This is a genomic window from Sphingobacterium olei (genome assembly GCF_005048855.1).
In the GTDB taxonomy this organism is placed as follows: Bacteria; Bacteroidota; Bacteroidia; order Sphingobacteriales; family Sphingobacteriaceae; genus Sphingobacterium; species Sphingobacterium olei.
In genome coordinates this window covers 115,344-173,014 of the sequence record NZ_SUME01000007.1, presented here as the reverse complement: position 1 = coordinate 173,014, position 57,671 = coordinate 115,344, and the positions used below count along the sequence as shown (strand labels likewise).

General features: G+C 38.4%; 59 protein-coding genes, 2 tRNA genes and 1 pseudogene (2 of these 62 cut by a window edge). 40 read left to right on the top strand and 22 right to left on the bottom strand.

The features are described 5' to 3' along the window. The 3 genes in view from FAZ15_RS16900 to FAZ15_RS16890 are tightly spaced (at most 36 nt apart) and all read left to right on the top strand, a layout consistent with a single transcriptional unit that may run on beyond the window. On the top strand, positions 1–1,092 hold the 3' portion of the coding sequence (locus FAZ15_RS16900) for a TolC family protein (RefSeq protein ID WP_136902496.1). It extends 186 nt beyond the left edge of the window; only the last 1,092 of its 1,278 coding nucleotides appear in the window; its start codon lies beyond the left edge, outside the window; its stop codon occupies positions 1,090–1,092. A 36-nt stretch (positions 1,093–1,128) separates the two neighbouring features. Further along, entirely contained in the window at positions 1,129–1,410 is a 282-nt protein-coding gene (locus tag FAZ15_RS16895; protein WP_136902495.1) for a TetR/AcrR family transcriptional regulator, read from the top strand. Then, positions 1,407–1,721, top strand: a complete 315-nt coding sequence (locus FAZ15_RS16890; RefSeq protein ID WP_136902494.1) for a hypothetical protein — start codon at positions 1,407–1,409, stop codon at positions 1,719–1,721. The genes FAZ15_RS16895 and FAZ15_RS16890 overlap by 4 nt, the downstream gene beginning before the upstream one ends. 152 nt (positions 1,722–1,873) lie before the next feature. Here the strand turns inward: FAZ15_RS16890 and FAZ15_RS16885 are convergent, their stop codons facing one another. Then, positions 1,874–3,133, bottom strand: a complete 1,260-nt coding sequence (locus FAZ15_RS16885; protein WP_136902493.1) for an NAD(P)/FAD-dependent oxidoreductase — start codon at positions 3,131–3,133, stop codon at positions 1,874–1,876. 560 nt (positions 3,134–3,693) lie between these two features. Between FAZ15_RS16885 and FAZ15_RS16880 the strand changes: the two genes are divergently transcribed. The 5 genes from FAZ15_RS16880 to FAZ15_RS16860 all read left to right on the top strand — a co-directional run bounded on the left by FAZ15_RS16880 (position 3,694) and on the right by FAZ15_RS16860 (position 8,266). Continuing rightward, on the top strand, positions 3,694–4,602 hold the full coding sequence (locus tag FAZ15_RS16880) for a helix-turn-helix domain-containing protein (RefSeq protein ID WP_136902492.1): 909 nt from the start codon (positions 3,694–3,696) through the stop codon (positions 4,600–4,602). 121 nt (positions 4,603–4,723) lie between these two features. Then, on the top strand, positions 4,724–5,749 hold the full coding sequence (locus tag FAZ15_RS16875) for a zinc-dependent alcohol dehydrogenase (protein ID WP_136902491.1): 1,026 nt from the start codon (positions 4,724–4,726) through the stop codon (positions 5,747–5,749). Between the two features lie 57 nt (positions 5,750–5,806). Next, complete coding sequence (locus FAZ15_RS16870; RefSeq protein ID WP_136902490.1) at positions 5,807–6,697, top strand: 3-hydroxyacyl-CoA dehydrogenase; 891 nt, start codon at positions 5,807–5,809, stop codon at positions 6,695–6,697. A gap of 304 nt (positions 6,698–7,001) precedes the next feature. Next, on the top strand, positions 7,002–7,178 hold the full coding sequence (locus FAZ15_RS22900; RefSeq protein ID WP_317130493.1) for an SDR family oxidoreductase: 177 nt from the start codon (positions 7,002–7,004) through the stop codon (positions 7,176–7,178). Between the two features lie 137 nt (positions 7,179–7,315). Continuing rightward, positions 7,316–8,266: an alpha/beta hydrolase fold domain-containing protein gene (locus FAZ15_RS16860; RefSeq protein WP_136902488.1), complete on the top strand. Its 951-nt coding sequence runs from the start codon at positions 7,316–7,318 to the stop codon at positions 8,264–8,266. Positions 8,267–8,324: 58 nt separating this feature from the next. Here the strand turns inward: FAZ15_RS16860 and FAZ15_RS16855 are convergent. After that, positions 8,325–8,420, bottom strand: a pseudogene (locus FAZ15_RS16855) (DUF1896 family protein); the annotation flags it as partial. Positions 8,421–8,643: 223 nt separating this feature from the next. On the opposite strand from FAZ15_RS16855, the gene FAZ15_RS16850 reads away from it, so the two are divergent. From FAZ15_RS16850 to FAZ15_RS16840, 3 genes are all read left to right on the top strand, one after another. Continuing rightward, entirely contained in the window at positions 8,644–8,820 is a 177-nt protein-coding gene (locus tag FAZ15_RS16850) for a histone H1 (RefSeq protein WP_136902487.1), read from the top strand. 427 nt (positions 8,821–9,247) lie between these two features. Continuing rightward, positions 9,248–10,300: a ribosome small subunit-dependent GTPase A gene (gene rsgA / locus FAZ15_RS16845; protein ID WP_136902486.1), complete on the top strand. Its 1,053-nt coding sequence runs from the start codon at positions 9,248–9,250 to the stop codon at positions 10,298–10,300. Between the two features lie 150 nt (positions 10,301–10,450). Next, positions 10,451–10,696 (top strand): GNAT family N-acetyltransferase, encoded by a 246-nt coding sequence (locus tag FAZ15_RS16840; protein WP_136902485.1) that lies wholly within the window; start codon positions 10,451–10,453, stop codon positions 10,694–10,696. 43 nt (positions 10,697–10,739) lie between these two features. Here the strand turns inward: FAZ15_RS16840 and FAZ15_RS16835 are convergent, their stop codons facing one another. Then, entirely contained in the window at positions 10,740–11,618 is an 879-nt protein-coding gene (locus FAZ15_RS16835; RefSeq protein WP_136902484.1) for an ORF6N domain-containing protein, read from the bottom strand. Then, positions 11,618–11,839 carry a topoisomerase C-terminal repeat-containing protein gene (locus FAZ15_RS16830; RefSeq protein ID WP_238387288.1) on the bottom strand — a complete coding sequence of 74 codons (222 nt, stop codon included), beginning with the start codon at positions 11,837–11,839 and terminating at the stop codon, positions 11,618–11,620. Before FAZ15_RS16830 ends, FAZ15_RS16835 begins: the two co-directional genes overlap by 1 nt. 114 nt (positions 11,840–11,953) lie before the next feature. Here FAZ15_RS16830 and FAZ15_RS16825 point away from each other — a divergent pair, with 114 nt between their 5' ends. The 3 genes from FAZ15_RS16825 to FAZ15_RS16815 all read left to right on the top strand — a co-directional run bounded on the left by FAZ15_RS16825 (position 11,954) and on the right by FAZ15_RS16815 (position 15,063). Next, positions 11,954–12,775 (top strand): universal stress protein, encoded by an 822-nt coding sequence (locus FAZ15_RS16825; RefSeq protein ID WP_136902483.1) that lies wholly within the window; start codon positions 11,954–11,956, stop codon positions 12,773–12,775. Between the two features lie 113 nt (positions 12,776–12,888). Further along, positions 12,889–13,803 (top strand): helix-turn-helix domain-containing protein, encoded by a 915-nt coding sequence (locus FAZ15_RS16820; protein WP_136902482.1) that lies wholly within the window; start codon positions 12,889–12,891, stop codon positions 13,801–13,803. A gap of 126 nt (positions 13,804–13,929) precedes the next feature. Continuing rightward, positions 13,930–15,063 carry an NADH-dependent flavin oxidoreductase gene (locus FAZ15_RS16815; protein ID WP_136902481.1) on the top strand — a complete coding sequence of 378 codons (1,134 nt, stop codon included), beginning with the start codon at positions 13,930–13,932 and terminating at the stop codon, positions 15,061–15,063. Positions 15,064–15,231: 168 nt separating this feature from the next. Here FAZ15_RS16815 and FAZ15_RS16810 read toward each other — a convergent pair whose 3' ends face one another. Both FAZ15_RS16810 and FAZ15_RS16805 read right to left on the bottom strand, forming a co-directional pair. After that, positions 15,232–15,912 (bottom strand): NADPH-dependent F420 reductase, encoded by a 681-nt coding sequence (locus tag FAZ15_RS16810; protein ID WP_136902480.1) that lies wholly within the window; start codon positions 15,910–15,912, stop codon positions 15,232–15,234. A gap of 142 nt (positions 15,913–16,054) precedes the next feature. After that, entirely contained in the window at positions 16,055–16,459 is a 405-nt protein-coding gene (locus tag FAZ15_RS16805) for a winged helix-turn-helix transcriptional regulator (protein ID WP_136902479.1), read from the bottom strand. Positions 16,460–16,555: 96 nt separating this feature from the next. Here FAZ15_RS16805 and FAZ15_RS16800 point away from each other — a divergent pair, with 96 nt between their 5' ends. The 7 genes from FAZ15_RS16800 to FAZ15_RS16770 all read left to right on the top strand — a co-directional run bounded on the left by FAZ15_RS16800 (position 16,556) and on the right by FAZ15_RS16770 (position 22,106). Then, complete coding sequence (locus FAZ15_RS16800) at positions 16,556–17,278, top strand: SDR family oxidoreductase (RefSeq protein ID WP_136902478.1); 723 nt, start codon at positions 16,556–16,558, stop codon at positions 17,276–17,278. Positions 17,279–17,404: 126 nt separating this feature from the next. After that, positions 17,405–17,506, top strand: a complete 102-nt coding sequence (locus tag FAZ15_RS23140; RefSeq protein WP_162304984.1) for a DUF2798 domain-containing protein — start codon at positions 17,405–17,407, stop codon at positions 17,504–17,506. 25 nt (positions 17,507–17,531) lie between these two features. Continuing rightward, the gene (locus FAZ15_RS16790) at positions 17,532–18,458 is read left to right on the top strand and encodes an alpha/beta fold hydrolase (protein ID WP_136902477.1); all 927 of its coding nucleotides are present in this window, start codon (positions 17,532–17,534) and stop codon (positions 18,456–18,458) included. A 92-nt stretch (positions 18,459–18,550) separates the two neighbouring features. Further along, complete coding sequence (locus FAZ15_RS16785; RefSeq protein ID WP_136902476.1) at positions 18,551–18,778, top strand: DUF2798 domain-containing protein; 228 nt, start codon at positions 18,551–18,553, stop codon at positions 18,776–18,778. Further along, positions 18,775–19,470, top strand: a complete 696-nt coding sequence (gene lipB, locus FAZ15_RS16780) for a lipoyl(octanoyl) transferase LipB (protein WP_136902475.1) — start codon at positions 18,775–18,777, stop codon at positions 19,468–19,470. The genes FAZ15_RS16785 and lipB overlap by 4 nt, the downstream gene beginning before the upstream one ends. 102 nt (positions 19,471–19,572) lie before the next feature. Continuing rightward, a complete protein-coding gene (locus tag FAZ15_RS16775; RefSeq protein WP_136902474.1) occupies positions 19,573–20,016 on the top strand; it encodes a PaaI family thioesterase in 444 nt (147 codons plus the stop codon). A 494-nt stretch (positions 20,017–20,510) separates the two neighbouring features. Then, positions 20,511–22,106, top strand: coding sequence for a recombinase family protein (locus FAZ15_RS16770; RefSeq protein WP_136902473.1), 1,596 nt, complete (start codon positions 20,511–20,513; stop codon positions 22,104–22,106). Between the two features lie 436 nt (positions 22,107–22,542). Here the strand turns inward: FAZ15_RS16770 and FAZ15_RS16760 are convergent. Continuing rightward, positions 22,543–22,615: transfer RNA gene (locus FAZ15_RS16760), tRNA-Lys, on the bottom strand. A gap of 288 nt (positions 22,616–22,903) precedes the next feature. Here FAZ15_RS16760 and FAZ15_RS16755 point away from each other — a divergent pair. Then, positions 22,904–23,773, top strand: a complete 870-nt coding sequence (locus tag FAZ15_RS16755) for an SPFH domain-containing protein (RefSeq protein ID WP_136902471.1) — start codon at positions 22,904–22,906, stop codon at positions 23,771–23,773. A gap of 21 nt (positions 23,774–23,794) precedes the next feature. Next, the gene (locus FAZ15_RS16750; protein ID WP_136902470.1) at positions 23,795–23,980 is read left to right on the top strand and encodes an Arc family DNA-binding protein; all 186 of its coding nucleotides are present in this window, start codon (positions 23,795–23,797) and stop codon (positions 23,978–23,980) included. 36 nt (positions 23,981–24,016) lie between these two features. On the opposite strand, the gene FAZ15_RS16745 is transcribed toward FAZ15_RS16750, so the two are convergent. The 4 genes from FAZ15_RS16745 to rpsF form a co-directional block, all read right to left on the bottom strand. Further along, positions 24,017–24,325 carry a hypothetical protein gene (locus FAZ15_RS16745; protein ID WP_136902469.1) on the bottom strand — a complete coding sequence of 103 codons (309 nt, stop codon included), beginning with the start codon at positions 24,323–24,325 and terminating at the stop codon, positions 24,017–24,019. 193 nt (positions 24,326–24,518) lie between these two features. Beyond that, positions 24,519–24,962: a 50S ribosomal protein L9 gene (gene rplI, locus FAZ15_RS16740; protein WP_136902468.1), complete on the bottom strand. Its 444-nt coding sequence runs from the start codon at positions 24,960–24,962 to the stop codon at positions 24,519–24,521. 13 nt (positions 24,963–24,975) lie between these two features. Next, complete coding sequence (rpsR, locus tag FAZ15_RS16735; protein WP_093096199.1) at positions 24,976–25,239, bottom strand: 30S ribosomal protein S18; 264 nt, start codon at positions 25,237–25,239, stop codon at positions 24,976–24,978. After that, a complete protein-coding gene (gene rpsF, locus FAZ15_RS16730; RefSeq protein WP_136902467.1) occupies positions 25,239–25,607 on the bottom strand; it encodes a 30S ribosomal protein S6 in 369 nt (122 codons plus the stop codon). The genes rpsR and rpsF overlap by 1 nt, the downstream gene beginning before the upstream one ends. Before the next feature lie 409 nt (positions 25,608–26,016). Here rpsF and ligD point away from each other — a divergent pair, with 409 nt between their 5' ends. Next, positions 26,017–28,521: a DNA ligase D gene (ligD, locus tag FAZ15_RS16725; protein ID WP_136902466.1), complete on the top strand. Its 2,505-nt coding sequence runs from the start codon at positions 26,017–26,019 to the stop codon at positions 28,519–28,521. On the opposite strand, the gene ku is transcribed toward ligD, so the two are convergent. Continuing rightward, a complete protein-coding gene (ku, locus tag FAZ15_RS16720) occupies positions 28,518–29,276 on the bottom strand; it encodes a non-homologous end joining protein Ku (protein WP_136902465.1) in 759 nt (252 codons plus the stop codon). The two genes, ligD and ku, sit on opposite strands and share 4 nt — an antisense overlap. Positions 29,277–29,416: 140 nt before the next feature. On the opposite strand from ku, the gene FAZ15_RS16715 reads away from it, so the two are divergent. Both FAZ15_RS16715 and FAZ15_RS16710 read left to right on the top strand, forming a co-directional pair. Further along, the gene (locus tag FAZ15_RS16715) at positions 29,417–30,670 is read left to right on the top strand and encodes a putative DNA modification/repair radical SAM protein (protein ID WP_136902464.1); all 1,254 of its coding nucleotides are present in this window, start codon (positions 29,417–29,419) and stop codon (positions 30,668–30,670) included. Between the two features lies 1 nt (position 30,671). Beyond that, a complete protein-coding gene (locus FAZ15_RS16710; RefSeq protein ID WP_136902463.1) occupies positions 30,672–31,454 on the top strand; it encodes a TIGR03915 family putative DNA repair protein in 783 nt (260 codons plus the stop codon). Between the two features lie 207 nt (positions 31,455–31,661). On the opposite strand, the gene FAZ15_RS16705 is transcribed toward FAZ15_RS16710, so the two are convergent. After that, positions 31,662–31,751 (bottom strand) — tRNA-Ser (locus tag FAZ15_RS16705). Positions 31,752–31,862: 111 nt separating this feature from the next. After that, on the bottom strand, positions 31,863–33,998 hold the full coding sequence (locus tag FAZ15_RS16700) for an HD family phosphohydrolase (protein WP_136902462.1): 2,136 nt from the start codon (positions 33,996–33,998) through the stop codon (positions 31,863–31,865). Positions 33,999–34,520: 522 nt separating this feature from the next. On the opposite strand from FAZ15_RS16700, the gene rpe reads away from it, so the two are divergent. From rpe to FAZ15_RS16680, 4 genes are all read left to right on the top strand, one after another. Further along, complete coding sequence (rpe, locus tag FAZ15_RS16695) at positions 34,521–35,201, top strand: ribulose-phosphate 3-epimerase (RefSeq protein WP_136902461.1); 681 nt, start codon at positions 34,521–34,523, stop codon at positions 35,199–35,201. Between the two features lie 244 nt (positions 35,202–35,445). Next, positions 35,446–38,217, top strand: coding sequence for a bifunctional aconitate hydratase 2/2-methylisocitrate dehydratase (locus FAZ15_RS16690; protein WP_136902460.1), 2,772 nt, complete (start codon positions 35,446–35,448; stop codon positions 38,215–38,217). 56 nt (positions 38,218–38,273) lie between these two features. Beyond that, on the top strand, positions 38,274–40,541 hold the full coding sequence (locus FAZ15_RS16685; RefSeq protein WP_136902459.1) for an aconitate hydratase: 2,268 nt from the start codon (positions 38,274–38,276) through the stop codon (positions 40,539–40,541). A gap of 156 nt (positions 40,542–40,697) precedes the next feature. After that, on the top strand, positions 40,698–41,165 hold the full coding sequence (locus FAZ15_RS16680) for a DinB family protein (RefSeq protein WP_136902458.1): 468 nt from the start codon (positions 40,698–40,700) through the stop codon (positions 41,163–41,165). A gap of 20 nt (positions 41,166–41,185) precedes the next feature. Here the strand turns inward: FAZ15_RS16680 and FAZ15_RS16675 are convergent, their stop codons facing one another. Both FAZ15_RS16675 and FAZ15_RS16670 read right to left on the bottom strand, forming a co-directional pair. After that, complete coding sequence (locus FAZ15_RS16675) at positions 41,186–41,746, bottom strand: GNAT family N-acetyltransferase (protein WP_136902457.1); 561 nt, start codon at positions 41,744–41,746, stop codon at positions 41,186–41,188. A 25-nt stretch (positions 41,747–41,771) separates the two neighbouring features. Next, a complete protein-coding gene (locus tag FAZ15_RS16670) occupies positions 41,772–42,737 on the bottom strand; it encodes a helix-turn-helix transcriptional regulator (protein ID WP_136902456.1) in 966 nt (321 codons plus the stop codon). Positions 42,738–43,012: 275 nt separating this feature from the next. Between FAZ15_RS16670 and FAZ15_RS16665 the strand changes: the two genes are divergently transcribed. The 3 genes from FAZ15_RS16665 to FAZ15_RS16655 all read left to right on the top strand — a co-directional run bounded on the left by FAZ15_RS16665 (position 43,013) and on the right by FAZ15_RS16655 (position 46,979). Next, the gene (locus FAZ15_RS16665; RefSeq protein ID WP_136902455.1) at positions 43,013–43,345 is read left to right on the top strand and encodes a Rieske (2Fe-2S) protein; all 333 of its coding nucleotides are present in this window, start codon (positions 43,013–43,015) and stop codon (positions 43,343–43,345) included. Between the two features lie 246 nt (positions 43,346–43,591). Beyond that, a complete protein-coding gene (locus FAZ15_RS16660) occupies positions 43,592–44,911 on the top strand; it encodes an ammonium transporter (protein WP_136902454.1) in 1,320 nt (439 codons plus the stop codon). Between the two features lie 157 nt (positions 44,912–45,068). Continuing rightward, positions 45,069–46,979: an amidophosphoribosyltransferase gene (locus FAZ15_RS16655; protein ID WP_136902453.1), complete on the top strand. Its 1,911-nt coding sequence runs from the start codon at positions 45,069–45,071 to the stop codon at positions 46,977–46,979. 300 nt (positions 46,980–47,279) lie between these two features. On the opposite strand, the gene FAZ15_RS16650 is transcribed toward FAZ15_RS16655, so the two are convergent. After that, a complete protein-coding gene (locus FAZ15_RS16650; RefSeq protein WP_238387286.1) occupies positions 47,280–47,654 on the bottom strand; it encodes a YchJ family protein in 375 nt (124 codons plus the stop codon). 1 nt (position 47,655) lies between these two features. Next, the gene (locus tag FAZ15_RS16645; protein ID WP_136902451.1) at positions 47,656–48,543 is read right to left on the bottom strand and encodes a cupin-like domain-containing protein; all 888 of its coding nucleotides are present in this window, start codon (positions 48,541–48,543) and stop codon (positions 47,656–47,658) included. A gap of 117 nt (positions 48,544–48,660) precedes the next feature. On the opposite strand from FAZ15_RS16645, the gene FAZ15_RS16640 reads away from it, so the two are divergent. Next, on the top strand, positions 48,661–49,161 hold the full coding sequence (locus FAZ15_RS16640) for a lipocalin-like domain-containing protein (RefSeq protein WP_136902450.1): 501 nt from the start codon (positions 48,661–48,663) through the stop codon (positions 49,159–49,161). Positions 49,162–49,225: 64 nt separating this feature from the next. Here the strand turns inward: FAZ15_RS16640 and lysS are convergent, their stop codons facing one another. Next, the gene (lysS, locus tag FAZ15_RS16635; RefSeq protein ID WP_136902449.1) at positions 49,226–50,944 is read right to left on the bottom strand and encodes a lysine--tRNA ligase; all 1,719 of its coding nucleotides are present in this window, start codon (positions 50,942–50,944) and stop codon (positions 49,226–49,228) included. 236 nt (positions 50,945–51,180) lie between these two features. Here lysS and FAZ15_RS16630 point away from each other — a divergent pair, with 236 nt between their 5' ends. The 6 genes from FAZ15_RS16630 (at position 51,181) to FAZ15_RS16605 (ending at position 56,109) form a co-directional block, all read left to right on the top strand. After that, entirely contained in the window at positions 51,181–51,429 is a 249-nt protein-coding gene (locus FAZ15_RS16630) for a type B 50S ribosomal protein L31 (protein WP_136821761.1), read from the top strand. A gap of 73 nt (positions 51,430–51,502) precedes the next feature. Further along, entirely contained in the window at positions 51,503–52,717 is a 1,215-nt protein-coding gene (locus FAZ15_RS16625) for a putative sugar nucleotidyl transferase (RefSeq protein ID WP_136902448.1), read from the top strand. Positions 52,718–52,723: 6 nt separating this feature from the next. After that, entirely contained in the window at positions 52,724–53,491 is a 768-nt protein-coding gene (gene tpiA / locus FAZ15_RS16620; protein WP_136902447.1) for a triose-phosphate isomerase, read from the top strand. 1 nt (position 53,492) lies between these two features. Next, positions 53,493–54,332 carry a 50S ribosomal protein L11 methyltransferase gene (gene prmA, locus FAZ15_RS16615; protein WP_136902446.1) on the top strand — a complete coding sequence of 280 codons (840 nt, stop codon included), beginning with the start codon at positions 53,493–53,495 and terminating at the stop codon, positions 54,330–54,332. A gap of 3 nt (positions 54,333–54,335) precedes the next feature. Beyond that, positions 54,336–55,709 carry a Mur ligase family protein gene (locus tag FAZ15_RS16610; RefSeq protein ID WP_136902445.1) on the top strand — a complete coding sequence of 458 codons (1,374 nt, stop codon included), beginning with the start codon at positions 54,336–54,338 and terminating at the stop codon, positions 55,707–55,709. 70 nt (positions 55,710–55,779) lie between these two features. Next, entirely contained in the window at positions 55,780–56,109 is a 330-nt protein-coding gene (locus FAZ15_RS16605; RefSeq protein ID WP_136902444.1) for a helix-turn-helix domain-containing protein, read from the top strand. 210 nt (positions 56,110–56,319) lie between these two features. Here FAZ15_RS16605 and FAZ15_RS22745 read toward each other — a convergent pair whose 3' ends face one another. From FAZ15_RS22745 to mqnC, 3 genes are all read right to left on the bottom strand, one after another. Beyond that, on the bottom strand, positions 56,320–56,481 hold the full coding sequence (locus FAZ15_RS22745; RefSeq protein ID WP_181182459.1) for a hypothetical protein: 162 nt from the start codon (positions 56,479–56,481) through the stop codon (positions 56,320–56,322). A 132-nt stretch (positions 56,482–56,613) separates the two neighbouring features. Beyond that, the gene (gene scpB, locus FAZ15_RS16600) at positions 56,614–57,174 is read right to left on the bottom strand and encodes an SMC-Scp complex subunit ScpB (RefSeq protein WP_136902443.1); all 561 of its coding nucleotides are present in this window, start codon (positions 57,172–57,174) and stop codon (positions 56,614–56,616) included. A 2-nt stretch (positions 57,175–57,176) separates the two neighbouring features. Beyond that, positions 57,177–57,671, bottom strand: the 3' portion of a protein-coding gene (gene mqnC, locus FAZ15_RS16595; RefSeq protein ID WP_136902442.1) for a cyclic dehypoxanthinyl futalosine synthase. 630 nt of this gene lie beyond the right edge of the window; only the last 495 of its 1,125 coding nucleotides appear in the window; the start codon falls outside the window, past its right edge; the stop codon is at positions 57,177–57,179.

Below are 57,671 nucleotides of genomic sequence, written 5' to 3'. Positions count from 1 at the left end.
GCAAATGCTGGGGGCAAACCTACCATAGATGGCAGTGTTACCGGATTGTATTTATCCGACCCGCTGAAAGCGTTGTTGCCTGAATACCAGGCAAGTGGCATGCTTTCCGTATCGCAGGTATTGTATGCAGGAGGGAAAGTCCAAAATGCAAAAAAACTTTCCGCTTCGGCTGTTGATCTGCAAAGCGCCCAAAAGGCATTAACGGAAGACGAAGTATTATTGAATGTGGTAAAAGCATATTGGCAGGTAGTTAGCGCAAAAGAAAAAAATGTGTTGGCAAAAGAATATATCCGCTTGTTAAACGCTTTACATACTACGCTTAAGAACTCATTTGACGCAGGACTGATTTACAAAAACGATCTGCTCAAAGTAGATGTGCAGCGCAACGAGGCAGATCTTAACCTGACAAGAGCAGAAGATGGTTTAACAATGGCGAAATTGAACCTGGCACAGATTACGGGTCAGCAGAATACCGACTATGACGTAAACGATGACGTGTCTGTAGCATATACCTTGGTTTCGGAGGCGGATAGATCTTCCATAGAGAAACGTCCTGAAGTTGCAATGCTCAATAAAGCGGTAGAGATACAGGAACTGCAAACCGAACTGCTTAAGGGCAACCGCAGGCCCACGATAGGACTGAGTGCCAACGGCATTGCTGCATTTGGTAAACAGATAAATTTTGGAAATGGGAACAACAATCTACAGGCTTTCGTTGGATTAGTGTCAGTAAACGTTCCAATTTTTGACTGGGGCGGAAGAAAGCAAAAAGTTAAAGAACAACAGTTCAAAACCGATGCACAACGATTGGAATTGGAAGAAACTAAGGAACTACTTGGTTTGGAGGTCAAAAATGCGTGGTTGCAGTTGCGCCAGTCTGTTAAACGCATTGAGCTTATGGAAAGATCCTTGCAGCAGGCAATGGAAAACCTACGACTAAACCAGGACAGGTTCAACGCAGGAACTGTCCTGGGTGAGGATGTACTGGAAGCTCAGGTACTTTGGCAGCAGGCAAACTCCAACCTAATAGATGCTAAGGTGGAATACCGCGTTAATGAAGTTATTTTGAAAAAAGCCATGGGTGAACTGTAAGTTGCGGGGATTAAGTAAAACAAGAAGAAAACTGGAATGAAAACCGAACAAAGCCATATAGTAGAAACAGCAGGTTGGCTTTGTGCCCAATTTGGCCTAAAGTCGACCACGATGGACGATATAGCACACCATTCTGGCGTTTCTAAAAAAACACTGTATCTGTATTTTGAGAATAAAAAAACACTGATCAAAAAAATTGTACAAAACCTGCTTGACCATGATGAACAGTATCTTAGGGCAAGCATAGGCATTTCCCCTAATGAGACGATTGAAATGGTTATTTTTTTTTATTTTATGTGCAAAATAAAAAAGGTTTGATAACCGCACATTTTATCTGGGATCTTAAAAAGTATTATCCTGAGGCATACAGCTTACTTGAGCAGTTCAAAAGTGACTTACTCCTCCCGTTTATCAACCAGAATATAGTCAGAGGGATAGATGAACGTTTATATCGCTCGGACATTGATATGAGCTTTACCGGTAATTTATACTTATGGCAATTACAACATGCCATGGAGGATGGCCATCTTCAGAATAAACAGCAACAGGAACTTATCAAATGTCTTAACTGTTTTTTCTTGAATAGCATCATAAATGAGAATGGAAGGCAAGCTATTGCTGGGAAATAGGTAATTTCAGAAGAGATGCGTTTTTTCAAAATAAGCTTACACACAAAAATGTCGGTCATTTGATGGGACTAGAAAGTTCCAAAATTGACCGACACAATTATTGACTGAGGGCCTAAATTACCTACCCAAAAAAATCAATCAATTTATTTGTCTTAAATATCACGCTGCTTTTTATCTGGCCGGATGATTAACCGCAGTGCTGATCGGTTTACCGAAAAAGCCCACGCCCAATTGTATGCCAAACGCAATTTGTTTCTAAATCCGGCAATAGGTATCAGGTGGATGAAAAGCCATACCAGCCATGCGAGAAACCCTTTCACAAAGAGCTTGGGCAGATCGGCCACGGCTTTAAACTTGGTAATAAAGGCCATACTTCCCTTATTTTGATATTGGAATGGTTTCAGTTCTTTTCCGGAAGCCATTCTTTTAAAATTTGCCGCCAATAATTTACCCTGCTGCATGGCAACCTGCGCCAGTTGAGGATGTCCGTTTGGATAATTTATATCTGTACTTTGCAGACACTGATCACCAATGGCAAAAATGTTTTCTGTATCCACTACTTTATTATAGGCGTCAACCAAAAGTCTCCTGCCGCGTCCTACAGCTTCTTTGGGCAATCCGGGTGCTTCCCTTGCAATTACCCCTGAAGTCCATATCAGTGTATCGGTAGGAATCTGTTCTCCTGATGATAGCAGTACGTTTCCATCTATATAATCCTTGACAGAAACATTCAGTTTAATTTGTACGCCCAGCTTATCAAGAACTTTATAGGCCTCTTCCTGTGATTTTTTACTCATTGGGCCCAGTAGCGATCCCAGCGCATCCACTATGTAGATCTGGCCGGTGGATGCGAGTTCGGGATAATCTTTTTTGACAATACGACTGGCCATCTCTGCAAACATGCCCGCTACTTCCACCCCGGTCGGTCCCCCACCGGCAATGACAATATTCTGTTTCCTGTTTTTTTCTACAGGATCGGCAGTTCTTATTATTTCTTCAACATTCAGCAGGATATGGTTGCGCAGGTTAATAGCGTCATCAATTGTTTTTAATGGAAGGGCGTTCTGTTTCACATTTTCCATACCAAAGTAATTGGTCTCGGTTCCCATGCCCAGCACAAGGTAATCGTATGGAATATTGCCCGTAGTAGTTTCTATCACATTCTTTTCCGTATCGATGTTTTTCAGTTCCCCCATCCAAAACTTTAAATTTTTACGTTTCTGGAATATCGTACGGAACGGATAGCTGATATTGGTTGGCTCGATAAATGTTGTAGCCACCTGGTATATCAATGGGGGGAAGAAGTGATAATTGTTCTTATCCAGCAAGGTAACCTCAATCGGATGTTCATCAACAAGGCGCTTGGCTAAATTAAGTCCTGCAAAACCGCCTCCAACTATTACTATTTTCATCTGTATAAATATATTTTTCTATTGTTATGAAACTATCGGATTTACTCATTCCCATGGAAGGTTTGATAACCGGTAATGGTTTTATATTAATTTGTTAAATTTCAAATTAGCCTTTTACTTCTTGGCAAATCTCAATTCTCCCTTTTCAGTTTTTTTGTTTATAAAATAAGACTGAAAATGGCTATGTGGAATAAATTGAGTCGAAATATCGATCCCTGCGTAATTGATGTGTTATCCCCCAAGCAGTAGTGAATTACCATTTACTTTACAAATATCCAGAACGAATCCCTAAAGGAAAAGGTCTCTTTTTAGTCATTATTGGTCTAAATCGAAATTTGTTCAATTTCGTCCACAAAAACTTGTTTTGTTTTTCTGTTAGAGTAGAGGTAGAAAAATTATGGCACATATTAAATACCAGTTAAATACCAGTTAGTATATTAATTTTGTATTTTTGTTCAAAGTAATGTGTTTGATGTTTATCCATACGTGTCTATAACTGAATATAATAGTGATTTAATAATTATCGAGATGGTAGTAGGGTTTAACAGAATAGTTTATATATGAACGATATTCCGGTTTATAAAATATCTGATTTCAATTCGGTTCTTTTTCCTGACGCCAAGCAGGACAATATGGAATTTGAAATTAAGCCTGATTTTCAAAACGTAACGGACAAAGCGTTCGGTAGTTATTTTAGGTCAGATTTCTTCGCCATTCTCCTTGTAATCAAAGGAGAGACGACTGTAAACATAAATTTTAAGGAGTATTTCGTTGGCAGAAACACGCTTATTCTTACTGCACCTAAAGATATACTGCAGTTTATGGGTACTGATGGGACCGCTGTTTGCTCTGTTGTGGCCTTTAGTGCCAAATACCTTAAAACTACCGAGCATGCAAGACAAAGGTTAGATATCCCCAATTATTTCTCCTCTCAATTTTCCCCGATCTGGCCGCTGAATGCACAGGATGCAAAATTGATACATAAATTGCTTGGTGAGCTCTATAAGCGCAACGGAAAAGTAAAAGAACATCTTTTTGGAAAGGAACTGCTTACCATTGCCTTTGATGTGCTTCTGTACGAAATTAGTGAACTGGGCAATAGGTACTCACAGTTGTCAAATGTACACCTGTCCAGAAAAGAAAAAGTCGTGATGGAATTTACCCATCTTGTACAAAAAGAATTCAAATTAGAAAGAGAGGTTAAGTACTATGCCTCGAAATTGAATGTTTCACCCAGATATCTTACCGAGATGGTTAAGGAATTTTTGGGTATTTCCTCCAGGGAAGTTATTGATTATTATGTGGTGCAGGAAGCCATCCTGCTCATGCGTAACCATAAGCTTAGCATTGCCCAGATAGCCAATGAGCTTAATTTCAGCGACCAGTCCTTCTTTGGAAAGTTCTTTAAACGCCATACCTCTTTGCCACCAAAAGAGTATAGAAAAAGTTTACTGTCAATCGCACCATAGTTATTCTATCCCGAATATCAAATTTCCTTTCACTTTTAGACCAATAATAATACATTCCAGACCTTTTAGAAGTTGTTTTCTTGATCTAATTTTACATTGATAAATTTAAATCGTAAATCGTATGAGCAATCAAGAAAAAAATCCATCTGGCGTCTTTCATGGCGTTCATGACATTCGTGTCGATAATTTGCCATTTCCGGAAGTTACAGCTGATGCTGTACTGATAAAAGTCGCCATGGCTGGTATATGTGGCAGTGATATCCATTTTTACCATCAGCCTATGGTTCCCGAAGGATCTGTACTGGGTCATGAATTTTGTGGAACTATCGTTGAAGTAGGTACCAACGTAACAGAGTTTTCTATCGGAACCCGTGTGGTGGTAAACCCGACAATTCAGGGAACGGGACTGGGATCAAATCCAGGCGGTTTTGCAGATTATGTCCTTATAAACAACGCTAAACTTGGAATCGATGTGTTCCCTATTCCAGAAACAATAAGCGATGAACAGGGAGCTATGATGGAACCCTTAAGTGTTGGTCTTTCTGCGGTAAATCTTGCCCAGGTTAAGACCTCAGATAATGTCGTAATTTTTGGCGCAGGCACAATAGGTCTTACAGTTTTGGCATCTCTTGGTGCGCTGGATGTCAAAAATGTAGTCATCAGCGATATCAGCGATGCGAGACTGGAAATCGCCCGCACTTTGGGTGCGAAATATACATTCAACCCCATCAAGGACGGTGATATTTCAGTCTTTCTGAAAGAAACATTTGGAAAAACAAGTAACCTCTTTTATCAGAAAGAGATTCCGAATGTACAGGTCGTATTTGACTGTGCAGGAGTGCCAGCCATTTTCGCTCAGGGCATCGAGATATTGGCTCCAAAAGGTCAGTATATTGTGCTTGCGATTTATAGCAAAAAAGCTGAGATAGATCCCCTGAGCCTTGTAAACTGTATGCTATCCATCAAGGGTATCCTAGCCTTCAGTAGTGCAGAAATGCAGCAGGCAATAGAACTTGTTGCAGCAGGAAAAATAGACCTTACACCCATTGTCTCCCATCGTTTTGCGCTTAGTAAATTACCTGAGGCCTTTGAGGTGCAGGCGGATAGCAAGCTTTCTGTAAAGGTACTGGTACGCCCAGGCAGCTAATACGAAAATAATTGAATTTATATAATAAAATTTATAACGGTAGTAGTATTTAAATATATGAAAAAAGTAGTAGTAGCAGGGAGCGGCGTTTTAGGATCACAAATTGCGTTTCAAACGGCATTTCACAACCATCAGGTTGTAGTTTACGATATAAAGGATGAGTTTCTTGAGAAAGCAAAGGAAAAAATGTTGCTTTTCTTTGATGTATACAAGAAGGATATTGGCGCTACCCAGGGGCAGTTGGATACGGCCATTACCAATCTATCTTATAGCTCCAATCTGGAGGAAGCTGTACAGGATGCAGATATTGTAATTGAGGCAATCCCGGAAAATGTTCAGATCAAAAAAGATTTTTATATTAAGCTAGGCAAGGTAGCACCTGAGAAGACCATATTTTGTACCAATTCGTCCTCTTTTATTCCAAGCCAGTTTGCAGAGGATACCGGCAGGCCAGAGAAATTTTTAGCACTTCACTTTTTAATTGAGGTATGGAAACACAATGTTGGCGAAATTATGGGACATGCAGGCACAAATCCCGAAGTCTTTAATGAGATAATTGAGTTTACTACCTCTATTGGGCTAAACCCTTTGCCTATATACAAAGAACAGCCGGGGTACATAAGCAACTCCATACTAATTCCGTGGGCTTCTGCGGCCTTAAAATTATGGGCCGATGGTGTAACTGATTTTCAAACCATCGACAAGTTTTGGATGACTGGTACGCAGAGCAATTTTACCCCTTTTGCATTTCTTGATGCGGTGGGAATGACTACGACTTACCACATTATAACTGCAGCGTCAAAACAGCTCAATGACAGCATGCTTGAAAAGGCCGCTAACAGACTACAAGAAGAATTCATTGACAAGGGCAAGTTAGGAATGGCAACAGGGGAAGGTTTTTATAGCTATCCAAATCCCGCATTTTTGGACGAGTCTTTTCTCATGTAGGAACCAGAGATAGTTTCAATAGCCTAAGAATTGCGCTGTCTTAATGCAAGACAAAGAAATGGAAATCCAGTGAGGATAGATTTGATTACGCTGATAAAAAGGAGATAATCTACTGGTAAAAAAATCATTTTGATAAAAGTATTCCGGAAGGTCAGGATGTGGCAACAACAGTTTTTCTTCTCGCTATGAAAATGTTTGAATTGATATTAAACGTATGAAAAAAGGAGTAGTTGCAGGTATCGTTGCTATTTATGGCTTTCCAAACCTTGCTTATATTGGGCAGTAAGCTTGCCATGATAGGTTTATCAAAAGCCGTAGCGGTGAATATATCTGCGCCAATTCTGTACAACCAGGTGTTATCAGAATGCCTATGGTGACTGCAGCATCAACCGACGACGGCGTCAGTGCAACACCACTTATTCCATTGGGCAGATTAGCAGAACCATCGGAAGTGAGCAACTTGGTTGTTTTTCTTGCCTAGGACGAATCATCTTATATAACAGGAAGCGAACAGGTTATTGATGCGGGAATAAGTATTCAGTAAATGAAAAATGTAGTTCATAGAACGTAAAGTACACATAGATAAACAAGTTTTTTAAGAGTAAAATTAGATAAAATATGTCAAAACAATATTTGGTAAACGATGAAATTGCCTCTGTATTAGCGGTATTAGTGGCAAATGCACCGAAAGTGGAACCACTTAGAAAGGGCGATTGGAAAACATTAAGAATCGAGACAAGCGGTTTGGATGGTCTTTTCTCGGCTTTTCCGGATAGGGAGAACATCAATGTAGAAAAGTTTGAAACAGAAACAAAAGACGGAGCAAGCATAGATTTGTATTGGGTATCTAAAAAAGGAGTAAAATCCAACGCAGCTGTCATATACACACACGGCGGCGGTCGTGTAGCTGGAAGTGCATTAGTATATCTGCCATTTATCAAGCAGTATGTTGATCAAACTGATGTTTCTTTTCTTGTTGTTGATTACAGGCTTGCACCGGAAGTACAGGGTGAAATGCAGGCTGAAGATATTTTTTCAGCAATACAGTGGTTACTATCTCACGCAGATGAGCTGGATGTTGATGGTAGCAGAATTGGCATTATGGGAGACAGTGGCGGCGGCGGTATTGCTGCCAGTGCCGCTATCCTATGTAGAGAAAGAAATGTAGCCATTGCAAAACAAATTCTGATTTACCCAATGTTGGATAACAGGAATATAACGCCCGACGAGAAACTCGTCCCTTTTGTTACTTGGGATTATAATTCCAACTATACAGGGTGGAAAGCATCATTGGGTGAAACAATGGAAAACGATAATTTATCTCCTATAGCTGTTCCGGCATATCTTACTGATTTTAAAGATTTACCTGGCACTTATATAGAAGTTGGTTTTCTGGATATCTTCAGAAATGAATCAATTGCATATGCAAATGAACTATGCAAGGCTGGTGTTGAATTAGAATTCCACATTCATCCGGGTGTACCACACGCATATGATTTATTTGCGCCAAATTCAGCAATTTCGAAGCAAGCTTTTCAAGACAGGGTAAGGGTTTTGAAATCCATTTAAAACTGATGGGGTGCATAAGCAACTCCATACTAATTCCGTGGGCTTCTGCGGCCTTAAAATTATGAGCACCCTCATAGGTATTGGCAGCCCAAGAGGAACGTTGCTCAATAAATTTTTGGTCGTTTGCTTTTTCGGGGAAGCTGGTGTTTAACAATTCTTGTAATCGTAACCTGAAATGCGATAGGTCTTTTTTGTTGTGTATCCATACTATAATTTTGTTAGAATTTTAGTTGCAAGCCTAAAATTATAGCAGTAGATAGGTCCCTTTAAAAATGTGGCAGTGTTTGGCTTTGAGAGGTCGTATTTGGCGTAAAGTGATAGGATTTAAAAGCAGAAATTGTATTTTTGCCTGTTATAAATTTTAATCCATTATCATAATGAACGAACTAATCACAAAGATCAATGCAAGCTTTGAAACACTAAAAGCAGACGCAGAATTACAAGCTGAAAAAGGAAACAAAGCAGCCGGCACAAGAGCCCGTAAGACTTCGCTTGAATTAGAGAAGCTTTTAAAGGAATTTAGAAAAGCATCTTTGGAAGCCTCTAAAGCATAATAATAAACCCTCCAAATCGGAGGGTTTATTATTTATTCAGAGTTTAAAGCATTTTGCATATATGATTTCTTAAAAAAGCTAACCACTCAGGATAAGATTTATATAACAATAAGAATGAAGAATGTTACAGTAGTTTACTTTAGATTATCGTAGTAAATTGGAACAAGAAAGCTGTATAAAGAAATGGTCAGTAACTAAATGATTAAAGTATTGAATTAGATTTTTTTATATCTTTGTACCTTATGCAAAGACAACTATTCACATATTATAGTTTGACGATTGGAATGATTGCCTGATTCCGGGTGTCTTGTTTCTAAAGTCATCGGCTTGGTGGTTCACGTACTGCCAACGTTGATTTCTATGGAGCAAACCATTCGGATGATAGAGAATTAAGCAATTTTATTTCATCATTTTAAACTATTAAGCAGTGAATAACTTATCATTATATGGTTGGAACGACAGTCTGTTTCAACTCAAACAAGCTTCACAATACAAGCATCTTTTTCATGGCCGTGTTGCCGCAGTAAACAAGACCAACTATGAGGTCATTGCCGAGAGTGGTCGGCTGTTGTGTGAACTGGCAGGTAATGTGCTTTATGGAAAATTATCATTTGAACTTCCGTGTACAGGCGACTGGATCATCTTTCAACCTTTTGACGACAACAAAGGAATAATCGTAGATATCTTGCCACGAAAGCATACGCTGTACCGAAGAAAAAGCGGTACACTATCCGACAGGCAGGCCATCGCATCCTATGTTGACAAGGCATTTATCGTACAAAGTCTTGATGCCAATTTCAGCGTCCGGCGAACGGAACGATTCATGGTCCAGGTGGTTGAAGAAGATATCCAGCCGATATTGATCCTCACTAAATCTGATTTGGAGTTTAATCGCCACGAAGTAGAGGAATCGCTGAAACATATTGGACATCAAATGCCGATATTTTTCACAAGCACGCTCTCTCCTGAAACAATACTTCCTGTGCAAAGATTTATCAAGCAGGGAGAATCGATTGTATTTGTGGGATCATCAGGAGTCGGAAAAAGTTCTTTGATCAACGCACTGTGTGAACGGACAGTATTCTCCACATCTGAGATAAGCAAATCATCAGGTAAAGGACGGCATACCTCGACTCGGAGAGAAATGGTGCTTATGGAGGGTAGCGGTGTTTTAATAGATACGCCCGGTGTTAGAGAATTTGGTTTAGCGTCAGACAATTCTGATACATTATCAAATATATTCGAGCTTGCTGATTTTGCAGAATCCTGTCGTTTTGAAAATTGTACGCATGTTGATGAACCTGGCTGTGCGGTTGTCGAAGCTGTAAACAGTGGTCTTTTAGAGCTAGAGGTATACAATAGTTACCTCAAATTGCGTAAAGAATCCTGGTACTTTTCTACTTCCGAGCATGAAAAACGTAAAAGAGATAAATCTTTTGCCAGAATTTCAGAAGAGGCTAAAAGAATAAAAAAACGTTAACCATTTACTCAATACAGGTGTTCCTCTTAATAATGGAACGCCTGTATTAACCTTTCTACTTAAAATCGATATTCCAATTGTAATTTAGGTACCAACTAAAACATACGGGATCTGTTTCCGTAAAATGTTAAGCCTAATGGCTCATCTAATATTTGGGCTTTATTTATTCATCCAGACTTTGACAAGCAAGGCATTGGCAGACAATTGCTTGATGTTATGATCAATTGGTATTTCAGTAAAACAAAAGAAACCGTTTGGTTAGGTGCTGCACCCGGTACAAGAGCCGAAGCATTTTATAGAAAAGCAGGTTGGAAAGAAATTGGTATGCATGGCAAAGGTGAAATTAAGTTTGATATGATCTATAACGACTGGTTCAAAAGTCCCAGTAACCACTAACAAAAGGTAGATTACAACCCTCTGATTTTTCAGAGGGTTTGTGTTAAGGAGATAACTTCTGAAGCATTTTACCAACCTCAATATCCATCCTTGAAAAAGCAAACCATTTCTTGCCCAAATCTTTGAGTGATGCCCCGATATGGTAAAGCTCCGCATTGTCAATAATTAAAAATCGGTCGTGAGCATCGGAGAAAATCTCAATTTCAATGGAAGGATATTGGCTGTTGTACCGTTGTACATCCAGCCGTAGCTGATTGCTGATGTTTTTGGTATAGATTGTTGTGGCTACATTGTTTTTGCGTTTTCCCAATAAAGTCAATACCGTATCGTCCACATAGTTATCCAAAAGGATAATGGAGCTTTTGGCCCTTCTGATAATACCCGAAACAAAAGTATAGGCATCAAAGACCTGCCCGTTATAAAAAATACCTTTTTCACTGTGGAGCTTGTCGCTTTCCAAAGCCTTAAAAATCTCTTCAAATTTTTGGTCGGCTTCCAATTGTTTCAGCTCAATCTTATCCAGGCGATGAAAAAGGGAAGCATTACTGATAAGCATTCGCCGCATTTCTACAAAGGCTTCCATAATTTCAACACTGACTTTAACAGCTATATCTGAACGGAGTATGGCAGATGCCATTGCGACCCCTTGCTCTGTAAAAACATAGGGCGAATAGCGTCTTCCGCCGTAGCTCAAACTTGAGGTGCCAAATTGGAACCTCAAGTTTTCAATTTCCGCTTCGGTCAATTGAAAGCAGAATGATTCTGGAAATCTTTCGATGTTTCTTTTTACCGCCCGGTTGATATTCTTTGTTTCCACTTGGTATAATGAAGCAAGGTCGCTGTCCAGCATCACTTGTTTGTCGCGTATGGTATAAATCAGGTTTTTGATTTCTTTGGGGTTAATGGTAGGTTTATTTTCCATTACTTATTGTAGCTTTTATTTTTAGCAAATTCAAAAGAGGTTTTGTAATCCTCATTCAACACGATATAAGCATCGAATTTCTTTCCGGCTTTACTTTTCATCCCTTTAATAAGTGAAGTCTTTCCTTTGTTGACAGGGCTCTCAATATCGGCTATGCCTAATGGATGAAGCGTAAGTTTCCATTTCTTTTTGAAATGCAACTGCATAATCGAGTTCTTCATCTTCATTTTGGCTACTACAAAACGGATTTTGACTACTTTATAAATATGGAAATTGAGGATATTTATCACCTAATTAAAATCGTCTGACCTTCCCGCAGATAATAATATAAGATCATGAAATCAATAATTGTTGCCACAGATTTTTCGTCAGGGGCTAATAACGCAACCATCTATGCTTGCAATTTTGCCTCGGATACAGGAACTAAAATTGTACTTTTTCATCTATATCATATGTCGATTCATGCGCTTAATTCCCGTGCACCGGCTTCTGCCATAGACGATTTAATGAAATCAAGCCGGGACAAGCTACTCAAAGAAGCTGACAAGCTCTCCAAACATTTTAAAATTGAAGTAAATACAATCTGGAGGATGGGCGATTTTAAAGAAGAATTACAAAATGCAATCACTTCAGCCCAAGCTGATATCGTAGTAATGGGTATGGCGAGCAAATCACTTGAACAAGACCTGTTAGGTAACACAACAACTTCGGCTGTACATAGTCTTAAATTCCCGGTGCTAGCGGTTCCAGCAAATGCAATATACCAAAAAGTAAAAACCATACTCTTTGCATGTGAAATTACCCGCGGCATTCATAAAACCGTATTGGACAAAGTAAAAGACGTTGCTGCGAAAGTGGGAGCCACCATAGAAGTATTTCATGTCAGCAAGAAAATTACTCAGTTAGCTAATGGGCAACAAGGAATTAGTTTGTCTAAAACTTTCGAAGAAGGATTGCAGGGAACGAATTATTACTATAAAAATGTTGAATCTGACAAAATCATTGATGCTATTCAAGATGAAATAAAACAGATCAGTGCCAACCTTGTTATAATGATTCCCTACAGATATGGTTTTTGGGAATCGATGGTCCATAGGAGTAAAACAATGATAATGGCTTCAAGAAGTGAAATACCACTTTTATCTCTTCCACTTTAATTAAAATCATGTAATAATTAGAATGAAAACGGTCAACCTATAGAAGTCTAATAACACGAACACAATAGATAAACAGCGTTAAGTATTTGTTTCCATTTTGTAAATTTGTATAAATGAAAAAAGACAGTCCATATATTATCCATTCTATTTCAGAGCTACATTCATTTTTTGATTTGAAAAAGCCTACACATCCATTGGTAAGCGTAATCAATCTTTCAGAAGTAACTAATAGATTATCAGAAGAAATACAACCGATAGTTTATACTTTCTACACTGTCTTTTTAAAAAAGAATTGCAATGCTTCCATCAAATATGGGCAAAAATATTATGATTTTAATGACGGTATAATGGTTTTTTTTGCACCAAATCAAATGTTTACCATCGAATCTTATAGTTCTTCAAAAGCTGAGGGCTGGATGCTTGTCTTTCACCCCGACTTTATTAAGAACACATTTTTGTCTAACAAAATAAATGGATATGGCTTCTTTTCCTATGAGATAAGTGAAGCTTTGCACACTTCGGATGCCGAGGAAAATATCATTGGGGGATTAATGCAGAATTTGCTTCTGGAAATAGAAAAATCAATAGACCATTATACCCAGGATGTAGTTATTTCTCATATTGATCTATTGCTGAATTATTGTAATCGCTTTCATAACAGACAGTTTATAACAAGAAAAGCGAGCAATAATGAGATTCTGGTAAAGTTGGAAAATCTGCTCAATACATATTTTGACAATAAATTACCTGAAGAATCGGGCATTCCAAGTGTTCGTTATTTATCGCAACAGCTTAACGTATCAGCAAGCTATCTAAGTGATATGCTCCGTGCTTACACCGGGCAAAATACACAACAGCATATACACAATAAATTAATTGATAAGGCGAAAGAATTGCTGGGTACAACCAGCCTTTCCGTTGCAGAAATTGCATACCAATTAGGATTTGAGCACCCACAGTCTTTTCACAAGCTCTTTAAAAGTAAAACAGCAATTTCTCCATTGAAGTTCAGGCAATCAATGAACTGATCTGCCGAATGCTTAAATACTTTACTCTTCTTTATTTTGGCTACTTTTTTCCTCAATTAGGAAACTTTTCCCAATATCCCATTTCTCATCTTTGTACTCTAAAATTTAAACAATAGCAAACAAAATATGAGTACGTTTGATAAATTATTTGAGCCATTGACCTTCAAAAATGGCATTCAGTTAAAAAATAGGTTGGTTATGTCGCCTATGACAACTTGGTCTTCCAATGATGATTATACAATTTCAGATGAAGAAGTTGAGTATTACCAAAAACGGGTAAACGGCGTCGGATTAGTTATTACAGGTTGCACACGTGTTACAGCAAATGGAATTGGCTTTACAAATGAATATGCAGGTTATGATGATAAATTCCAGCCAAGCTTAAAGAAATTGGCTACCGCTGCCAAAAGCGGTGGTGCACCATCCATAATGCAGATTTATCACGCGGGTAATAAAGCTGTTCCTGAGTTAATACCAAATGGCGAAGTGGTCAGTGCAAGTGCTGTTACTACGGAAGCTTCCCCTATGGCGGCAGCTATTACACCAAGGGAATTGACACACGAAGAGATTTTGGATATCATCAAAGCATTCGGAGAAACAACTCGTAGGGCAATAGAGGCGGGTTTTGATGGTGTAGAGATACACGGTGCGCACGGCTTTCTGATACAAAACTTTATGTCCCCTTCTTTCAATCAACGAACTGATGATTGGGGTGGTTCTCTCGATAATCGTTTACGCTTTGGTATCGAAATAGTAAAAGAGGTTAAGCAAGTAATTGCCCAATATGCAACAAAACCTTTTCTTTTGGGATACCGAATCTCACCGGAAGAAATACCTCAAGAAACGTATGGTTTGCCTGAAACTTTTGTATTGATTGATAAATTGATTGATGAAAATATAGACTATCTACACTTTTCATTGCTAAATGCTGTTTCTCAAAAACCCCTTCATTCAAAAGATACGGATAAAGTTATTTCAGCTGTTTTAGCTGATTATGTTAATGAAAGAGTACCTGTAATTACAGCAGGAGGTATCAATACTCCACAAGATGCAACAAGTGTGTTAGAAAATGGTGTATCAATGGTTGCTTTAGCAAGAACTTTGGTGGTCAATCCTAATTGGGTAGAGCTTGTAGAGAATAACCAATCCGAAAAAATTACTTCTGTTTTAAAGTTGAGTACCGTTCAGGAAAAAAGAATTCCAGCCAAACTAATGACTATTTTTGATGCCATGAAAGGTTTCATTCCGATGGAAGCTTAATAATTAAAAAAAAGAATTATATCCACCAAAGCCGCGAGCATTGCCCATAGCAGTTTTGGTGGCTTTTTTAATCGCATCAAACAAGCCGTACTAGGAGCGGAAAGCCAACCACTTAGCGTATGCTCAAAATTTCTTTCACAGTTTTTGACGAAGAACCACTATCTCGTTTTATAAATAAGGTCTTGCCATTTCATCCGCCGCAGCAAGGTTTTCGGCACGCTTGCTGATATCGGCTTCTTCCAATGCTGCTTTCAATTTGCTCTTATTTAAATCCTGGCAATATGCAGGTTCGCCCGGCTGCTGTCTCCACGATTCAGAAAGTAAACCTCCGTCTATGGCATCGAAGCCGATTTCATCAATGAGTTTTATCACAACTTGTTTTTGTTCGGCATCATCGCCAGCAACGGATAAGGCAATTCTGTTTGAACTTCCTGTCGGAACGGCTTTCTCAGCTAAACTTGGAGCGACAATGTTATTAAAAGCTTTTATCACAGGGTGACCGATAACTTTGGCGGTCCATTCACTGTCTGTCAATCCGTTTTCTATTTCTGTAATCTTTCCGTCACGGGAAGGATAGTAATTACCTGCATCCAAAACAATTGCGTTGGAAGCAGCCAATACATCAATCGGTAGCTTTATCATTGCCTTTTGTGGAATCGCAAGAATAACAAGGTCTCTAGCGCTGGCAGCTTGCACCGATGTTGTTGCTTCTGCACCAGTTTTTGCAGCAATTTCCCCTAATGATTCCGGTCCGCGAGAGTTAGCAATGGATACCTGATGACCCAATGCTGTTAAATACCCGGCAAGTGCACTTCCTATGTTACCAGATCCAATGATTCCTATTTCCATATGATATAAATTTATTTGTTATTACTTTTTTATAATTAAACACGAGGATCAATTCCATACCGATCTGGTGCACCAAGATGTTCACGTAAAGTTTTACCTTCATAATCCTGGTGAAAAAGATCCCTTTCCTGCAATATAGGGATTACTTCAATTCTTTAATAGATGTTTTGATAAACGCTTCTTTATCTTTTTTGTATTTCTTCAACAACGTTTTTTGCTCTTTAGGTATAGTTGAATATTTATCAGCCCATGCTATTATTTCAAATAGTATAGGAACCATGTCAACTCCTTTGGTTGTCAGTTTATAAGACATTTTTCTTTTACTGTCAGGGTGTTCGGTTCTTTCAATAATCCCAACCTCCTCTAACGACTTCAATCTGGCAGCAAGGATATTAGTTGCAATTTTTTCGTCTGATTTTAAAAAATCGCCATAGGTACATTGTTTTGTAAACATTAAATCTCTCACAATTAACAACGACCACTTGTCGCCCCAAATCTCAAGGGAACAACTAACGGGACAATCCGACCTTTTTTTACTATCTGCCATAAAATATTTTTTAAATTACTTGCAAAACGAAAGTGTATTTATATCTTTGTACTTGCAAATCGCAAGCGAAATTACAAAATTTTTAAAACAAAAAAAATGAAAACAACAGGAAATACAATTTTTATCAGTGGAGGAAGTGCAGGAATAGGTCTTGCAATTGCCAAAAAATTTAGCGCATCAGATAATAAAGTTATCATTAACGGACGCAGTGAGGAACGACTTGAAAAAGCACTTGCAGAGCTTTCAAATGCAGTTGCCATTCAAGGCGATTTATCGATAGAGGCAGATAGAATTCGCATTGCGGAAGATTTGAAAGTTAATCATCCAGAGGTAAATATGATTGTCAATAATGCAGGTGCGGCATTTGGATATTTACTGAGCGAAACTACCAACGCACACGAAAAAGCTGCCATTGAGATGAATACGAATTATTTGGCAATCATTCATTTTACTGAATTGATGTTGCCTCACCTATTGCAAAAAGCAAATGCTGCAGTCGCTAATGTTTCTTCTATCGCAGTTTTTGGCAGCCACAAGTTTTTACCTACCTATGGAGCAACAAAAGCGGCACTTCACGCTTATACGATGGCACTCAGAATGACGTTTGAAGAAGCTAAAAACCTGCAGGTATACGAAATTTACCCGCCATTGGTGAATACAGAATTTTCAGCAGAAATAGGTGGCGCAAACGGCATTCCACCGGCAGAAGTAGCCGACGAGTTTTTCATTGCTCTTGAAAACAGCCAGTTCGATGTACCCGTGGGTGAAACGAAAAAATATGCTGTGGCAGTTGCAGAAGCGATGTCGAAAATTTCGTAAATCTTTTATCATTCATTCCGGAAGATAAAATTTATTGTAAAAAAAAGTGATGGACTAAAAGACAAAACAATTTTAATAACCGACGGAACTTCCGGTATCGGGCTGGAAGCTGCCAGACAGTTTTTGGTGGCAGGCGCCAAGGTAATCGCCTATCTGGTTGTTATTCCCTGCATATTACTCATTGCACCGATAATAGAAAAAGTCGTAAACAGGCTAATAAAGAATTGATAACAAACTTTTAAAACTGTAAAATATGATGAATACGATAAGAAATATTTTTTTGCTTGGTTTCTTGTCAGGTTGTGCAGGTAATGAGAAAACAGAAATACCTGTAAGTCTGATTGAATACAAAACCGACACCGTTGAAGTCAAAGGCAATGACTTTACTTACAGAAAAACAGGAACAAATGCCAAAACAGATGTTCCACTTATTCTGTTTATACATACTCGTGGTAATCTTGATAGTTGGGACGGTGCATTGATTGAAAAATTATCATCGGAACGTATTGTTATCACTTTCAATAATCGTGGTGTAGCAAGTTCAGGTGGACAAACGCCCGAAAGTTTTTCGTTAATGGCGGAAGATGCTTACCACTTCATTAAGGCTCTTGGCTACAACAAAGTAGATGTGCTTGGTTTTTCAATAGGTGGTTGTGTAGTGCAGGAATTGCTTGTATCGCACAATGAAATTGTTCGCAATGCAATATTGGCAGGAACTTCACCCAAAGGTGCTAAAAGCATTAATCAGCGTGACCCGAAAATTGCAGAAATGGTTACAACACCCACATTAGGAATGGAAGAATTTTTGACAGTTTTTTTCAATGCTTCCGACAAAAGTCGGGAATTGGGAAAAGCATTTTGGCAACGTAAATCGGAAAGTAAATATCCGCAAGATTTGGTTGTGAGCAAAGAAACTGCAAAAGCCCAAGCCATAGCCCGATTTAGTTGGGGAAATGACACATTGAATACTGTCAATTACGAAAATATAACCAATCCGATTTTAGTGGCAAATGGAAAAGTAGATGTTCAAATGCCTACGCATAATTCGGTTGAACTGTATAATTTACTGCCCAATGCTCAACTCAATTTATACCCCGATGCCGGACACGGTTTTCTTTTTCAATACCCTGAAATTTTTGGCACCGATGTAAACCGGTTCTTAAACTCAAATAATTTTTAAGAGTGTCGGCTTGTCAAAGTCAAGTGAGCTGGTCCGACGGTCTGGCGAGTCAGAAATAAGTATAATTACCACTGAAAAGCAGTGTATTAAAAATGAAAAAAAAATTCGCATTCGCATTGATAATGGGAGTTATAACCACAGGGATTATATCTTTTACTGTAATATTTGTGAACATTGGATTTAAGCCCAATTTCTTAAAAATATGGTCGAAGTCGTGGGGTCTTGCTTACCTAGTGGTTATCCCTGCAATTTTGATCATTGGGCCACGCATACAGAAGTTGGTCGATTGGTTATTTGACAAAAAAGATATAGAGATATGAAACAAATTACAACCACTTACCTAAACCAAGGCAAAATACCTTATCAAGAAGCCTTGATAAAGCAGCGGGATGTAAGAAATAGGATTATTGAGCACAAACATCTTAAGATAGATACTTCTATGGATAATGTTCTAATTCTTTGCGAGCATCAACCTATTTTAACCTTTGGCAGCTCAGCGAAGGAAAGTGAGCTCCTAATTTCAAAAGAGAAACTGTCTGAGGTTGGTCTGGATCATATAGATATAAAGCGTGGGGGCGCGATTACATTTCACGGGGATGGGCAAATAGTCGGATATCCAATACTGGATCTGGAAAACTTTAAAACAGATATACGATGGTATGTAAGAGGTCTTGCAGAAGTAATCATCCGATCCTTGAATGATTATGGTATTAACAGCTATTATGACGAAGAATTTCCTGGAGTTTGGCTAAAAGATGACCTAAGCGGAATGAAAAAGAAAATCTGTGCAGTAGGGGTACATCTTTCCAGATGGGTAACCAATCACGGATTTGCTTTTAACATCAACAACTCATTGGAATACTATAAATATTTTGTGCCCTGTGGAATTGCAGAAGCAGATAGAACAGTTACAACCTTACAGAATGAGTTAAACAAAACTATTGATATTGAAGAAGTAAAGGAAAAAATATTATTATATTTTTCAATAGTTTTTAATACTGAACTTAAATAATTCATAACATCTCAAATAATCTCCCAGCTTGCGTGGAAATCAAATCCTTTAATTACACCATTGAAGGTTTGGTTTTAAAAGCAGTTAATAAAGCAATATAATATGGAAAATAAAAGACTTCAATTACTTCAAAGTTTTATCGGCAAACCATTTTCAGGAAGTCCGTCTCCTTATGCGAAATGGCTGAATGGGACTGTAGTTTCTGTAAATGATAAAGCCGTGGAATTTGAATTTACCGTTAGAAAAGAAATGACCAATCCCGTAGGAATGCTTCACGGAGGTGTTATTTCCAGTATGATTGACGATTGCATTGGGGTTAACTTTATGATACTTGGTTTAGAAAACTTCTATCCTACAATCAATTTAGGTGTTGATTTTTTTAATCCTGCTTCAGAAAATGACACCGTTTTGGTTAAAACAGAATTAATCAAGTTAGGAAGAACCGTTATTAATTTCAATGCGGTAGTCATCAATCAAGTTAATGGGAAACTGGTTGCCAGAGCAAGTTCTAATCTGGCGGTTAGTTCTATAAAAATTCCGGTTTAAATCGCTAAGCCAATTTAATAAAAAACGTGCGATTTAAAAATATAGCATCTTTTAATTGAACTTAGCGAACAACTAAATTTCACAGATTTAGAAATGATGCCCCCATCTTAATCACATATTAAACGTTTAGGACACTAATGTTCTTTTATAATTTCTAAATCTTCGCATAAAGACAATTAGTTAAGTTAAATCAGGTAATATTAGATTAATTAGCGTTTATCTTGGCGTAAGCAGACAATCTTTTATTATAAACTTTCTTTTACTCAACTAAATCCCGTGTCCTTTCACGGTATATGTGTAAAGGTATGCTACTAGAATATTGTGCGCCATTTAGCATTTAGAAGAGGAATGAGAATGAGATGTCATAATTTCTTTTGGCTCCTCACTAGAAATGTCTCAAGAAAGCCAACACGCAATTTCGGAAATTGTATTGAATGATCAAATACTCTAATTTTTTAGGGCAAATATCGGATTTACTAATCAACACCATCATTATGAACTCAGCATACTTATATGTCAGGGTAAGTACTGACGAACAAAAAAGGAAAGGATTTTCACTTATTGAACAAGAAGACCGCTTGCTAAAGTATTGCGAGATGAACCAAATCAAGGTCAGGGGAATCTTCAGGGAAGATTTTTCGGCGAAGGATTTCAATAGACCAGAATGGAAACGCCTCATAAAAACAATAAAGAGGAGTAAGCATCATTCTCAGGAAAACATTTTGTTTATTAAGTGGGATCGCTTTAGCCGCAGTATCGAATATGCCTATCAAATGATGGGGATACTGAGGGGACTTAACACACAGGCAATGGCTATCGATCAGCCCATCGATTTTGAAGTCCCTGAAAGTATTGTAATGCTCGCTGTCTATTTGTCAATTCCAGAAGCCGAAAATAATAGGAGAGGGAAAAATACTTCTGACGGCATGAGGAGGGCAAGAAAAATGGGCAGGTGGCCAGCAAAAGCGCCAATCGGTTATATGAATCAGGTCGCTTCCGATGGTAAGAAGATTACGATACCTAAACAGCCTGAAGCAGATTATATCAGGTGGTCATTTACAGAATATTCAAGCGGTAAGTTTACGATTAGTCATGTTAGGAGGATGGCTAACCTCAGAGGCCTCAGGTGTAGTAGAAATAATTTTTGGAAAGCACTGCACAATCCATTTTACTGTGGATTGGTATCGGTACCTGCAACCAGAACGGAAGAAGAAGAATTTGTAGAAGGCATCCACGAACCGCTTATTTCGGAGCAACTTTTTAGGGAGGTTCAATCTTTGATAAACAGCCGCCGCACGAGAAATACATATAAGCAAAAAATGAAACCGGTTTTTCTTTTGAGAGGGTATTTAATATGCCCATTGTGTGGACGTCGATTAACAGGGAGTATATCCACTGGAAGAAATGCGAAATATCGATATTATCACTGTTCAGTCAGCAAATGCAAAGGCTGTGTAAGAGCTGATATCCTGGAAGGTGAATACGAAGAACGGTTAAAAAAAATGACAATCAGGCCAGAAGTAAATGAATTGCTCGAACTTGTGTTAGAAGATGAAAATATCCTGACTGTGGAACGAGAATGTATAAACGAAAAAAAAAATCTTAAGGAGATTTCAGAGCAGGAGCTTTTAATATCAAAGTTAAGAAGGTATTTCCTGGATGATAAAATTGAACTGGATGATTTTAATGATCTAAAAAAGGAATACAAAGAGGTTTTGGATTTCCTCAATGAACATCTGGCACTTGTGAACGAAAGACTAATCAGTAATCATACATTCAAAAATGTCGTAGAACTAATGGGGTGGGGAGGCAATGTTTATGAATTGTATAAGAATCAAGACGTAGCAGGTAAGCGGTATATCATCGAGTTATTTACGCCAACTTCATTCAACCCAATCACAAAGGAATTAAATCCATTACAAATAAATCAAGCACTATCAATGATAACTTCATACAGTGGGTATAGTGTTGTTATTGATTGCCAAGCAACAAACTTTGCAACAAATCTCAACCAGAGTCTTTTCAGATCGAAAGGTTTCTATTGTGCAGGCAATAAAAATTTTAAAGAAGAATGGTATCGAGACAAATGAAAAGCAAGTAAAAGAGATACTCGATTTTCTATATCTGCTTGCTAAAATGCATAGCAATAAAAATGCTCAGGATACTCTAATTGATAACACTACGGGAAAGGGATATCGAACATCAAAGCATCACTTGAGCTAGTTACGATTTGCTTAATCATGTTTTCACAGATAGATAATATTCGACGATTATAGATGTCGAACCAATGTAATAAGCAAAAACATCAAAGTAAATCTTTGAAAAACAATAAGTTGATGGAAATAAAAAAGAGACAATCAAAATTGATCGTCTCCTTAAGTGATCCCGCTGGGATTAGTTGCGCCCCTCGATTCCCGCACGCTATTCCGCAACGAGCTTCGCTTAAGTTCGAACCCATCCCAACGCTTCGTTCTCATCCCATGGGGATACAAAAAAAGCCCAATCTTTCGATTGAGCTTTTTGTTGTGATCCCGCTGGGATTCGAACCCAGGACCCATACATTAAAAGTGTATTGCTCTACCAGCTGAGCTACGGAATCCTAATTCTGTATTGAATTATCCTTCATTGTTTGAAGTGATGCAAAGGTAGGGTTTTTCCTTTTATGTACAAATAAAAAATAACTTTTTTTGGATTGTTTAACTGAACTTTCTCATTTTAAAAAGGTTAAATTTTTCGTTTTTACGGAGTTTTAAAACAATGACACAGTATTTAATCCATGCGATTAAAAATAGATAAATTTGATTAGGAAATATTAATTTATTATGATATATTAGTGATATCAAAATAGTATCAAATTTTAATACGTTACGCAGTTAATTTAAATTATATGGAAAAGATTATTAAACCTACTTCAGGGTATTCCGCATTAGGAATTGGAGTGTTGGCAGCCATGGTTGCTGTTTATTCGGTCGTGCAACTGGTAAATGATAAAACCAGTTGGTATGGAATATTATTTGTACTGATGCTTGTAGTTGTGATTGTGATTCTGAAAGGGATCATCATTGTGCAACCTAATCATTCGAGAGTACTCAACTTTTTTGGGAAATATGTAGGAACGGTGAAAGACAATGGATTGTTTTTTGTTAATCCACTCTATTCGGCAACGCGGATAAGCTTGCGTTCAGAAAATTTGCAAGGACAGACATTAAAAGTAAATGACAAAATTGGGAATCCAATTGAAATAGGTGCAGTGATTGTATGGAAGGTCGGAGACACGTATAAGGCGGCTTATGATGTAGAAAGGTATGGCGATTACGTACGTGTACAGAGTGAGGCTGCGGTTCGTCATCTGGCGGGAAGTTTTGCATACGATGATTTTGAAGATGATCAAGCGGAGATTACGCTGCGCGGCGGTGGAGTCGATGTAAACCACATTTTAGAAAACGAGCTGACGGAACGCCTGTCTAAGGCTGGTATCGTGGTAGAGGAAGCGCGCATAAGTCACTTGGCGTACGCTTCCGAGATTGCTGGAGCCATGCTTCAACGGCAACAGGCGTCTGCTATAGTGGCCGCGCGGGCGAAAATTGTAGAAGGCGCAGTGGGGATGGTAGACATGGCACTTAAAAGACTTTCAGAAGAAAATATCGTAGAATTGGACGATGAACGCAAAGCGGCAATGGTAAGCAATCTGATGGTGGTATTGTGTGGGGAAAGATCTGTTCAGCCAATAGTAAATGCCGGAACATTGTACAATTAGTAATTTTTAGTTTTCAATGAAATGAAAAAAAGTTTTGTGGTACGGATAGATGATGAAACGTATAAACTTTTGGAAAAGTGGGCACACGATGAATTCCGAAGTGTGAACGGACAGATTGAATACTTGATAAATCAAAGTTTACAGCAGGCTGGACGTAAGAAACGGGGTGCCGAGGTTAAGAAAGCGAACGATGGTACGGTAGAATAAGAAAAAGGAAGCTTAGGTTTCCTTTTTCTTCGTGTTCTAATCTCTTCTAATATATTCTCTGTCCTCATCTGATAGATTGGATGGGGAATAGGGATGCTCGTCTAGTGGGGTAGGAGCGATTGGTGTGTTCGGATTCGTCACCCCATATTCTTTCGGATGTGCCTTCTTACGACGGAAGATGATACCTCCTGTAATAACCCCTATTAAAAAAAATACACCAAGGATCAACAGCTTGGATGTACGGATGTCGCCAAAAAACCAAAATGAGCTTTCTTCTTTGTTATTGAATAAAACGATCGCGACGATTGCTAACAATACAGCTATGATAATAGTTTTTGGTTTCATATGCATATAATATTTGATGAGCCCGCCTGTGTTCTCCGGGTTAGTAAGCTCGGTTATTCTACAAACTTAGATAACTTGTGGTTTTTTTACAAGTATTAGTTTCATTTGTGTCCAATAGCATATACGAAAGTGATCATAAAAAAGGAGACAACTTGCGTTGTCTCCTTTTTTATGATGTTAAGACTGAATATAATTATTCGCCTACTACTTCGAAAGGAACTTGAACTTTCACTTCTTTGTGTAAGTTTAAGTTTGCTACGTATTCACCAAGAGTTTTAGGCTCTTCTTCAAATGTGATACGACGGCGATCTACTTCATAACCTTGAGCTTTCAACGCATCTGCAATTTGGATGCTGTTTACTTTACCAAAGATTTTTCCAGATTCACCTGCTTTAGCACCGATTGAAAGTTTAACACTTTCTAATTTAGTAGCTAACTCTGTAGCATCTTTTTTAATTTTATCTTGTTTGAACTGAGCTTGTTTGATATTCTCAGCCAACACCTTTTTTGCTGATGTTGTTGCTAATGTAGCAAATCCTTGAGGAATAAGGTAGTTGCGACCGTAACCCGGTTTTACTACTACGATATCGTCTTTCTCTCCAAGGTGTTTAACATCTTGTTTTAATATAACTTCCATTATCGTATCCTCCTTATTTTAATGAATCAGTTACGTAAGGCATAAGTCCGATGATACGCGCACGTTTCACGGCTTGAGCTACTTTACGTTGAAATTTCAATGATGTACCAGTTAAACGACGAGGTAAAATTTTACCTTGATCATTTACAAACTTTAATAAGAAGTTTGCGTCTTTGTAGTCGATATACTTGATACCGTTCTTTTTGAAACGACAATATTTTTTACGGTTGTCCTCTACTTTAGGAGCAGTCACGTATTGGATGTTTTCGTTCGCCATTATTTTGCTACCTCCTCAGTTTTAGTTTCTGCTTTTTTGTTGAATGCACCGCTACGTTTTTTCTCACTATAAGCAATTGCATGCTTGTCTAGAGAGATCGTTAAGAAGCGCATTACGCGTTCGTCACGCTTGTATTCAAGCTCTAATTTTTTAATTAATTCACCTGGAGCCTTGAATTCAGTTAAGTGATAAAACCCAGTAGATTTTTTCTGGATTGGATACGCTAATTTTCTCAAACCCCAATTATCTTCTGCGATAATTTCGGCTCCGCCTTCTGTTAGGATACTTTTGAATTTTGCGATTGTTTCTTTCGCGGCATCCTCTGAAAGCAACGGGGTAAGAATGATGACAGATTCGTACTGTTGCATTGTTTAAATAATTATTTTAATTTAAAATTGTTCCGTGTATACGGAAGTGCAAAGTTAAAAAAATATTTTACAAATCAATAAGGTAAGGGTAAACTTTTTTTGATATTGAATCCTATTTTCGAAATTACTAAACCAAATAGATCTAAAAAAAGAAAGGTTTTCAAACGGGGAGAATGAAAACCTTTACTAACCAATTATAAACCTAAATTATGATGGTGCAAAGGTATGTTTATTTTTAATACGAACCAAATGTTTTTTTAAAATATTTTATTTTTTTTTAAAAAGCGAATAAAGCGGTATGCGACCCAGCTTTAAGACGCCAATAGGTAACCCAGCGTGCGATGATAAAGACCATGGGGAGTTAAAATTAGTGTTATAAACAAAATTTTTCGCTATTTGTTCTTTCTATATGGCAGAGCTCGATAAATATAATACGAAAAGAGATTTCAGTAAGACTTCCGAGCCGAAAGGCACAACAAAGAAATCGACGGCAAAATTACGTTTCGTGGTACAGCGACATCATGCTTCACGCCTTCACTATGATTTTCGACTGGAGATGGATGGCGTACTCAAGAGCTGGGCGGTGCCAAAAGGACCTTCTTTAAACCCGGAGGATAAACGGTTGGCAGTAATGGTCGAGGATCATCCAATAAGTTATGGCAGCTTCGAAGGTGATATACCGAAGGGAAATTACGGATATGGCAGTGTTTCCATCTTTGATCAAGGCAGCTACGAACCTATCGATAAAAAGGGTGGTGAAAAGGGCTTATTGGAAGAACTTGAAAAGGGAAGTGTTAAAGTTATATTAAAAGGTAAGATCCTGAAGGGAGAATTTGCTCTAGTAAAAATTAAAAGTTCGGAAGACAATGCCTGGCTCCTTATCAAACACCGGGATAAATATGCTGTAGAGGATGACTTTAATGCAGAAGACCTGGTGAATGAAAAGATCAAAAGACATGGTATTGATTATAAGAAAAGCCGCAAGGGGAGCAAAGCTGAAACGGTAACAAAGACTAAAACCGGTAAAAATAAAGGCGCCATGCCTCCTGAAGAGGAAATCTCTTCGGATTCCAAAATTACTTCGCCGATGCTAGCTACGTTGTCCGAAACGGTTCCCGATGAAGGGGAATGGTTGTTCGAACGTAAATTGGACGGTTTCCGCGCTATAGCCGAAATTAACAAGAAAAAAATAAACCTGATATCACGTAATGGCGTAAGTTTCAATAAACAGTATCCGTCGATTGTAACTGCCTTGGAGAATATTGACCGCCATGTCGTTCTCGATGGTGAACTGGTGATAGAAGACCATAAGAAAAAAAGTGCTTTTCAACTGTTGCAGCACGGTGAACCTCTCCCGGCTAAATATCAATTGTATTATTATGTGTTTGATGTGCTTGCCCTGGATGGAAACGATTTGCGGGATTTCGAATTGTCCGAACGGAGGGATCTGGTAAATATGTTACTCACTAAATATAAACATGCGCAGCTACGTCTGGTAGAATCTATGGATTTTACATTCGAAAAATCTGTGAAAAAAGCGAGCGAAGAAGGATGGGAAGGCATATTGGCCAAAGAAATCAGTAGCAAGTATCTTTCGGGAAAGCGTACTTCTTTTTGGCGGAAAATTAAGTTCCAGCAATCTCAGGAAGCGATTATCGTAGGTTACACAAAGCCAGAAGGTTCCCGCTCAGCTTTCGGAGCGCTCGTGCTTGCCGTGCAAGGTGATGATGGACTGGTATACGTGGGAAATGTAGGAACGGGTTTTAAGGAACAGAATCTTCATGAAATATTTGATAAGATTAAGCGGGTACCTGAAACGAAGAAACCCTTTGATAAAAAGGTAGCGATTGCAAACGAGCGCAAGGTAACCTGGATAAAACCAAAACTGATTGCGGAAATCTCTTTTTCGGAATGGACAAGGGATCAACATATGCGTCATCCGGTATTTAAATCATTGCGAAATGATAAAACTATTGCAGAAATAAAACGGGTGATACCGATCAAAGATGTGCTGAACGAACGTGAAGTGACATATGGTCGGATAAAACTCAAATTGACCAACCAGAAAAAAATATATTGGCCGGATGAGGGGATTACGAAAGGGGAGATGCTGGATTACTATGAATCTATGGCACCACTGATCTTACCATACCTAAAAGATAAGCCAATCTCCTTAAATCGCTTTCCGAACGGTATTTTAGAATCTGGTTTTTTTCAAAAGGATATGGATACAGATTCTATTCCATCCTGGCTTAAAACAGTTCCGCTCGCATCCGAGAACACCGGTGATACGGTTAATTACCTGATATGCAATAACGAGGCAACTTTGCTATGGATGGCTAATATGGGGTCTATCGAAATTAATCCTTGGCTATCGACGTATAGACGGAAGCAAAGGCCGGATTTTGCGGTACTGGATCTGGATCCGAACGGTGTTGCTTTTGAAGAGGTGGTGGCAGTCGCATTGACAGCGCATGAAATTTTAGATTATGCCGGTGTGAATAGTTATATTAAAACATCTGGCTCAACGGGGCTCCATATTTATATCTATCTGGGTGGACAGTATGATTATGAACTTGCCCGTGGATTTATTCAGATGGTAGCCGAATTGGTTCACGAACGTCACGGCGAAACAACGAGTCTTGAGCGTTCCCCTACAAAGCGCAAAAACAAAATTTATTTGGATTATATGCAAAATAAGAAAGGCCAGACCATCGCTGCCCCCTATTCTGTACGACCTAAGCCAGGTGCTACGGTGTCAACACCTTTGGCATGGAGTGAGGTTGACGGTAATCTGGAAATCCAACGGTTTACAATAGAAACGGTATTGCAACGTGTTTCCACGACCCAGGATCCCTGGGCGGACATCTTTAGCGAAAAAGTAAATCTGAAGAAGGCACTGGAGAAGTTCTAAGCTAAACTTGCTTTTAACTTAGCCAATAATTCGGAGGCTTTCGTGTTTTCTCTATCTACATTAATCTTGCGAATAGTAGCACGTTTTCCTTGCGCCTTTTGTTTTATAATTTTCAATAAGGCCTTGCTGTACTCGTTTTTATAACCCGAAATATCAAAATCAGAACTGTTCTGCTTAATGAGTTGCAGAGCCATGTCCATTTCTTGTTTTGCAATACGCTGATTGGTCACTTTTAAATCTGCTGTAGATCTGATCTCTTCTTCAAAACGGAGTTTGTTTAAGAGTAATATGCCATTGTGCGGACGTACGATAGCAAGGTTTTCTATGGTGCGCATAACAAAGGTGCTTAATCCTACGGCCTTGCTTTTTTCCAATGCTTTCATCAACAGGGAATAGGCTTTTTCGCCGCCTTTTTGTGGCTCCATATAATAGGGTGTGTCAAAATAGATGCTGTCAATATCAGCTTCTTTGACAAATGTCTGTAAGTTGATCATCTTATTTTTATCGGGCATGGCATCTTCGAAATCAGCTTCTTCTAATACCACGTATTTTTCTTTGAGCATATATCCCTTCACAATATTTTCCCATTCAACCTCTTTTCCCGTTTTTTCGTTTACTCTTTTGTAGCGAATATTCGATTGGTCTTTGCGATCCAGCATGTCGAAATCCAGCTGACTGTTCTGTATGGCACTGTATATCTTTATAGGAATATTGACTAAACCAAATCCTATAGCTCCTGTCCAAATTGCTCTCATCTTAAAAATTCATTTTTATAGGATAACCAGCTGCGAACTGAAAAGTTTGGTAATACGTAGTTTTTGGTGGATAAGCATTCTTGAAATAAAGTTATTTATTACTAATAATTTTAGTATTTTTACCAAAATATTAAGGATAGATGGGAAGTCGTATTCAGGAAAAGCTTTCAATTCTGGCAGATGCTGCCAAATATGATGTAAGCTGTAGCTCGAGTGGGAGTGATCGGAAAAATAAGGATAAAGGACTGGGAAATACCGGAGCCGGTATATGCCATACCTATACGGAAGATGGACGTTGCGTATCCCTACTCAAAATTCTACTGACGAATCACTGTATATTTGATTGTGCTTATTGCGTGTCACGTCGTTCCAATGATGTAAAACGAGCTGCCTTTACGGTGCAGGAGGTGGTGGATCTTACCATTAACTTTTATCGAAGGAACTATATTGAAGGTTTATTTCTGAGTTCGGGTATCTTCCAAAATGCGGATTATACAATGGAACGCCTGGTTAGAATTGCGAAAAAACTCCGAAAGGAACACAACTTTAATGGTTATATCCACCTGAAAACTATTCCAGGGGCCTCGGAAGAGCTCATATTTGAAGCCGGTCTTTACGCGGATCGACTGAGTATTAATCTGGAAATACCGACGGAAGCCGGATTGAAATTGCTGGCACCTGAGAAAAACCATCGGGAGATGATCCATCCAATAAAATATATTAGCAATACAATCCTACAGACAAAAGAGGAAAAGAAAATCATCAAAAGTACGCCCAAATTTGCACCCGCCGGCCAAAGTACGCAGATGATTATTGGAGCTGCGAAAGAAAGCGACTTGCAGATTGTACATGCTGCACAGCATTTTTATACCCATTATAAAATGAAAAGGGTGTATTACTCGGGTTATGTACCTATTTCCAACGATTTAAGGCTGCCTGCTATTGGTACTGAAGTCCCTTTGGTAAGGGAAAACCGGTTGTATCAAACGGATTGGTTGCTGCGATTTTATGGGTTTGAAGCGAATGAAATTGTCAATGATACGAACCCGTTGCTGGATCTGGATATCGATCCCAAATTAAGCTGGGCATTACGGAATATGGATAAATTCCCCGTGGACGTGAATAGGGCTCCCTATGAAATGATATTGCGGATTCCGGGTGTAGGTGTACGGTCTGCGAAAAAGATCGTTTCGGCACGTAAATTTGAAAAGCTACGATTGGAGCATTTGCAAAAGTTGGGAATCGCTATAAATAAGGCAAAGTATTTTATTTCCTGCCATGGCTATATACAGCGGTATGCAGACCAACAATCGGAAAGAATAAAGCATTTTATCTTAAGCAGCTCCTCGAGCAAGTATGTCAAAGCGGTAAGCACGCAATTAAATCTTTTTTAACGTGAAACAGCAGGCATTGTGTTATGATGGAACTTGGAAAGGCGTGTTATCGCTAATATTTGATGTATATGCTTATAAATATGGTGTCAGTGCTATTGAAACCGAACATAAGGCGATTCAATCCCTTTTATTCACTTCGGCTTTAATACATGTAGCAACGGATGATATTAAATCTGCCCGGGTTATGAAAGGAATTGTTACTAGCGTCGGCAAAAAGGGATTTCTGGAACTATATCATGTTTTTCTTTCTGAAAAAGAGGGCAGGGAGTTGCTGATTTTGCGAACTGTACAGTATTATTTGAGTATGAAAGAACAGGCTTCTAAAAACTATGCACATATGGATGTGCTGGAAGTCAAAAAGATCGTGAAATCTGTGTCCAGGGAACGGCATCGAATGAAAGCTTTTATACGTTTTCAATTGTTGGAAGATGGTGTTTATTTCGCTATTGCGGAACCTGATTTTAATGTCCTACCGTTAATAAGCAAACATTTCAAAGATCGATATGCCGATCAGAAGTGGATAATATATGATATAAAGCGTAAGTATGGACTATTTTACGATGGTGATCAAGTGCAGGAAATCGAGTTTGGGCCGGGAAATAGGATAGATCAAAAATCGATTACTTTAGCGGGGCATGAGTCGGAAATACTGTATAGTAAATTGTGGAACCAATATTTTAAATCGGTCAATATTAGGGAGCGTAAAAATCTAAAACTGCATATACAGCATGTGCCAAAGCGATATTGGAAGTATCTGAATGAGAAAATAGAAATGGGAGCGTAACAACAAAACCCAACTTTGCAGTTGGGTTTTGTTTTGTCTTGGCGGAGAGGGCGGGATTATTTCATGATCCCGTAGATGGGGAGGCTTCAACCCAAAATAACGCCCTTCACTCCGTTCAGGTTTGTTGTTAAGTCCTTTTGTTCAAGCAAGCTTGCAAAAGTCCATAAACAACAAAACCCAGCTTTGCAGCTGGGTTTTATTTTGTCTTGGCGGAGAGGGCGGGATTCGAACCCGCGGTACCGTTTCCAGTACGACAGTTTAGCAAACTGTTCCTTTCGGCCACTCAGGCACCTCTCCGGGTTTCGACAGTGCAAACATAAATCAAAATTTTCATTCCGCAAAGTCAAAATACCGTTTTTTTAATAAAAAAATGACCGTTTAAATTAACCTTCTGACAATCAATTTATTTTAACCCGATTCTTTCTTTTTGCTCAAATCATAGTCAATGCGTACATGATGTATGCTCATTAACATGGATTTGAAGATTTCGGATACATCACTGATATCTTTCATGGTGATGTTCGATTTGGCAAATTGCTTTTGCATCAATTTGTGCTCGATGATCTTGTCGACTAATTTGCTGATAGACTGTTGTGTAGGTTCTTTTAACGCTCTTGATGCCGCCTCAACAGAGTCTGCCATCATTAATACTGCGGTTTCTTTTGAAAATGGAATCGGACCGGGGTAGTGGAATATGGTCTCATCAACCAATTTATCCGGATTATTTTTGATAAACGTATTATAAAAATAATCTACCCGGGTTGTGCCGTGATGTGTTCTTATAAAGTCTATCACTACTTCAGGTAGTTGATTGCGACGTGCAATTTCTATTCCTTTCAGAACGTGCGATATAATGATTTGAGCACTTTGCTCTGGTGTTAACTCTTCGTGGGGATTGGCTCCGGTTTTTTGATTTTCAATGAAATATAGGGGATTAGTCATCTTACCTATATCGTGGTATAATGCTCCGGCACGAATGAGCAGTGGATTGCCTCCGATCTTGTAAATTGCCGCTTCGGCTAGATTCGCTACTTGCAAGGAATGTTGGAATGTACCGGGAGCTTTTAGCGATAGTTCTCTCAGTAGTTTGGAATTACTGTTTGTTAATTCCATCAACGTCAGATCGGAAACGATTCCAAAAAGCTTTTCGAAAGCATAAATAAGGGGATATGCCAAAAGGGTGAGTCCTACGCTTACGATAAAGGGAATTAATTCGTTCCAGTATATATTTTGAAAAGAACCGTTACGTGTAAGTACCAAACCAATGTAAGCAATGATGTAGGTCGCGAGGATCAAACCGCTGGAAATCAGAAACTGCTCTCGCTTTACCATGGTCTTGATACTATAGATAGCTACTAGTCCTGCCATGATTTGCAGGAAAACGAAGTCATAACTATTTGGCACAAAAAGCGCAGCAACTAATACCATCAACAGGTGAATGTTAAGTGCTACGCGGGTGTCAAATAGAATGCGAAATATAATAGGTACTCCACAATAAGGAATATAATATAAGCTGGGAATCTGGATTTTTATTGCCCAGGAGAGTACGCCCAACATCGATATAATGACGATGTAAATGATTAAAAGGAGTCGGTTATTATTATATATCTGTCGACGGAAAAAGAATAAAAATACCATAAGCAGGCTCATGGCTAATCCTACAATTAAAAATTGGCCGAGTACAACATAGTTTTGATTTCCGCTTATTTTGGCTTCATCTTCAAAGACTTTCTTCAGGGACTCTAATTTTTGATAGGTTTCGCTGTTGATGATTTTATCTTTTTCGGCTATTAGTTCCCCTTTTTGAACCATCCCTCTTGTCGTAGAAATGTTTGCCAGCGCCGTTTGTTCGATTTTGTCTGTAAGGGTTTCGTTGTAGATCAGGTTTACCGTGACATAATTCTTCAAAACCTCTGTTAGCCAGGTTTTATGGGTTATTTTACTGCGCTTCGATAATGTTTGAGTGATGTAGTTATTGGCCAATTCAATAGTGAAACAATCGACAGTATTCTTTTGCTGGGCGACATTATCATTCATCAACGTGAAATTGTAATTCGATTCTGTGGGATCTACTTTATCTGATTCCTTCCCTTTCGTCTGATATCGATTGTTAAGTGAAATCACTCCTCTATTATAGATGTAATTGAGGAGTGCTAAGCCTGCATCTTTATAGTCTTCTATATGTAGTGTTTCGATTGTGTCCAATTGTGATGCTTGCCATTTTTCTGCAATATCTGTGACAAACTGATCAATCTGTTCTTTGCTGATAGATATCTGTAAATTGTATACAGGTTGAACGGTTTTTAAGATTTGCTGCTTATCCCTGTCAAGTTCCTCCTTGGTTTTTAAAATAGCAAAATTATAAGGGGAAATAAGGTTTTCATGATTCCATGCTTTCCCTTTTTGAAACTCATATCGGAAGCGGGGCTGTTTGGGTAGGAAGATGCAAATAAGTACAATAGTAAGAATAACCATACCGTATTTTAAAACGGTAGAATTGTTCTGTAGTTTCGAGTTAACGTAATTTATTTTGAGCTTGGCCACTATAAAAAAGCAATGTAAATAGTTCTTAAACAAATGTAATTATTATTGTGCGATTTTGAATAGCTTGATAGAAGAATAGCAGTAATCTTACTCGAAACTAGATATAGATTTTGATTATAGTGTTAGTTTTTATTTTTATAATCAATTTAAAATCAATACACAATGATTATTATATATATAATATATTCATATTGAATTGTTGCAGTAAGGTGTAAGTAACGATCTTAAAAAATGAAATTATCTGCTCCATTTCATGAATTCTCGATCTTAGAAGTGGATTTGTCGCCTTTTAGTGGTATTCAATAGGTACTGTCTTAGATTTAATAGTCTTTAAATATCTTTTAACCTATAGTTTTAACGCATTGTAAATGAGATTTTTGTAAATTATTATTTAAAGTATTAGTGTTTATTAGGTTTCAGTGTTATAAAACGTTGACGAGGATAGGATGTCTCGGTAATAAATGAAAAGTTGTCGACTAAAAAAGTGGAATATCCTTATATTTGCAAAAAAAACAAAGACTCATGTCAACTATAAAACACCTTATTGCTCCTTCTGTATTAGCAGCAGATTTTGCAAACCTGAGCAAGGATATTCAGATGGTCAACGAAAGCGAAGCAGACTGGTTTCATATTGATATCATGGATGGCGTTTTCGTTCCTAATATTTCTTTTGGGTTTCCAGTGATGCAGGCTATTTCGAAGCATGCTAAAAAACCTTTGGATGTTCATTTGATGATCGTCGATCCCGATCGTTATCTGAAGGTATGCAAAGACAATGGAGCAGAAATAATCACCGTACATTATGAGGCATGTACCCATTTGCATCGTACGCTTGCAGGAATAAAAGAACTAGGTTGTAAAGCAGGTGTGGCGCTAAATCCGCATACATCCGTGCAACTTTTGAAGGATGTTATTCAGGATATTGATCTGGTATGTTTGATGTCTGTCAATCCAGGGTTCGGCGGACAAAAGTTTATAGCGCATACGTATACCAAAATTAGGGAGTTACGTGCTTTGGCCGCGGGGGTTAATGATACCTTGCAAATAGAAATAGATGGCGGGGTTACATTGGATAATGCAGGAGCTTTGCTTCAAGCTGGAGCTGATGTTTTAGTCGCGGGTTCATTTGTGTTTAACTCTTCGACACCACTCGATACCGTGAGAAAATTAAAAGCAGTTGATTACACCCTGCAGACCGTGTGATCAATGGTTTCTATCCTAAATTTAAAGATAGAGGTACATAACTCCGATATGTAGTTTAGAACAGTTCCAAATTATGTAATCAATTGCTTAAATTGCATTTAGAGTTTGATTTTTGCTATTTTTGTGCTGATAAAAAAAAGAGTTGATATATTCCGATATGTCGACAAATCGAAAAGAAATTGCATAAAAATGGTAGATACAATTGTTTTGTAAACTACTTCCAACTTTGAAAAGACTTCTAAATATGAGTATTTATAATAATTACATACAAGAAATTGAAGAAAGAAAAGAACAAGGGCTCCATCCCAAACCTATCGATGGAGCAGACTTGTTAAGCGAAATCATCACACAAATTAAAGACTCTAGTAATCCTCATAGAGAAGACTCTCTTAAATTTTTCATTTATAATACCCTACCTGGAACAACTAGTGCCGCGGGCGTAAAAGCAAAATTTTTAAAGGAAATCATTTTAGGCGAATCGGTTGTAGAAGAAATTACGCCTGCTTTTGCCTTTGAATTGTTGTCGCATATGAAAGGCGGTCCGTCTGTAGGAGTACTGCTTGATCTGGCTCTTGGTAATGATGTTGCTATAGCCAATGAAGCGGCAAATGTTATAAAAACACAGGTATTTCTTTATGAGATGGATACAGATCGGCTAAAAGACGCTTACAAAGAAGGAAATGTTATTGCAAAAGAAATTCTTGAGAGTTATGCGCAAGCTGAATTCTTTACGAAACTACCGGAAGTACCCGAAGAGATAAAAGTGGTGACTTTCGTAGCAGGTGAAGGTGATATTTCGACCGACTTATTATCTCCGGGTAACCAGGCACACTCACGTTCAGATCGTGAACTTCATGGTAAATGTATGATTTCTCCTGAAGCACAAGAGGAAATTAGAGCATTGCAGGCACAACATCCAGACAAAACTGTCATGTTGATTGCTGAAAAAGGTACTATGGGTGTGGGATCTTCTAGGATGTCTGGCGTAAATAATGTAGCACTTTGGACAGGCAAGCAAGCAAGTCCTTATGTTCCATTTGTTAATTTTGCTCCAATTGTTGCTGGTACAAACGGAATTTCTCCGATTTTTTTGACAACAGTTGATGTTACCGGCGGTATTGGTATTGATTTAAAGAACTGGGTAAAAAAGGTAGACGAAAAAGGAAGTCCCGTTCTGAATGAAAAGGGAGAGCCTACAATGGAAGAAGTATATTCTGTTGTTACCGGAACCGTTTTTACCATCAATACGAAGAAGAAGAAACTATACAAAGACGATCAGGAGTTGATAGACCTTTCAAAGTCGTTTACACCGCAGAAAATGGAATTCATCAAAGCGGGAGGGTCGTATGCTATCGTATTTGGTAAGAAAATACAAACATTTGCTGCAAAAACTTTAGAAATCGATATTCCGCCTGTATTTGCTTCATCAAAAGAAATTTTTCATGAAGGACAGGGGTTGACGGCAGTAGAGAAAATATTCAACAGAAATGCTGTAGGTTTAGCTCCGGGTAAAGTGTTGCACGCGGGTTCTGATGTTCGTGTAGAAGTGAATATCGTAGGGTCACAGGATACGACCGGGCTTATGACGGCTCAGGAATTGGAATCTATGGCAGCTACTGTGATTTCTCCAATTGTCGACGGAGCTTATCAATCAGGTTGTCACACGGCATCGGTATGGGATAAAAAAGCACAGGCAAATATCCCTAAACTCATGAAATTTATGAACGACTTCGGATTGATCACGGCCCGTGACCCGAAAGGTGAATATCATTCTATGACAGATGTTATTCACAAAGTTCTCAACGATATTACGGTAGATGAATGGGCAATTATCATCGGTGGAGATTCACATACAAGAATGTCTAAAGGGGTTGCTTTCGGAGCGGACTCAGGAACCGTTGCACTTGCGCTGGCAACGGGAGAGGCTTCTATGCCGATTCCTGAATCCGTAAAAGTTACGTTCAAGGGAGAAATGAAAGATCATATGGATTTTCGTGATGTGGTTCATGCGACTCAAGCGCAGATGCTTCAACAGTTTAACGGTGAGAATGTATTCCAAGGAAGGGTCATTGAGGTTCATATCGGAACCCTACCGGCAGATCAGGCATTTACGTTTACAGACTGGACGGCAGAGATGAAAGCAAAAGCCTCTATCAATATTTCTGAAGACGATACGTTAATTGAATCCTTAGAAATTGCAAAAAGCCGAATCCAGATCATGATCGACAAGGGAATGGACAACGATAAGCAAGTGCTTCAAGGTTTGATCAACAAGGCCGATAAACGTATTGCAGAAATTAAATCGGGTGATAAACCTGCATTGGCTCCTGATGAAAGTGCTAAATATTATGCAGAAGTTGTGATTGATCTTGACCTGATTGCAGAACCGATGATAGCGGATCCGGACGTGAACAACGAAGATGTTTCTAAACGATATACCCACGATACGATTCGAGAACTTTCTTACTACGGAGGAACAAAAAAAGTAGATCTTGGTTTTGTTGGATCTTGCATGGTTCACAAAGGTGATTTGAAGATTGTTTCTCAAATGCTCAGAAATATAGAAGAACAAAAAGGTGCAGTGGAGTTCCGTGCACCACTAGTAGTGGCAGCTCCAACTTATAACATCATTGATGAATTAAAGGATGAAGGAGATTGGGATATTCTACAGCGATATTCGGGATTCGAGTTCAGTGACCTTTTTCCTAAGAGTGCGGCTCGTACAGAATATGAGAACATGATGTATCTTGAACGTCCGGGTTGTAACCTTTGTATGGGTAATCAAGAGAAGGCTGCTAAAGGAGATACTGTATTGGCAACTTCTACACGTCTTTTCCAAGGAAGAGTCGTTGAAGATTCTGAGCGTAAAAAAGGAGAATCATTGCTTGCATCTACTCCGGTGGTGGTGCTATCGGCAATTCTTGGACGAATTCCTAATATGGAAGAATATAAAGCAGCAGTAGAGGGTATCAGCTTGACTAATTTCGCACCCCCTCACAAACTTTTAGTCGGATAGTTGGTTATTATCTCGACGGTAGAAAAATGTGAACGTATAATAAAAAAATAAGTGATATGGCTTTTGATATAGACATGATAAAAAAGGTTTATTCTCAATACGATGAGCGAATTAATGCCGCTCGTCAGATTGTAAATAAACCATTGACACTTTCGGAGAAGATTTTGTATGCCCACCTTTGGAATGGTAATGCTTCTGAAGCTTATGAACGCGGGAAATCCTACGTGGATTTTGCTCCAGATCGCGTAGCGATGCAGGATGCAACGGCTCAAATGGCTTTGTTGCAATTTATGCAAGCGGGGCGTCCGCAAGCGGCTGTTCCATCTACCGTTCACTGTGATCACTTGATTCAAGCTCGTGATGGTGCCGCGCAAGATTTAACACGGGCAAAACAAGAGAGTTCGGAAGTATTCAACTTTTTAAGTTCGGTATCAAATAAATATGGTATTGGTTTCTGGAAACCCGGAGCGGGTATTATCCATCAAGTTGTATTGGAAAACTATGCTTTCCCGGGGGGCTTGATGATCGGTACCGACTCCCATACGGTGAACGCCGGTGGTCTGGGTATGGTGGCTATCGGAGTGGGTGGTGCTGATGCATGTGATGTGATGGCGGGATTGCCGTGGGAGCTTAAATTTCCTAAATTAATCGGTGTAAAACTAACAGGTAAATTAAGTGGCTGGGCTTCTGCGAAAGACGTGATCTTAAAAGTAGCTGGTATTCTTACAGTAAAAGGCGGTACGGGATGCATCGTCGAGTATTTTGGTGATGGTGCAGAATCTTTATCCTGTACGGGTAAAGGTACTATCTGTAACATGGGTGCGGAGATTGGTGCGACAACTTCAACATTCGGTTATGACGAATCTATGGAGCGTTACTTGCGTTCGACTGACCGTGCTGATGTAGCTGATGCAGCCAATGCCATCAAACAACATCTGACCGCTGATGCCGAAGTATATGCTGATCCAGAAGCATATTTTGATCAGGTAATCGAAATCAATCTATCGGAATTGGAACCGTCTCTGAATGGTCCTTTCACACCGGATTTATATACGCCAATTTCACGTATGCGTGAAGAGGCTTCTAAAAATGGATGGCCTACAAAAGTGGAATGGGGTCTTATTGGCTCATGTACCAATTCTTCTTACGAAGATTTGTCCCGTGCCGCTTCAATTGCCAAACAGGCCATTGAAAAGGGGTTGGTAACACAAGCTGAATTTGGTATTAACCCTGGTTCCGAGCAAGTACGTTATACGGCAGACCGTGATGGTTTGTTGAAAACCTTCGAAGATCTAAATGCGACGATTTTTACAAATGCATGTGGTCCATGTATAGGTATGTGGGATCGTGCAGGTGCGGATCAACAAGAGAAGAATACTATCGTCCACTCCTTTAACCGTAACTTTGCAAAGCGTGCCGATGGTAATCCAAATACATACGCTTTTGTAACTTCACCTGAAATAGTTGCCGCTATAGCCATCTCAGGTGATTTAGGGTTTAATCCTGTTACGGATACGTTGACGAACAAAGACGGTGTGCAGGTTAAATTAGATCCGCCTACCGGTGATGAATTACCGGCAAAAGGATTTGCAGTAGAAGATGCAGGATACCAAGCTCCAGCTGCTGATGGTTCATCAGTTTCTGTTGATGTGTCTCCTACGTCTGATCGCCTTCAATTATTGGAGCCGTTTGCTGCTTGGGAAGGCACTGACTTAAAGGGCTTGAAATTATTGATCAAAGCCAAAGGCAAGTGTACTACCGACCATATCTCTATGGCTGGTCCTTGGTTGAAATACCGTGGTCACTTGGATAACATCTCCAATAACATGTTGATCGGTGCGGTAAACTATTACAACGACAAGACAGACTTTGTTAAAAACCAGCTAACAGGTGAGTATGGTCCTGTACCCGCTACTCAGCGCGCTTACAAAGCAGCTGATGTCGGTTCAATCGTTGTAGGTGATGAAAATTACGGTGAAGGTTCTTCACGTGAGCACGCTGCAATGGAACCTCGTCATTTAGGTGTTCGTGCGGTATTGGTAAAATCTTTTGCACGTATTCATGAAACAAACTTGAAAAAACAAGGTATGTTGGGATTGACTTTCGTGAACAAAGATGATTATGATAAAATTCAGGAAAATGATACGATTGATATTGTCGGTTTAACAGAATTTGCGCCAAACAAGCCTTTGACGATCGTATTACACCACGCTGACGGTTCGTCTGAAGAAATTTTGGTAAATCATACGTATAATGCACAACAAATTGAATGGTTCAAAGCTGGTGGTGCGTTAAACATCATTCGTAGAAACCAGGCTAACTAAAATTTAGCTTTATAAAGTGATAGCGAATCCCCGAACTGGAAAGTACGGGGATTTTTTTTCTTTTTTTTATAATAGAAATCGCTGTTGACAGGAGGCTGTCAATATGGACAGTAATTTTGATTTATCAATAGCGATATAATTAAATTATAAAAGATCATGAACACAGAAATTATTTCAAAAGAGGAGTTATTAAGTCATTGGCAAGGCCATCGTACGTTAACTCGTAAAACCATTGAGAAGTTTCCAGAACAGGAGTTATTTTCTTTTTCCATAGGAGGAATGCGCACATTTGCTGAATTGGTAAAAGAACTATTGTCCATAGCTGGACCCGGACTAGAGGGGATCGTAAATAATTCGACCGATGATTATAACCATAATCTCCCCTTGAATACTAAAGATGAACTGTTGGCGAAATGGGATTTGGAGACTCCTCGGATTAACGAATTATACAGTCAAATACCGGAGGCACGTTTTCATGAAAATTTTAATTTATTCGGTGAATATGAATTTCCGATAATTCAAAATATCCAGTATTTCATCGATAACGAAATCCATCACCGGGCACAAGGGTATGTCTATTTAAGAGCTTTAAATGTTGAGCCTCCATTTTTCTGGGATAGATAATAGTCAAAAGCACCGCTAAATTACTGGCGGTGCTTTTGATTTTCCATTTTTTCCCAATCTTCTTTTAATACTGCATATACGATGAGATCATGTAGTTTGTCGTTCACTTTTTCGACCTGTCGTAATACCCCCTCTTTGGTGAAACCCAGTTTTTGGGGAACAGCTTGACTTTTTACATTTCCTTTTGCGGCCAATATTTCTATTCGATTTAAATAGAGCATATAAAATGCGTAGTTGATTAGCCTTCTACAGGCCCGAATAATTATTCCCCGACCTTGTGCTTGCTCTGTAAGCCAATAGCCGATAGAGGCGTGTTGATTATATCTATCGATATGATGGAGGCCTATCCGTCCAACGATTCGATTACTGACAATAATTTCATAGCTGATCTCGGCACCTTCTTCAATAAGCGTATTGCATTTTGCCAAGTAGCTTGATAGATCATCGATGTTATTCATGTTTTGTACCCAAGGTAGAAAGTTAGATAAATGCGCTCGATTTCGATCTATTGCCTCAAACAAAGCTTCGGCATGTGATACGCTAGTCCGTGCTAAATGAGTGTTTTTATCAATAATGATCATATGTAAAAAATAAAATAGTGAGGTGCTATGAATTAATTTTTTTTAGACTCTTATTGATAAGGGTGCGTACGGATTGTTTTAATATATCCGGTTCTAGGATAACAGCTTTATCCGCAAACATCATGTACCATCTCGCAAATTCATCGATACTACGGGTTTCAAATGTCATTTCTACATGCGTTGTTTTTTCTTCTTGGGATATGAATCCGTAAAAACTACGTTCCCATTGGAGATGCATGGCAATGTCTTTGTCTACTGCAACTCGAACATGCGTTCGCTGAATGTTTTCGGTTCTGCCCGCTAAAAAATCTCCGATGGAAATATGTTCTTTGGAATAACTTATGGAAGTCAACGCTATAGCATGTATACGGTCGGCTCTAAATTGACGATAGGCTTCTCGGTTTAAACAATAAGCAGCGATATACCAAAAGCCGCTTTCATGAAACAGGCCTATGGGTTCAATAATACGCGTTTGCGGTAGATCATCGGAGACACCTCTGTAGCACAATTTGATTTGTATCCGGTTTGCGATACTTTCGAAAAAGGTTGTAAATGCATGGGGGACTTCATGATTGAAAATATCATAATTGCTCTTATTCATTACGATCTGATTCTCTATAGCAGCTACAATATCCTTGTCGTTAATTTTTAATACTGCTTTTACTTTGTACATCGCCGTAGTAAAATGATCGCTGATGGATTTGTCCAGAAATTTTTGTGTCAGTTTTTCAGCAGCAACGAAACTCATGGCTTCTTCTTTTGTAAAGATTACAGGCGGCAGTTTGTACCCTTCAACTAGACTGTAACCTGCGCCCGCTTCGCCAATAATGGGTACACCGGCTTGTTCCAGACTTTTAATATCGCGGTATATAGTACGGAGACTTACTTCAAACCGAGCTGAAAGTTCCTTCGCTTTAACGATACGCTTGGATTGTAATTGTATGAGAATTTCTACTATTCTGTCAAATCTTTTCTTTAAGTCTTTAGACACGTTTTTCTTGTTTTGTATTTCATCCGTAATAGTGCTTCATTCATCGGCAAACGTCCGCCTGTCAATGGTTGGGGATCTGTTTGGCGCTCATTCATACATAGTAAAGCTGATCATCATGAGTAATTTCGCTTCGCTGGGTTTGTAAAAGCAATCCATTTTATCTAAGTTTAAAGATAATATTTAATTGTTACTGTCAAGAGAAATTTTCTGTCTAAATAGTTTCCTATGAAATATTCCTCTTCTCTAAGGCATACTCACAAACATATTTTTAACATATGAAATGGATTGAAATACCCCACGATTATCTTTCGCAAAAATCAGCAATCCAACTCATCGAGTTGTCCGGAAAATCATTTTGTTTGTTATGGAAGGAGGATAAATGGATTGCATTCTCAAAAAAATGCCCACACGCAGGAGCGAATCTGGCGCATGGATGGTGTGAAGGAAACGAAGTGGTTTGCCCTTATCACCGGCATCGATTTAATTTGATAGACGGAAGAGGAGCTGCAGGACAGGGTAATTATATACAGATTTATCCGCTCAAAGAAGTGGATGGTGTACTTTACGTCGGTCTGAAGGAAAATATGTGGTCTAGAGTTTTTGGATGATGTTTTATTTAACGTTGGTTGTGTTTCCTTACTGCTTTTGAGAGTTTATGTGTAAATAAGGGTGTAATATTTGTACAATATGGTGTAGATGTATGTTTGAGGGTATAAGTTCTGGTGTTGTGATTTTTGTTTTTACCATTTTTATGTCTGTTGATTATTTTTTTAAAAATTTTCAAAAAAAATAAGGTCTTTTGTTTGATTTTATCAATAAAAATGTATTTTTGCTTCAAATAATTATAATATGTTATGAGTTTATCAGGGAAAAAATCATTTTTACCAATTTTATTGATGTTTTTGATTGTCGTTTTGGCTTTTTTTAATCCTTCTTTGCCGAACGATGGAGTGGAATATGAATATAATGGTGCTGATGTGGCTTGGATGTTAGCGTCAACTGCTTTAGTATTGATAATGACGCCAGGTTTAGCCTACTTCTATGGAGGTATGGTCAAGAAGAAAAACGTTATTTCAACCATGCTACAAAGTTTTATTTGCATGGCTGTTGTGGCGGTAATTTGGGTAGTATTTGGATTCTCATTGGTTTTTGGAGATTCTGTGGGGGGTATTATTGGAGATCCTACAACCTATTTTATGTTTAACGGAGTTTTGGACGGGCAGCCCTGGGGGGGAGCGCCAACTATTCCTTTTACATTGTTCGCGATGTATCAATTAAAATTTGCGATTATCACGCCAGCTTTAATTACGGGGGCATTCGCGGAACGCATTAAGTTTACTTCGTATGTCTTATTTATTGGATTGTTCTTTGTGTTCATTTATGCACCGTTAGCACATGCTACGTGGCATCCTGATGGCATCCTGTTTAAAATGGGAGTATTGGACTTTGCGGGTGGTACAGTAGTGCATATGTCCGCAGGTCTTACCGCATTAGCCTCAGCGATCTACCTTAAACAAGGTAAACATTTCAAAGAACATACGCCTGCACGTATAACATATGTACTATTAGGTACTGGTATGTTATGGTTCGGTTGGGTTGGGTTTAATGCGGGGTCTGCATTCGGAGCGTCACAGTTGGCAGCCACGGCACTGGCAACTACTTCCACTGCTTCGGGCGCAGCAGCGCTTACGTACATTTTTTTTGATGCGGCCAGGGGTATTAAACCGTCAGCGATGGGAGTGTGTATAGGAGTGGTTGTAGGTCTAGTAGCTATTACACCGGCAGCTGGATTTGTCACAGTGCCACATTCGCTCGTTATAGGGGCGGTAGCAGCAATTGTTAGCCGTTTGGTGATCGATTGGAGAACAAAATCAAAATTAGATGATACATTGGATGTGTTTCCGAGTCATGGTGTAGGAGGTATGGTAGGTATGTTGTTAACAGGAGTGTTTGCACATCAATCGATAAATTCAGCCGTTGAATCAAATGGTCTGTTTTTTGGCGAAACTTCCTTGTTTGTTGCGCATGTCATAGGTTTAATAGGTGCCACTATTTTTACATTAATAATGGCCTTTGTCTTATTGAAGCTTACCGATACACTCACACCATTACGTGTTACAGATGAAGAAGAAGAAATTGGCTTGGACTTATCACAACACGGCGAAAAGCTGTAAAATATTCCCTCAATTTTTACCTAAATTAGTACCACGGCTTCTCCTGAGGCCGTGGTTTTGTTTTTTATGTACCGAATGTCATATATCACAAATTGATACTTTTTACTGTGTGGATAATCTTTAAAATATTACTACCTTTGCAGCATCAATTCAAGCTATGAGTGACGCTATAAAACACGAGTGTGGTATTGCACTTATTCGACTATTAAAGCCCCTGTCTTATTATCAAGAAAAATACGGTACGCCCTATTACGGAATCAATAAATTGTATCTCCTTATGGAGAAACAACATAACCGTGGTCAGGACGGCGCAGGAATCGCGACCATTAAATTTGATGTGAAACCGGGCCATCGCTATATCAGTAGGTATAGGGCAATGGGATCAACTGCTGTGGCAGATATTTTTGAATACGTTCAGAAAAAATTTGCTGCTGTAAATAAGGCATATCCGGAGGAATCAAAGGATACACAATGGTTAAAAGATAATGTTAGTTTTACAGGCGAAGTTTTGCTGGGGCATTTGCGTTATGGTACCCATGGTAAGAATAGTATTGAAAGCTGTCATCCGTTTTTACGCCAAAATAATTGGATGACACGTAACTTGGTGGTAGCGGGTAACTTCAATATGACGAATGTTGATGAGCTTCTACAACAGTTATATGATCTAGGACAGCATCCGAAAGAACAAGCGGATACCATCACAGTATTAGAAAAAATTGGACATTTTTTAGATGATGAAAATCAAGAGCTTTTTGATCAGTTTAAAGAAGAGGGATATTCTAATATTGAGATCAGCGCACAAATAGGCAAAAATCTAGATGTTGCCAAAATCTTAACCCGTTCTGCAAAGACCTGGGATGGTGGATACACCATTGCCGGTATATTTGGTCATGGAGATGCATTCGTAATGCGTGATCCAGCGGGTATACGTCCAGCATTTTATTACCAAGATGATGAAATTTTAGTAGTTGCTTCAGAAAGACCTGTAATCCAAACGGCTTTTAATGTACCGTTAAATACGGTTAAAGAAATAAAACCCGGTTATGCTCTGATTGCCAAAAAGGATGGTACCGTAACGGAGGAAATGTTTAGACAACCGGCAGAACAGAAATCGTGTTCTTTTGAACGTATTTATTTCTCTCGCGGGTCAGATGCAGATATTTACAAAGAACGTAAAGCTTTGGGACAATTACTGTGTCCGCAAATACTACAGGCAATTAATAAGAATATCAATAATACCGTGTTTTCTTTTATTCCAAATACGGCAGAAGTTTCGTATTATGGAGTAATGGAAGGAATCAACCAATATGTCCGGGATTTTCAGAAAAATGCACTTTTAAACCGTAATGACAAAATTTCTGACGGAGAATTGGAAGGGATTTTAAATCTTCATCCTCGTTTTGAGAAGCTGAATGTTAAGGATGCAAAATTGCGTACCTTCATTACACAAGATGCAGACCGTCAGGATATGGTTCAGCATGTATACGATACAACCTACGGAATCGTAAAGGATCATGAAGATACGATTGTGGCCATAGATGATTCCATTGTAAGAGGTACTACGCTAAAACAATCTATTTTAACGATCTTAGATCGTCTCAATCCGAAGAAAATTGTTATTGTATCCTCTGCTCCTCAAATCCGTTACCCTGACTGTTACGGTATCGATATGTCCCGTATGGGTGAGTTCGTTGCATTCGAAGCAGCGATATCTTTATTGAAACAAAAAGGCATGTCTCATATTATTGAGGAGGTATACCAAAAGTGTTTGGCTTCTATTACCAAACCGAAGGATGAGGTAGAAAACTATGTCAAGGCGATTTATGAACCTTTTACGGATGAAGAAATTTCTAAAGAAATTGCCGCTATTGTAAGACCACATGATCTGAAAGCCGGATTAGAAGTGATTTTCCAGACATTGGATAACTTACACGTGGCTTGTCCCAATCATAAAGGAGATTGGTATTTTTCGGGCGATTATCCAACTCCGGGTGGAAACAAGGTGGTGAACAAAGCTTTCATGAACTGGATGGAGGGCAAAAATGTCCGTGCTTATTTCAGTAGTTAGCTAATATATGCTTCTATAAGAAAAGGCTAATCTTATCGAAGATTAGCCTTTGTTATATAGTTGGATTGTGTTTGTTTTTAAATTTAATTACTTAAACCTATACGTTTAAGTAAACAGTCGTTTTTAATCTTCCAATACGACATAATCGTCTCCATCATAAAGCAATTCTGCTTTCTCAAAGAAGATTTCTAAGGGTGTTAATTCTAAGTCTTTTATCATAACATATTGTTTTTTATTTATTCAAATGTATGAGTCTATTATTAGGCTCTTGTAAAAATAAGGTTACGTTTATGTTAACAGTTAATTTATTAACATACCTTCTGCATAATACCAAATATGCTGGACTTGCTTAAATTTTGACTTTTCATGATGCACCTGTACATCAAAGTGCTGATCTAAATAGTACGCTTTAAATTCTACAGTGCTATACGTCGAATTCAAAATTTCAAGTTGCATCCATTTGTTTTGCTTTGCCCAGGATTCGATTTCTTTTTTTGTCTGATACCGTCGTGTTGTAGGGTGAAAAGTGTGATAGAGAAAATCGATGTTACCTAATACAAAAGCCGTGTATCGTGCACGCATCAACTTTTCGGCCGTTTCAGCTTTCGAGAGATCATGGTGTATTATTTCACAACACGAACTGAAATCTCGTTCGTTTCCGCAAGGACATTTCATATTAAGCATTGGATGAATGTGTGCTAAGATAATGCTGAAGTGCCTTTTGACTTTTCTTAAATGCGTTACGTTGTTTATGGTCAACCCACTTTTTTTTGAAAAGCTTACGCATGATTTTATCGGTATATCGAATAACGAAAACTTCATTAAGCATATTTATTAAACGAGATGGGTGAGTGGGAAATGACCGCAGGGATATCGAAAATCCAGCTTCTAAATACCGATTAAAATGCCAGTATCCACTGGGCATAAATAGGGCATCTCCATGTTCCATGAAAATTTCGTAACCTTTGGCATACTTTAAAGCTGGAAACTTTTCATAATCCGGATTTTCATAGTCAATATTATATACAGTGTGTACCGAAAGAGGAACTTTGTATAAGAAAGGAGCTTGATCCGGAGCAAAAAGCACCACACGCTTTTTGCCTTCAAATTGGAAATGTAGGAGGTCGCCTAAGTCAATATCGTAGTGCATTAATACCCGAGCCTCACTGCCGCCAAAAAATAAGGTAGGAATGCGCTTGAAGTATTTAAAACCCAAATCGGGATAGCTGAAATTTTTTAATAGTTCAGGAAGATGATCTGTAATGATATAAAAGAAGATCCGAAGGTCAGAAGGTGTCGATCGGATAAGATTGATGTAATCCTTAAACCTCATCTTAGTAACGGGCTCGTTAGTAGCCTTATTGGGATCCGCAGGTTTGTTATCGTACAATCCCACTTCTTGGTTGCCTACTTTTTGATAAATGTAATCTAAATTCCATTTGTCAAAATCTTTCCATTGTCTTGCCAATCCTTTGATCAGAATTGGCTTTTGCGGCTTGAAATAGTTTTCTATAAAATCTTCTTTGGAAATATGCGCTACAGTATCTATCGGGGATAAAATCATTACAGTCAAAACCTTTTTTAAATGTACTAAAATTTTAAATAAAGAAAATAACAATACCACAATTTTGTGACAAACTATTTAGTGAACTTTAGCGTTATTGTAGTAAAATAAAAACAAATGGCATCACTGAAAAATGAACTTGTAGGAACATGGCGACTACTATCCTATATCGAAGTTCCATTAGATGGCGGAGATTCCGGTTTTCCAATGGGAAAGTCTCCTAAAGGCTTACTAATTTATGCTCCAGATGGACATATGTCTGTTCAAATTTCCGCGTCCCGAGAGCATACATATGTTTCGGGAGACCGGATGAATGCGACAGAAGATGAGTTGACAGAAAGAATGCGAGGCTATATTGCTTTTAGCGGAAAATATAATGTCGATAATAAGGCAGCAAGCGTATTGTATTCTATTCAAACATCGTTGTTTCCAAATTGGGAAGGTGGTAAGCAGCTTCGGAAAATTGATTTTGAAGGCGATGTGCTGTATCAGAAATCGGTAGATCCTATTTTATCGGATGGTCGGCTTGTACACTCTTATATTACTTGGCAAAAGGTTGAGAAAGAAGTGACCGAGGAAGTGTTAAAAGAGGTCGAGGACATATCAATTTCAGCATAAATATTTGATTGTAATATAAAAAACGCAAGGTCTGGAAATTTTCCAGACCTTGCGTTTTACTGATTTAGCTAAACCAATTTAATACATCTTCTTTAGCTGGCATTTGAATATCTAGTTTCATCTTTTTGCGCATTCCGCCTAAATCGTTAAATACTTTGTTTGGATTTGCTTCCTTGAGTGCTTCAATGGTAGTAAAGCCCATTTTTTGAAGTACCGGAATCCATTCTGCTGAGATTCCCTGCATAATGTAATCTTCTTCAGACGCTCCTTTAACGACTTTCTCAGGGCGCATCTGTGGAAAGAACAATACTTCTTGTATAGATGGAGTATTTGTCAAGAACATAATCAATCTATCCATGCCGATTCCTAAGCCAGAGGTTGGTGGCATACCATATTCAAGCGCACGTAAGAAATCCTGATCGATAAACATGGCTTCGTCATCTCCCTTTTCGGATAAACGTAATTGATCTTCAAAGCGCTCACGTTGGTCTATAGGATCATTTAGTTCGGAATATGCATTTGCAATTTCTTTACCACATACCATCAGTTCGAAACGCTCTGTAAGTTCCGGGTTATCGCGATGTTTCTTCGTGAGTGGAGACATCTCGATAGGGTAGTCTGTAATGAAGGTCGGTTGAATGAATTTACCTTCGCATTTTTCTCCAAAAATTTCATCAATTAATTTTCCTTTACCCATCGTTTCATTTACCGCAATTCCCATTTCAGTAGCTGCTGTGCGCAACTCTGCTTCCGATTTACCAGTGATATCAAAACCAGTGAAATGCTTGATGGCATCAGTCATCGAAATACGTTTAAAAGGTGCTTTAAAGTCGATCTCTTGATCCCCAAAAATTGCTTTTGTTGTGCCATTTACGGCAGTTGCACAATGCTCCAAAAGACGCTCAGTAAACTTCATCATCCAATTGTAGTCCTTATAAGCTACATAAATTTCCATGACCGTAAACTCTGGGTTGTGCGTGCGATCCATACCTTCATTTCTGAAGTTTTTGGAAAATTCGTATACACCATCAAACCCCCCAACGATAAGTCGTTTTAGGTACAACTCGTTTGCAATGCGAAGGTATAAAGGGATATCTAATGCATTGTGATGTGTGATAAAGGGGCGTGCGGTAGCGCCACCGGGAATAGCTTGAAGTACCGGGGTTTCTACCTCCATATAACCTGCTTCGTTAAAGAAGTTACGCATCGCGCTGTATAATTTAGTGCGCTTTACAAAAATATCTTTGTTTTGCGAGTTGACGATTAAGTCCACATAACGCATTCTATAACGTAATTCAGGGTCTGTGAAAGCATCAAAAGTTTTTCCATCGGCTTCTTTTACGATTGGCAGCGGACGTAGAGATTTGGTAAGAATGGTAAGCTTTTGTGCGTGAACGGAAATCTCTCCCGTCTGCGTCGTAAAAACATAACCTTCAATACCAACGATATCGCCAATGTCTAATAGTTTTTTGAAAACGGTATTATAGAACGTTTTATCTTCTTCCGGACATATATCATCGCGCTTTATATAGGCCTGGACCCGTCCCGTAGCATCTTGGATTTCAATGAAAGAAGCACTTCCCATGATACGGCGGCTCATAATTCGGCCAGCTATTCGTATGCTCTTATAGTTGAGTTTATCTCTTTCGTAATTTTCCAATATATCTTCTGCAGTAGCATTCACTTCAAATTCATCAGCAGGAAAAGGGTTGATTCCTAAATCGATGATGCCTTGAAGATTTTGTCTGCGTTGTTGTTCCTGTTCGGATAATGCAATACTCATGATTTTGTATTTTTCGAATAATCAGCAAAAGTAGAAAAAAGTAGTGATATTTTATTCCTCAATGCTGTTTTAAATTACTAAATTCTATCTACCTTTGCCAAGCAATATTGCTCAAACATAGGCAATAAGATGTTGGTGCAAAAATAGGCAATAAATTAAATATTATCTTGCTTTTGTGTTTGGAATAAATTATCTTTGCACCTCAATTGTTGAATATATAGTAATCATAAGATAAAATGAAAAAAGATTTACATCCATCAAACTACAGATTAGTTGTCTTTAAAGATATGTCAAATGACTATGCTTTCGTAACTAAATCTTGTGTAGACACAAAGGAATCAATTACTTGGGAAGATGGTAATGAATATCCATTAGTGAAATTAGAGATTTCTCATACTTCACACCCGTTCTATACAGGTAAAATGAAGTTAGTTGATACTGCTGGACGTATCGATAAATTCCGTACACGTTACAACAAAAAATAATCGCTTAGATTATATTTCAGTATATCAAAGTCCCGATAAGTCTCTTATCGGGATTTTTTGTATTTTTATCCTTATGTTTTCTCAACTCGTTTTATTCGATCGTATGGATAGTCGCCGACATTTATTTCCGTTGGTAGCCACTAGGCCGGTTGGTAATTTACGGGTTGGAATCTACACCTTGGAAGATAAGTGGAAAATTATCTTTAATTGTATAGTAAGTCATTGGACGGTAGATCATTTAAAAGAAAAATTTCCGTTAAACATTACTGTTTCGGCTAATGTTTTGGTAGTGAGTTCCAACATTTTGCCTGATACAGATCTGATAGACGTACTGCTTGATCTTAAAGTAGGGGAATGTTTACTAGATCAAAAAGGGGAATGGATAGCAAGTTATACACGGAATCTGACAGCATTCGGTGATCTGGAAGGTAACTGGGAAAATGTTGTGATTTTTGATAAAGAGCTTCGAAGAATCCGTTATTCGGAAGATATATTTAAGTTTAACGCCGATCAGATTGTTTTTGATCTAGGATATATTAAGAAGCTGGGGAATTTCGAGGAAGAAACCGGTTCGAATCAAGTTGTTGGTGATCAAGTGTATGTTGAGAAGGGGGCGAATGTACAATATGTACACTTAGATTCGTCTTCCGGGCCGATCTATATTGCTGCAGGTGCAGTGATAGAAAGTCACGTTACGATTAAAGGGCCTACGGCGATCTGTCGAAACAGTAGAGTCAAATCTGGGGCGAGGATATATCCGAATGTGACAATTGGGGACAACAGTACAGTAGGGGGAGAAATAAATAATACTGTTATTTGGGGTAATTCAGCAAAAGGGCACGAAGGATATCTTGGGTGTGCGGTAATTGGCGAAGGGTGTAATTTGGGTGCGGGAACGACGAATTCGAATCTGAAAAACGATTGGAAGACTGTGAAAATATACGACTATGTTTACGAGGATTTGCGGGATACGGGTTTATTAAAATGCGGAGTTATTATTGGGGACCAAAGTATGTTGGGGATCCAATCTAAAATTAATACCGGAACGGTAATCGGAGTTGGGGCGCAGGTTGCAATTTCGAAATTTATTCCCAAATTTGTGCCGGACTTTTTATGGCTTACCGATACGCAAATCGAGGCTTATAGATTCGAGGCTTTTGGTTTGATGCTTGAGCGAAAAGCAGCTGCCAAACATGGACATATAACATCTTTGGATAAAAAATGTTATAAATGGGTATTTGATGATACCGACGAATTAAGAAATAGAATAATCAATACTAAAAAATAAATAATCATGCGTAAAAACATTGTTGCGGGAAACTGGAAAATGAATTTGAATTACGAAGAAGGGGTGAGCCTTTTTTCCGAAATCGTTAATATGGTAAAAGATGAGGTAATAGGCACTCAGGATGTTGTTGTCTGCAGTCCGGCTATTCACTTGTCAAGTCTAGGGAAATTGGCTTCTACGTCCTCTAACGTGGCGATAGGGGCGCAAAACATTCACCAGGCAGAATCGGGAGCCTATACAGGTGAAATATCGGCTTCTCAGGTAAAATCAATTGGTGCTTCCCATGTAATTTTAGGTCATTCCGAGCGTCGTGCTTATTTCGGCGAGACAGACGAACTTTTGGCAGAAAAAGTAAATGCAGCGTTGAAGCATAATTTAGTTCCTATTTTCTGTATTGGAGAGACAAAAGATGAACGCGAATCGGAACGTTTTTTTGATGTGATAAAAGCTCAATTGGAAAAAGGATTGTTCCACCTGTCAAATGAAGAGTTCACAAATGTAGTATTGGCGTACGAACCCGTGTGGGCGATTGGCACAGGGTTGACCGCTTCTCCGGAACAAGCTCAAGAAGTACATGCTTTTATTCGGGAAACGGTGGCTAATCAATACGACCAGGAGATTGCTGATAATACGACCATCCTTTACGGCGGAAGTTGCAATCCTTCTAATGCAGGTACGTTATTTTCGCAACCTGATATTGATGGGGGGCTAATTGGAGGAGCTTCGTTAAAATCCCGTGATTTTTTAGAAATTGTAAAAGTTTTTAATTCATAAAATGAAGTATGCTTCAGTAGTTTTTATTTCTTCTGATATAGAAGATTGGCAGAAGGATTTGTTTATTGCCGAATTAGGTGAAATTGGTTTTGATACCTTTGAGGACGCCCAAGACGGTTTTGTAGCCTATATACCTTCTGCTAATCTTGATGTCCAGGCTTTAGAAACACTTATTTTGACACAAGCGGATGGGTTTCATTTAGACTATGAAATTAACGAATTAGGGGAACAGAATTGGAATATACTTTGGGAGAGTAACTTTAATCCCATCGTAGTGGATGATCAGTGCTATGTGCGTGCTACATTTCACGAAGCACACCCCGAATATGCTTACGAAATTGTTATAGATCCTAAAATGTCGTTTGGTACCGGTCATCATCAGACGACATCCATGATGCTTTCTTTTATTTTAGAAAACAATTTTGAAGGGAAGCGGGTTTTAGACATGGGATGCGGTACTGGGATACTCGCTATTTTAGCATCCAAGAAAGGGGCTGAGTCGATCATGGCTGTAGATTTCGATTCGATATGTGTCGAAAGTGTTGAAGAGAATAAAAAGTTGAACGGAATTTCAAACATTACATCGCATTTGGGATCGAAAGAGGTTATTGGTGATAATGCATTTGAAACGATAGTGGCAAATATTAATCGTAATATTCTACTAGATCAATTGGACGTGTATGCAGAAGCCTTGGTTGAAAATGGTGAATTATATATGAGCGGATTCTATTACGAAGAAGATTTAATGATTATCCGACAAAAATGTGAAAGTTTAAACTTATTCTTTAAAGAAAGTAAAAAGCTGGATGTTTGGTGTTCTGCAAAATTTATTAAGAAATAGTTCATGCGTATTCATTTTATAGCAATAGGTGGCAGTGTAATGCACAATTTGGCAATTAGCTTAGCCAGATCAGGTCATCAGGTTTCGGGCTCTGATGATCAGATCGTCGAACCCTCTAAATCCAGATTGCGCCAATCAGGGCTGCTGCCAAAAGAATTGGGATGGCACCCTGAAGCGATAACATCTGATTTAGATGCTATTATTTTGGGAAAACATGCGTCAGCGGATAATCCTGAACTCAAAAAAGCTCAGGAACTGAACATTAAAATCTACTCATTTCCTGAATTTGTTTACGAACAGAGCATTCAGAAAACACGCGTAGTGATAGCTGGTAGTTATGGGAAAACAACCATAACCAGTATGATAATGCATGTGTTGAAAAAAATAGGTAAGGAGTTTGACTATCTTGTAGGCGCGAAATTAGAGGGCTTCGATTCACTGATAAAACTCACACCTTCCGCCCCGATTATAATCATCGAAGGCGATGAGTTCTTTGCGTCATCAATAGATCATCAATCAAAATTCCACTACTATCATCCTAATATTGCCCTTATCAGTAATATTTATTGGGACAATTTTAAAGCCTTGATCTCTGAAGAAGAGTATTATAAACAGTTTGAAACTTTTATTGATACTATTGTTGCCAAAGGGACTCTAATTTATAATAAGGACGATCATAATCTTCGTAAGATCGTTGAAGAAACCATGGATTGTAAGATAAATCGACATGGATATAAATTGCCATCTTATACCATCAACAAAGGAATCACATTTTTGCAAGTAGGCGAGCGCGAAATCCCGTTGGAAGTAATAGGGAAACACAATTTATCTAATATTGCCGGAGCCTTTACTGTATGCGAATGGTTAGGGATAAAGCGGGAAGATTTTTATGATGCTATTAAAGATTTCAAGAGTTCTATTCGTTATTTGGAATTTGTGGCGAGCGAAAATGGAAGCGTTGTGTATCAAGATTTTGCACATACACCATCCAAATTGAGATCCAGTATACATGCAATTAAGGAACAATTTTCTACTTCGAAATTATTGACAGTAATTGAATTGAATCCGTATGAAGTCATCGATGATTCTAAAGTAATTCAGTATGGCGGGAGCTTGGAGGAATCTGATTTTTCTATAGTATTCATTAATAAAAATAGTATTAAAGAAAAAAATATATTATTGGATAATATTGTTGAAAAGGTTATGGAGGTGTTTGATTATCCTAACTTGCATATCATTACTGAATTAGAAGGCTTGTATGTTACTTTAGAACAGTTTGATAGTGAGGGTGTTAATATGCTTTTTATGAGTTCAAATAACTATACTGGTTTAAATTTATTAGGTTTCGCCGACAAATTTCTCCAAAAAAAGGCCTAAAACATTCATTAAATATTGTTTTCTTTAATATATTTTTTTTACTTTTGAAATAATAACATACATTTTACCGATGAATGCATTAGGAAAAAAAATTAGATTACTTAGACACCAGAAGGGGTGGAGTCAAGAAGATGTAGCAAAGCGATTAGATATATCGATTCCTGCATTTTCCAAAATCGAAACAGGTATCACCGATGTGAACTTGTCTCGTCTGAATCAAATTTCAAAGCTATTTGGTTTAACATTAGTCCAATTATTATCAACTTCAGATTCCGAAGAAGATAAAGCCAAAGTTGATGAAGTGAATGAACTCAATAAAAAACTTCAACAACGGGAAACCGAAGTTATCGAACTACAAAAAAAGGTAATTGATCTTTACGAACAACTTCACAAGAAATAAAAAATTTTAGGAAGGTTCTCTTGGTGTTATTGAAAGGCAGACCCTGATTAAATAACCGATCTCGCTTTGACGGGGCTCATTAATTCCGTTGCAAACGGGTAAGCATCAATAACCGGACACTTTCAAAAAAAGAAAAGGCAAGTGTTTCTTTTACGCTGCCTTTTCTTGTAACGTTTGAAATGGTTAGGTAGATAGATTTACAGTATTGCCCTAGAAATCCTCGTCCTCGTCATCAAAATCATCAAACCCGCTTACAGAATCAATTTCTAAATCAAAATCATCATCATAAACATCTTCTGAATCATCTTCAGGACCGTTAAAATTGATTAAACGCTCATCAATTTCACTACTTTTTACAGTCTCGTTAATCATAGCTATAGTATTCTTACTGTTGTTATATCAAACGTAAAATTAGAGAAGATATTTGAAACTATAAACTTTTTTTAAAAATTATAGTGTTGTTTTTCAGGTTGTTGAAAAAGATAAAACGCTGCCAAGGAAATTTTATTCTATCGTGTCTCCTATACTGTTTTCTTCAGCTACTATGTCTTTTAACTGTGGTAAATCTTTGACGCTGTTAATGCCAAAGTGATTCATAAATTGGTCACTCGTTGCGTAAAGCAAAGGTTTACCTATACTTTCGGCTTTTCCGGCTATTTTTACTAAATCTTTCTCCAATAGACGTTGGATGGAGTAATCGCAATTCACGCCTCTAATCTGTTCTACTTCTATTTTTGTAATCGGTTGCCTATAAGCTATAATGGCTAATGTCTCAAGAGCAGATTGACTTAGTTTTTTTCGGTCACGATGAGCCTGCAAATGATTGATCGCTTCATGATAGATTTCCTTCGTTAAAAACTGGTATTGGTTATTCATTAAGAAAAGCGAAAAGACCGTGTCTTCGCTTTCATATTTCAATTTTATCTTACCTAAAAAATCTAAAACTTCTTCTTTATTGATATCAATAGCAAGGACATCTTGTAATACTTGCTTAATATCACTAGCGGATATTCCTTCTTCGGAAGCAAAGATCAGCGCTTCAATATTTAAGATAATATCTTTCAAATCTAATAATTAATTACTTGTTCTACCATCGATTCGGGAATCTCTCTGAATTGATATGTCTGTGTACGGAGCTGGGGTTCGAACCCAGCTTCTGCAATTGCATCTTGGATAGTTTGCGAAGTGAAGCGGTGAGGAGCTCCTGCTGCCGAAACTACGTTTTCTTCAATCATAATAGAGCCAAAGTCATTTGCTCCGCCATGTAGGCATAACTGAGCTACTCGTTTTCCGACAGTGAGCCAAGATGCTTGAATATTTTTGATATTAGGCAACATAATACGACTTAATGCAATCATTCGTACATATTCGTCCCCTGTTACATCATTGGTAATACCACGTAGACGCTTCAAGAGTGTCCCATCGTCCTGAAATGGCCAAGGTATGAAGGCGATAAATCCGTGGTGCCCCTCTGGCTTTTCATCCTGTACTTCTCGTATCCAGACTAAATGTTCAAAACGTTCCTCGATAGTTTCAATATGCCCAAACATCATTGTGGCGGA

Bases quoted from the DNA above. Each gene is read 5' to 3' on its own strand.
- FAZ15_RS16895 (WP_136902495.1), top strand. From the start codon at position 1,129: ATGAAAACCGAACAAAGCCATATAGTAGAAACAGCAGGTTGGCTTTGT.
- FAZ15_RS16885 (WP_136902493.1), bottom strand. From the start codon at position 3,133: ATGAAAATAGTAATAGTTGGAGGCGGTTTTGCAGGACTTAATTTAGCC.
- FAZ15_RS16880 (WP_136902492.1), top strand. From the start codon at position 3,694: ATGAACGATATTCCGGTTTATAAAATATCTGATTTCAATTCGGTTCTT.
- FAZ15_RS16875 (WP_136902491.1), top strand. From the start codon at position 4,724: ATGAGCAATCAAGAAAAAAATCCATCTGGCGTCTTTCATGGCGTTCAT.
- FAZ15_RS16870 (WP_136902490.1), top strand. From the start codon at position 5,807: ATGAAAAAAGTAGTAGTAGCAGGGAGCGGCGTTTTAGGATCACAAATT.
- FAZ15_RS16860 (WP_136902488.1), top strand. From the start codon at position 7,316: ATGTCAAAACAATATTTGGTAAACGATGAAATTGCCTCTGTATTAGCG.
- FAZ15_RS16850 (WP_136902487.1), top strand. From the start codon at position 8,644: ATGAACGAACTAATCACAAAGATCAATGCAAGCTTTGAAACACTAAAA.
- FAZ15_RS16835 (WP_136902484.1), bottom strand. From the start codon at position 11,618: ATGGAAAATAAACCTACCATTAACCCCAAAGAAATCAAAAACCTGATT.
- FAZ15_RS16830 (WP_238387288.1), bottom strand. From the start codon at position 11,839: ATGAAGAACTCGATTATGCAGTTGCATTTCAAAAAGAAATGGAAACTT.
- FAZ15_RS16825 (WP_136902483.1), top strand. From the start codon at position 11,954: ATGAAATCAATAATTGTTGCCACAGATTTTTCGTCAGGGGCTAATAAC.
- FAZ15_RS16820 (WP_136902482.1), top strand. From the start codon at position 12,889: ATGAAAAAAGACAGTCCATATATTATCCATTCTATTTCAGAGCTACAT.
- FAZ15_RS16815 (WP_136902481.1), top strand. From the start codon at position 13,930: ATGAGTACGTTTGATAAATTATTTGAGCCATTGACCTTCAAAAATGGC.
- FAZ15_RS16810 (WP_136902480.1), bottom strand. From the start codon at position 15,912: ATGGAAATAGGAATCATTGGATCTGGTAACATAGGAAGTGCACTTGCC.
- FAZ15_RS16805 (WP_136902479.1), bottom strand. From the start codon at position 16,459: ATGGCAGATAGTAAAAAAAGGTCGGATTGTCCCGTTAGTTGTTCCCTT.
- FAZ15_RS16800 (WP_136902478.1), top strand. From the start codon at position 16,556: ATGAAAACAACAGGAAATACAATTTTTATCAGTGGAGGAAGTGCAGGA.
- FAZ15_RS16790 (WP_136902477.1), top strand. From the start codon at position 17,532: ATGATGAATACGATAAGAAATATTTTTTTGCTTGGTTTCTTGTCAGGT.
- FAZ15_RS16785 (WP_136902476.1), top strand. From the start codon at position 18,551: ATGAAAAAAAAATTCGCATTCGCATTGATAATGGGAGTTATAACCACA.
- lipB (WP_136902475.1), top strand. From the start codon at position 18,775: ATGAAACAAATTACAACCACTTACCTAAACCAAGGCAAAATACCTTAT.
- FAZ15_RS16775 (WP_136902474.1), top strand. From the start codon at position 19,573: ATGGAAAATAAAAGACTTCAATTACTTCAAAGTTTTATCGGCAAACCA.
- FAZ15_RS16770 (WP_136902473.1), top strand. From the start codon at position 20,511: ATGAACTCAGCATACTTATATGTCAGGGTAAGTACTGACGAACAAAAA.
- FAZ15_RS16755 (WP_136902471.1), top strand. From the start codon at position 22,904: ATGGAAAAGATTATTAAACCTACTTCAGGGTATTCCGCATTAGGAATT.
- FAZ15_RS16750 (WP_136902470.1), top strand. From the start codon at position 23,795: ATGAAAAAAAGTTTTGTGGTACGGATAGATGATGAAACGTATAAACTT.
- FAZ15_RS16745 (WP_136902469.1), bottom strand. From the start codon at position 24,325: ATGAAACCAAAAACTATTATCATAGCTGTATTGTTAGCAATCGTCGCG.
- rplI (WP_136902468.1), bottom strand. From the start codon at position 24,962: ATGGAAGTTATATTAAAACAAGATGTTAAACACCTTGGAGAGAAAGAC.
- rpsR (WP_093096199.1), bottom strand. From the start codon at position 25,239: ATGGCGAACGAAAACATCCAATACGTGACTGCTCCTAAAGTAGAGGAC.
- rpsF (WP_136902467.1), bottom strand. From the start codon at position 25,607: ATGCAACAGTACGAATCTGTCATCATTCTTACCCCGTTGCTTTCAGAG.
- ligD (WP_136902466.1), top strand. From the start codon at position 26,017: ATGGCAGAGCTCGATAAATATAATACGAAAAGAGATTTCAGTAAGACT.
- ku (WP_136902465.1), bottom strand. From the start codon at position 29,276: ATGAGAGCAATTTGGACAGGAGCTATAGGATTTGGTTTAGTCAATATT.
- FAZ15_RS16715 (WP_136902464.1), top strand. From the start codon at position 29,417: ATGGGAAGTCGTATTCAGGAAAAGCTTTCAATTCTGGCAGATGCTGCC.
- rpe (WP_136902461.1), top strand. From the start codon at position 34,521: ATGTCAACTATAAAACACCTTATTGCTCCTTCTGTATTAGCAGCAGAT.
- FAZ15_RS16690 (WP_136902460.1), top strand. From the start codon at position 35,446: ATGAGTATTTATAATAATTACATACAAGAAATTGAAGAAAGAAAAGAA.
- FAZ15_RS16685 (WP_136902459.1), top strand. From the start codon at position 38,274: ATGGCTTTTGATATAGACATGATAAAAAAGGTTTATTCTCAATACGAT.
- FAZ15_RS16680 (WP_136902458.1), top strand. From the start codon at position 40,698: ATGAACACAGAAATTATTTCAAAAGAGGAGTTATTAAGTCATTGGCAA.
- FAZ15_RS16675 (WP_136902457.1), bottom strand. From the start codon at position 41,746: ATGATCATTATTGATAAAAACACTCATTTAGCACGGACTAGCGTATCA.
- FAZ15_RS16665 (WP_136902455.1), top strand. From the start codon at position 43,013: ATGAAATGGATTGAAATACCCCACGATTATCTTTCGCAAAAATCAGCA.
- FAZ15_RS16660 (WP_136902454.1), top strand. From the start codon at position 43,592: ATGAGTTTATCAGGGAAAAAATCATTTTTACCAATTTTATTGATGTTT.
- FAZ15_RS16655 (WP_136902453.1), top strand. From the start codon at position 45,069: ATGAGTGACGCTATAAAACACGAGTGTGGTATTGCACTTATTCGACTA.
- FAZ15_RS16650 (WP_238387286.1), bottom strand. From the start codon at position 47,654: ATGAAATGTCCTTGCGGAAACGAACGAGATTTCAGTTCGTGTTGTGAA.
- FAZ15_RS16645 (WP_136902451.1), bottom strand. From the start codon at position 48,543: ATGATTTTATCCCCGATAGATACTGTAGCGCATATTTCCAAAGAAGAT.
- FAZ15_RS16640 (WP_136902450.1), top strand. From the start codon at position 48,661: ATGGCATCACTGAAAAATGAACTTGTAGGAACATGGCGACTACTATCC.
- lysS (WP_136902449.1), bottom strand. From the start codon at position 50,944: ATGAGTATTGCATTATCCGAACAGGAACAACAACGCAGACAAAATCTT.
- FAZ15_RS16630 (WP_136821761.1), top strand. From the start codon at position 51,181: ATGAAAAAAGATTTACATCCATCAAACTACAGATTAGTTGTCTTTAAA.
- FAZ15_RS16625 (WP_136902448.1), top strand. From the start codon at position 51,503: ATGTTTTCTCAACTCGTTTTATTCGATCGTATGGATAGTCGCCGACAT.
- tpiA (WP_136902447.1), top strand. From the start codon at position 52,724: ATGCGTAAAAACATTGTTGCGGGAAACTGGAAAATGAATTTGAATTAC.
- prmA (WP_136902446.1), top strand. From the start codon at position 53,493: ATGAAGTATGCTTCAGTAGTTTTTATTTCTTCTGATATAGAAGATTGG.
- FAZ15_RS16610 (WP_136902445.1), top strand. From the start codon at position 54,336: ATGCGTATTCATTTTATAGCAATAGGTGGCAGTGTAATGCACAATTTG.
- FAZ15_RS16605 (WP_136902444.1), top strand. From the start codon at position 55,780: ATGAATGCATTAGGAAAAAAAATTAGATTACTTAGACACCAGAAGGGG.
- FAZ15_RS22745 (WP_181182459.1), bottom strand. From the start codon at position 56,481: ATGATTAACGAGACTGTAAAAAGTAGTGAAATTGATGAGCGTTTAATC.